Below are 56,167 nucleotides of genomic sequence, written 5' to 3' on the forward strand. Positions count from 1 at the left end.
CCCTGGATGTCGTCGATGCGGTAGCGCGCCATGGCAGCTTCAGCGCCGCCGCCCAGGAATTGCACCGCGTGCCGTCAGCCATCAGTTATACCGTACGCCAACTTGAAGAGTGGCTGGCGGTACCGCTGTTTGTGCGCCGGCATCGTGATGTGGAACTGACACCCGCCGGCCGTCTGTTTATCGACGAGGCCCGCGGGGTAATGAAAAAAATGCTCGGCACACGGCGCCTGTGCCAGCAGGTGGCCAATGGCTGGAGTGGCCAGTTGAAGGTGGCGGTGGATTCCATCGTCAAACCCCAGCGCTGCCGACAGTTGGTGCTGGATTTCTATCGGCAGTTTCCCGAGGTGGAATTGCTGCTGGAATACGAGGTGTACAACGGTGTGTGGGATGCCCTGGCGGATGAGCGCACCGATATTGTCATCGGTGCCACCAGCGCCGTTCCGGTGGCCAGTCACTTCACCTTTCGCGATATGGGCTTATTGAATTGGCTGTGCGTGGTCAGCGCCCGGCACCCGTTGGCGGCCGTGGAAGGGTTGCTCAATGACGACCAACTGCGCCCCTTCGCCTCGCTGTGCATGACCGACACCTCGCGCAACCTGCCCAAGCGCGACACCTGGACCCTGGATAACCAACGCCGGTTGGTAGTCCCGAACTGGGCCTCCGCCATCGATTGCCTGCGCGATGGCCTGTGCGTCGGCATGGCACCGGCGCATCAGGTATTGCCCTGGATCGAACGCGGTGAATTGGTGGCGCTGCAACTGACGCGCCCCTTCCCGGCCAGCCCATCGTGCGTGGCCTGGGCACAGAGCAAACTGTCCCCGGCCATGGCGTGGTTATTGGAATACCTGGGGGATACCGAAACCATGAACCAGGAGTGGCTCAACGGAAAGGACCTAGTTCAATAGCCGAGTGATGGCCCGCACGATCATCTCCACCTCCTTGGCATCCAGGGTCAGCGGCGGCAGCAGGCGAATGACCTTGCCCCGCGTCACGTTGATCAGCAGCCCATGCTCCTGGGCAGCACGCTGGGCCAGGTCGCGATAGGGGCTGGCCAGTTCAATACCGATCATCAGGCCCTGCCCGCGAATCGCCAGCACCTGCGGATGCTCTTCCAATTCCATGCGTAACCGCGCCAGCAAGCGCTCGCCCTGTTGTGCAGCGTTCTGCAACAAGCCTTGCTCTTCGATAATGTCCAACACCGTGCAGCCCACCCGGCACGCCAGCGGGTTGCCGCCAAAGGTGCTGCCGTGACTGCCGGGCGTGAAAAGCGCGGCTACCGCTGCCCTGGCCAGGCACGCACCGATGGGCACGCCATTGCCGAGGCCTTTGGCCAGGGTCATCACATCCGGGACAATGCCTTCATGCTGGAAGGCAAACCAGGCGCCGGTGCGGCCGATGCCGGTCTGGATTTCGTCGAGCATCATCAGCCAGCCGTGCCGTGTGCAGTGGTCACGCAGGGCTTGCAGGTAACCCGGCGGCGCGGGCAGTACACCACTTTCGCCCTGGATGGGCTCCAGCAAGACCGCCGCGATCCGTGTGCCAAACGTCTGGGTGATTGCCTCGATCGCCGCCAGATCACCAAACCTGACCTTGAGAAAATCCCCCGGCAAGCGTTGGAAGCCCAAGCGCACCGAGGGGCCATCGCTGGCCGCCATGGTGCCCAGCGTACGGCCATGAAAGGCATTCTCCATCACCACCACCAAGGGCTCTTCGATGCCTTTTTTCCAGCCATGCAACCGCGCCAGTTTCAGCGCCGTCTCGTTGGCTTCGGCGCCGGAATTATTGAAGAAGGCACGGTCCAGGCCGGACAGCCGCGTCAGGCGCTGGGCCAGACGTTGTTGCCAGTCGATGCTGTAGAGGTTGGAGGTGTGCAACAACAGGCCGGCCTGCTCGCTGATGGCCGTCACCAGTTTCGGGTGGGAATGCCCGACGTTGGTCACCGCCACACCCGCCACTGCGTCCAGGTATTCGCGCCCCTGCTGGTCCCACAGGCGCGTGCCGAGGCCACGGGTGAAACTCAGGGCCAGGGGTTGATAGGTGGTCATCAGGCAGGCGGCGGTCATGGTGGCGGACTCCAGTGCATCGTTGAGATAGCAACAGTATCGTTAGCCATTCCAGCTGGATAAACTGCACTCCCCTGCAATGACTTTAAACCAGGACTTGATAATGGACCTGTTCCAAGCGATGTCGGTGTACGTGAAAGTGGTGGAGAGCGGCAGCATGACCGCCGCCGCACACGCCTGCGGGATGTCGACCACCATGGTCGGCAACCACTTGCGCGCTCTCGAACAACGCCTGGGCGTCAGCCTGCTCAAGCGCACTACCCGCAAACAGAGCCTCACGGAGTTCGGCGGCCAGTATTACCAGCGTTGCCTGGAAGTACTCGGGCTGGTGGCAGACTCCGAGCAATGGGCCGAACAGGCCCACGGCGACGTCCCCAAAGGCACACTGCGCATCACCGCGCCACCGGCGTTCGGCACTGAACGCCTGGCGCCGGCCTTGAGCGAGTTTTCCCAACGCTACCCGCTGATCAAGCTGTACGTGGTGCTCAGCAACCAGCGCATGGACATGGTCGACAGCGGCTTTGACGTGGCTATCCGCCTGGGCGAGCTGGAACCCTCAAGCCTGATCGCCCGACCGATGCAGGACTACACCATCACCCTGTGCGCCTCACCGGACTACCTGGCCCGACGTGGTACACCCCGGACGCCCGAGGACCTGCAACAGCACGACTGCCTGGCATTCGCCTACCCTTCCACCGATGACTGGCGCAACGCCGACAAGCTGTGGCGCATGACCGGCGCAGAAGGCGAAGTGGAAATCCCGGTGTCCGGCTCGCTGACCATCAATAGCTCCCAGGCCTTGCGCCAGGCCGCCGTGCAAGGCATGGGGATCGTCATGCTGCCGGATGCCCTGGTACAGCCCGACCTGCAAACCGGCAAGCTGGTGGCCTTGCTGACCACCTATCAACTGCCCAGCCGGCCCATGCATCTGCTGTACGGCCAGGACCGTTATCGCTTGCCGAAGCTGCGCGCCTTTGTGGATTTCGCCATGGAAAAGTGGGCGCGCTAGAAGCCCACGCCCAACTCGCGCAGTCGCGCCGCCGTCTGCTCGGCAGACACATGGTGAATGCCTTGCCAGCCGAGGGCGACGGCCGCTTCGATATTGCCGGCGACATCATCGATAAACACCACTTCCCCCGGCTGGATATCCGGCAGGTACACCCGTACCTGGCTGAGACTGGCGTGGTAGATCGCCGCGTCAGGCTTGATCAGCTTCAACTCGCCAGACACCACGATGTTGCGAAATTTGCGAAGGAAGGGGTAATGGGCCAGCGCATAGGGAAAGGTCTCGGCCGACCAGTTTGTGAGCCCGAACAGTGGCATGTTGGCCTGATGCAGCGCGTTGAGAATCGCCACGCCTTCGGGCAACGGGCCACGCAGCATTTCGTGCCAGCGGCCGTAATAGGCCGTGATCAAGGGTTCATGCTCGGGGTATTGATCGATCAGGATCTGCGTGGCTTCGGCCAGCGGCCGCCCCGCATCCTGCTCGGTGTTCCAGGCCTGGGTACAGATGTTATCGAGGAACCACTGCCGCTCTTGCTCGTCGGCAATCAGTTTGCGATAGAGGTGCTGCGGGTTCCAATCGAAGAGAACACCGCCGAAATCAAAAACGACTGCACGAATCGTCATCAGATCCTCCGTTAGCATGGTTTGAGAGCTGAGGGAGTCTGGCAGATTTACAAGGAGGGAGGTGCGCGCCGGAGCGTAAGACGGATCTGAAAAACCAAAAAAACAAATATGGGAGGGGGACACGCCTCCTCCCACATTTTTAACCGCGTTTAGGCTTGGACCAGACCCTTGATCTTCACGGTCGGGTTGACGTCAGCCTCGTAGTCCACACCATCGACTTCAAAGCCGAACAAGCGCAGGAACTCAGCCTTGTAGCCGGCGAAATCACTGATCTCGTCGACGTTCTCGTCGGTAACCTGGTTCCACAGTGCCGCCACGGCGTCCTGGACCTTCGGTTCCAGTTCGGCCAGGTCGGCACGCAGGCGGCCGTCGGCGTCGAGCTTCGGCTCGCTGCCGTACAGGCTGTCCTTGAACAGGCCGTAGACCTGCTCGATGCAGCCTTCGTGGGTGCCCTGCTCTTTCATCACCTTGAACAGCAACGACAAGTACAGCGGCATGATCGGGATCGCGGAGCTGGCCTGGGTGACCACCGCCTTGAGAACCGATACGCGGGCGTCGCCCTTCAGTGCAGCGAGGTTGTCGCGCAGGGTCAGGACTTTCTTGTCCAGGTCTTTCTTGGCTTCGCCGATGGAGCCGTTCCAGTAGATGTCCTGGGTCAGCTTCTCACCGAGGTAGGTGAACGCGGTGGTCTTGGCGCCTTCGGCCAGTACGTCGGCGTCACGCAGGGCGTCGATCCACAGCTGCCAGTCGGCGCCGCCCATGACATTGACGGTGCCGTCGATTTCTTCCTGGGTTGCAGGTTCGAGGGTGGTGTCGACCACAACGCCTTTGTCGGTATTGATACCGCGCAGGGTTACAGCCTTGCCGATTGGCTTGAGGGTGGAGTTGTAGACTTCACCGGTCTTGGGATCGGTACGGCGTGGCGCGGCCAGGCTGTAGACGACCAGGTCGATCTTGCCCAGGTCTTTCTTGATGGTTTCGATGGTCAGGCGCTTGATCTCGTCGGAAAACGCGTCGCCGTTGATGCTCTTGGCGTACAGGCCTTTTTCAACGGCAAACTTCTCGAACGCAGCGCTGTTGTACCAGCCGGCGGAGCTCAGCTTGCCTTCTTCGCCTTCTTTCTCAAAAAACACGCCCAGGGTGTCGGCGCCGCAGCCAAACGCTGCACTGATGCGCGCGGCCAGGCCGTAGCCGGTGGAAGCGCCAAGGACCAGCACCTTCTTCGGGCCGTCTTTGATGGCGCCGTGCTCAGTTACGTAGTCGATCTGTTCCTTGACGTTCGCTTCACAGCCAACAGGGTGAGCGGTCACACAGATAAAGCCACGAACCCGCGGTTTGATGATCATAAAATTTCTGCCTCTTCCAAGGTGCCGAAGGCCAATGGTGGCCATTCAACTTCAATCGTACCGGTCTATGACGTCCGAAAAACCGAAGCGTCACGATAGTCGCAAATCTTCTGTTTACAAAATCCAATCCATACGAGCCCACCAGGGTTAAAGACTGTGTCGAGCCTTCACAATTTTGCACTATTTAAAACGCCAATCCGCTGCTGGACGCCTTATCATGACGAAGATGTTTCATTATGTTTCAAAACCCCACCACTCGCGGCCACGGATCCGGACCTGTCGAATGGCGTCCTCCTGGAGCTGAGTTGCATGAACAAGTCTGCTTTGCGTAAGAAAGCGGTATCGGTCGCCTGGGTACTCGGCGTGTTGCTGATTATCGATGTGTTCCCCGAAACCACCCTGGTGTTCCTCTGCCTGGTACTGGTGTGCGGCGTTTACGACTTCCTGCGTAACGGCCTGTATGACAAGCCGACCGTCAAGAAATACTTTATCGGCAGCGGTCGCAACACTTGGCTGCTGGCGCCGTTCAACACCCTGTTCGACCTGCTGAGCGCGCGTAACCGTCACGTCTACACGATGGGCGACCTGCCACCGGCCTGGCGCACAGACCTGCAACAGGTGCTTGATGACGCCATGGCCCACAAGGATGAAATCATCGGCTACCTGGACGAACGCATGGCCGAGAAGAAGCGCGGCATGTTGTTTTTCCAGTGGTACGGGCGCCCGATCGAAACCACCCTGGATATTCCTGAACTGCGCAAAAAACTGCCGTTCGTGAAAACCATCGGCGTGTCGGTGTTCAACGAGAACCGCTCGACGTCCTTTCACTTCGGTCCCCTGCGCATGATGTTCCGCGTGCTCTACAACATGGCACCGGCGCCCCATCACGACGGCGTGTACATCCAGGTCGGCAAGCACAAGCACTACTGGCACGACGACCCGCTGTTTATCTTTGATGACACGCTGATGCATGCGTCCTTCAACAAGAACGACGCCAAGCGCTACTGCCTGTTCATCGACATCGTACGGCCGACGCCGCTGCCGTCGGTGCTTAACGCCGTCATCGCGGGATTTGCCGGGCTGGTCTTTACCCTGCGTCGGGTTTTCTACAAAAACTGGAAGCTGATTGAGTAAGTTCTGCGGCATGATGGTGTTGGACGGTATTTGCGCTCGGCCCTGCGCCTGAGGTAAATATCCGGCTCGTGCGCCCTAACCTGCGCCCACCATTCTCACGTCATCGCACCTCGACAGGTGCGGTGGCTGCGTTTTCAAGGAATCAGAATGCCCCAACGCCAAGTCATCAATGCCTCCGTCAGCCCCAAGGGCAGCCTCGAAACCCTGTCCCAACGTGAAGTCCAGCAACTGAGCGAAGCCGGTACCGGCAGCATCTACACCCTGTTTCGCCAGTGCGCCCTGGCGATCCTCAACACCGGCGCCCATATCGATAACGCCAAGACCATCCTCGACGCCTACAAGAACTTTGAAGTGCGCATCCACCAGCAGGACCGTGGCGTACGCCTGGAGCTGTTGAACGCCCCCGCCGATGCTTTCGTCGATGGCGAAATGATCGCCAGCACCCGCGAAATGCTGTTCAGCGCCCTGCGGGACATCGTCTACACCGAGAACGAGCTGGACAGCCAGCGCATCGACCTGAGCAACTCCCAGGGCATCACCGACTACGTATTCCACCTGCTGCGCAATGCTCGCACCCTGCGTCCGGGCGTGGAGCCGAAGATCGTGGTGTGCTGGGGCGGGCACTCGATCAATACCGAAGAGTACAAATACACCAAGAAAGTCGGTCACGAACTCGGCCTGCGCAGCCTCGACGTGTGCACCGGTTGCGGCCCGGGCGTGATGAAAGGCCCGATGAAGGGCGCGACCATTTCCCACGCCAAACAACGCATTACCGGCGGGCGCTACCTGGGCCTGACCGAGCCGGGCATCATCGCCGCCGAAGCGCCGAACCCGATCGTCAACGAACTGGTGATCCTGCCGGACATCGAAAAACGCCTTGAAGCCTTCGTGCGCGTAGGCCACGGCATCATCATCTTCCCCGGCGGCGCCGGTACGGCCGAAGAGTTCCTGTACCTGCTGGGCATCCTGATGCACCCGGACAACCGCGACGTCCCCTTCCCGGTCATTCTCACCGGGCCGAAACAAGCCGCGCCGTACCTGCAACAATTGCATGCCTTCGTCGGCGCCACCCTCGGCGAAGCCGCGCAGGCGCACTACCAGATCATCATCGACGACCCGGCCGAAGTGGCCCGCCAGATGACTGCCGGCCTCAAGGCGGTGAAGCAGTTCCGCCGTGAGCGCAACGACGCGTTTCACTTCAACTGGCTGCTGAAGATCGACGAAGGCTTCCAGCGCCCGTTCGACCCGACCCACGAAAACATGGCCAGCCTGCAACTGAGCCACGCACTGCCGCCCCATGAACTGGCAGCCAACCTGCGCCGTGCGTTTTCGGGGATCGTGGCGGGTAACGTGAAGGACAAGGGCATTCGCCTGATCGAAGAACATGGCCCGTACGAGATCCACGGCGACCCGGCCATCATGAAGCCACTGGATGAGCTGTTGCAGGCGTTCGTTGCCCAGCATCGCATGAAGTTGCCGGGTGGCGCGGCGTATGTGCCGTGTTATCGCGTAGTGCAGTGAGCTCGCCAGGTAATTTGCTTACAGCCGCCAGGCTTTACTGGCGGTCGTTCATAGTTTGTATCTCTTTGCGCCATGGGTAAGCGTGCGGGAGGGCTGAGTTCGGACTAGGTTTTCATGACTCCGACTCATCCTCCACCTGAAGAGCGACCTATGGACCAACGGATATTGTCCTCCACCACTCCTTACCCTAAGGTAAGGAGCATCATGTTGGAGATCTTTACCATGGCGACCGCCACACTTACCTCAAAAGGGCAAATCACCATCCCCGTCCAAGTCAGGACCGCACTCGGCCTGGAGACAGGCGACCGCGTCGAATTCGTCGAAACGGAAGATGGCAAGTTTTCCATCATTGCAGCGAGCAAGACGGTCCATGATCTCAAGGGGCTGGTCCGTAAGCCTGCAAGGGCCGTGTCCATTGACGACATGAACCGCGCCATCGCAGCACAGGGAGCGAAGGCTGGATGATCGGGCTGGATACCAATGTGCTGGTGCGCTACGTCACCCAGGATGATCCCGTTCAATCCCCCAAGGCCTGCGAATTGATTGAATCCCTCACCACGCTTTCGCCAGGGTTTGTCAGCCTGGTGTCCGTGGTGGAGCTGGTGTGGGTATTACAGAGCTGCTACCAATGCGCCAAAAATGACATTGTCGTCGTTCTGGAAACACTGCTGCGCACCCGTGAATTGACCGTCGAACATGCCGAGGTCGTCTGGCAGGCGCTTCGACGGTTCACGGCCAACAACGCCGATTTTGCCGATTGCCTGATAGAGCGCTGCGCCCACGCGGCCGGGTGCGAATACACTGCTACCTTTGACCTCGGTGCGGCCAAGGCAGCGGGTATGAAGCGTCTGGGCTGAGCGGCAACATTGCGGCAAGGGGCAGGCTTTGGTAAAAGTCGCTAATCCCTGAACGAGAGAACGCCCCACGTGCGCACGCTTCTTCTTGCTGCCCTGGTCCTGACGCCGCCCCTCGCACTGGCCGAGATCATCTGGCCCGACCTGCCAAAGAGCTGCTTCGTCAGCGGGCGTTCTGCCACCAGTGTGGATGTCTACGCCGGCTGCGCAGCGTTCCTGATCAATGTGCAAGGCAAGGCCGCCGGTACGCCGATCAAGGTGGATATTCCCCAATATGCTTTTCACATCGACGAAGCCAGCGGCAAAGAGACACCGGTGATCATCATCCAGGCCGAAGAGAACGGAGAGGTCAAGGCCGTGGGATACAAGGAACTGGGCACCGATCAACTCGGTGCCGCGCTGCTGCGGGAAGTACGGCTCCTGGGTACAAAGAAGCCCTCCTAGTCGGGGTTCAACGAACCCAGCCCCCCACCTGCCAGTGGTAGCCATCATTGCGCTGCACCCAATGCGGATGCACATAACGATAGCCTTCGCGCACCGGCTCCCAATGGCCGTGTACGGCAACGTAGCGCCCGCCTTCCCAGCGCCAGTAACCACGTGACCATATGTAACCTTCACGTACGGCAGGCTCGACTTCGATGATCTGGGTCGGCGGCGGTTGTGGCGCAACCACCTCGACATATTCACGCTGTACAGGCCGGCGCTCATGCACCACACGCTCCTGTACACACCCGGACGCCGCGACCACAACTGCCGCTAATGCCGCGTAACGTAACAACATACAACCCCCTCGGGCGTTATCGCCCAACACCTGCACCGGTAAAAATGCCCCCGTGTTTCAGCCGTGCTCCTGCTCAGGCCTGGGTACTTTTTTAACAGGTTGTGTCTGTCGGATTGCTGAAGCAGCACGCATCAAGGGTGACCGAAGCGTCCCAACACCGCTTCGACAAAGCGTCTCAACTTGGCCGTACGCTGACGGTTCGCCGTGTAGACAAGGTGCATCGGCCGGCTCGGCGCTTCAAAGTCCGGCAGCACTCTCACCAATTCGCCCCTGGCCAATGCCCCGCGCAAGAAGTCTTCCGGACCGAGCACGATGCCAAAACCATCCAGCGCGGCGGTCATCAAGGCCCTGCTTTCATTGATCTGCAAGCGACTGGCAACCTGCACCTTGCAAGGCGTCGAAGCCTGGTAGAACACCCACTCGCGATCCGCCGGCCGCGACCAGAAGGCGTAGCCGAGGCATTCATGACGCTCAAGGTCCACCGGGGCCTGCGGGGTACCGCGTGCCGCCAGGTACTCCGGCGACGCGCAGACCACCAGGCGATAAGGTGCCAGTGGCCTGGCTGTCAGGCCGGTGGTCGCCAGGGGGCCGATACGAAAAGCGGCTTCATAGCCCTCCTCCACCAGGTCCACGAAACGGTCGGTCAAGTGCAGGTCGATTTCCACATCCGGGTTGTCGCGCAGGAACCCGGTAATCAACGGCATCAGGCTGTAGGAGCCGAAGGTGACGGGCGCGGTGATTTTCAGCTTGCCGCGCGGCGTGTCGTTCATGATCTGCGCCAGTGAATCGGCAGCCTCGGCTTCTACCAGGATATGTTTGCAACGCTCGTAGTACGCGCTCCCCAGCTCCGTCAGGCTTTGCCTTCGTGTGGTGCGGTTAAGCAAGCGAGCGCCCAGGCGCTGCTCCAGCGCGGTGACATGTTTGGCCACCATCTGCGGCGACATGCCCAAGCGCTCGGCAGCCCGCGCGTACGAGCCCAACTCAGCAGCCATCACAAAGGCATTCATACTCGACAGGCGATCCATCATTCCCTACTCCCAGTAACAACATCCACGCCAAAACGACGATTTATCGCCAATTGGTTGCCAATCATCATAACCGCTCCCCTACTCATTGGAGCAAGACCATGAAGATTGGTGTTATTGGAGCAGGCTTTATCGGGCGCGCCGTGGCCCAACTGGCGCTGGCGGCCGGGCACGAAGTGATGTTGAGCAACTCCCGTGGCCCCCACACCATGAGCAGCGTCGTAAGCGGCATACTCGGCGTGCAGGTGGGCAGTGCCGACGACGCCGCCAAATTCGGCGATGTGGTACTCGTGGCGATCCCCCTGGAGCATTACCGCAGCGTCCCGGCGCAATGGCTGGAGGGCAAGACCGTGATGGACGCGAATAATTACTACCCGAACCGCGACGGCCATATACCGGTACTGGATCGCTTCGAAACCACCACCAGCCGGCTGCTCGCCGAGCATTTGCCCCATTCACATGTAGTCAAAGTGTTCAACGCGATCTTCGCTCCCGACCTGACGCAGGACGCCCGCCCCCACGGTGCCCCCGACCGCCGGGCGTTGCCGGTGGCCGCGGATGACGCCGCAGCGAAGGCACGCGTCATCACGCTACTCGACGAATTGGGTTTCGACGCCGTGGATGCCGGCAGCCTGGATGACAGCTGGCGGCTGGAACGCGGCAAGCCGGCCTATTGCGTCCCGCTGGACCAGGCTGGCTTGAAGGCAGCGCTGGCCGCCGCCGAGCGTACGGTTGAACTGCCGCCTGTCGAACGCACCCGCCGTTAGACACGCACAAAAAAGCCCGCTGACCGTTACCGGTTCAGCGGGCTTTTTGTTACCGACAAGGTCCTGACCCAGGACCTCCCCAGCGGCTTACAGCGCCAGGTCAGACGCCGGCTTGCTCGGCTCAGCCGCAGGCTTGGCAGCCTCGGGCGCCTTGACAGCAGCCTGTTGCGGAATCGCAGGCGGTGCAGGCAGTTGCAGGATATTGGCGGTGTAGGCCCATTCCTTGGCAACAGCCTCAGGACTGTCGTTCAGCTTGGTGCCGTAGCTAGGCACGATCTGGTGCAGTTTTGCCTGCCACTCAGGGGTCGCAACCTTGTCCTTGAACACTTTCTGCAGCACGGTCAACATGATCGGAGCCGCGGTGGACGCGCCTGGCGACGCACCCAACAGGCCTGCAATGGTGTTGTCGGCAGAGCTGACCACTTCGGTACCGAGTTTCAGGACGCCGCCCTGCTCTTCGTCACGCTTGATGATCTGCACGCGCTGGCCGGCCTGCCACAGGCGCCAGTCGGATTGCTTGGCGTTCGGGAAGTACTCCTGCAGCGCCTTGAAGCGATCGTCATCCGACAGCATCAGTTGGCCGGCGAGGTACTCGACCAGTGGGTATTCACGAATACCGACTTTGGTCATTGGCCAGATGTTGTGGGTGGTGGTGCTGGTCAGCAGGTCCAGGTACGAGCCTTCTTTCAGGAACTTGGTCGAGAAGGTCGCGAATGGGCCAAACAGAATCACGCGCTTGCCATCCAGCACGCGGGTGTCCAGGTGCGGAACCGACATCGGTGGCGCGCCAACCGAAGCCTTGCCGTAGGCCTTGGCCAGGTGCTGCTCGGCGACGGTTGGGTTATCGGTCACCAGGAACGAGCCGCCGACCGGGAAGCCAGCGTATTCCTTGGCTTCAGGAATGCCCGACTTTTGCAGCAGGTGCAGTGCACCGCCACCAGCGCCGATGAACACGAACTTGGCGTCGGTTTCAGTCTTGGTGCCGTCTTTCAGGTTTTTGTAGCTGACACGCCACGAACCGTCGGCGTTCTTGGTGATGTCCTGCACTTCGCTCGACAGTTTCAGGTCGAACTTAGGCGTGGTTTGCAGGTGAGCGACGAACTGGCGGGTGATCTCGCCGAAGTTCATGTCGGTACCCAGCGGGCTCCAGGTGGCCGCGATTTTCTGGTTCGGGTCACGCCCTTCCATCATCAGCGGAACCCATTTGGCGATCTGCGCCGGGTCTTCGGAGTACTGCATGCCGGCGAACAGCGGGCTCGCTTGCAGGGCTTCGTAGCGCTTCTTGAGGAACTTGATGTTGTCATCGCCCCACACAAAGCTCATGTGCGGTGTGGAGTTGATGAACGAACGCGGGTTCTTCAGCACGCCCTGCTGGACCTGCCAGGACCAGAACTGACGGGATATCTGGAACGCTTCGTTGATCTCGACCGCTTTCGGGATCTCAACGTTGCCGTTCTTGTCTTCCGGGGTGTAGTTCAGCTCAGCCAGGGCCGAGTGGCCGGTACCGGCGTTGTTCCAGCCGTTGGAGCTTTCTTCGGCGACGCCATCGAGGCGCTCGACCATTTCCATCGACCAACCCGGCTCCAGCTCGTTGAGCCAGACACCCAGGGTTGCACTCATGATGCCGCCGCCGATCAGCAGCACATCGACTTTCTTTGCCTCTTCCGCGTGAACGGACGTGATCCCCATCGACAAAGCCAGCCCCAGCAGGGCAGTGTTTACTTTTTTAAACATCAGTAGCACCTATGATAAAACGCCATCCGCCCCACCGCCCCTGATCATGGGCAACCCTCAATCACGCTGCGCCAGGCAACGCACCGCGGGGTTTGCACATTCACTCGGGGACCGCAGGGTGGGCACACAAGGCCGACGTATCGACCTCACTTTTATGTCCCTTCTGCGCTGACTTCTTATCATTATTGGCTTCAGCTACCTGGGCGACAGCCAAACGCCGGGACGTATACGGGTGTACGTACCGGGGAAAGACCAGACCAAGACGGCGCGCAGAATATCACGCCACACGGCGTTTATGCGTCGTTTGGCCAATTGACAACTCTAAATCGCCGGTTTTAACGCGCGAGTGTCAAGTGTGGCAAGCGCGACCTGAGGTCACAGGGCAGGAACTCTCGGGCAAAAGGTGGTTCTAGACTCCTTCGTCGCTGCTTGCGTAGCATCGACGGTTTTCCCTCGTACCCCTTCAATACAGAGCGATCCATGTCTATCCACCAAACTCCCGGGCACGTACTGCCCGCGCGCAGCGCCGCCAAAATGGAAGCTGCCATGGCCGTGGGCGCCTTCGCTATCGGTACCGGCGAATTCGCCATCATGGGCCTGATGCCCGACATCGCGCAAAACCTGGGTTTAAGCGAACCCCAGGTTGGCCACGCCATCAGCGCCTATGCGTTGGGCGTGATGGTCGGCGCCCCACTGCTGGCCATCCTCGGCGCCAAGCTGCTGCGCAAACATATGTTGCTGTTGCTGATGGGCCTGTATGCCCTGGGCAACCTCGCCACTGCGTTCACCCCGACCTTCGGCTCGTTGGTGGCGTTCCGCTTTATCAGCGGCCTGCCCCACGGCGCCTACTTCGGCATTGCTGCGGTGGTCGCCTCGAGCATGGTGCCCAACGACAAACGTGCCGGCGCCGTGGCGCGGGTAATGATGGGCCTGACCCTGGCCATGCTGCTGGGCAACCCCATCGCCACCTTCCTCGGCCAGCACCTGGGCTGGCGCTCTGCGTTTGCACTGGTGAGCGTGATCGCCCTGTGCACCATCGCCCTCGTCTGGCAATTTGTGCCCCATCGCCACGATGAACAACGCAGCGACCCGCGCAAGGAACTGCGCGCCTTCACCAAACCCCAGGTGTGGATGGCGCTGTCCATTGGCGCCATCGGCTTTGCCGGTATGTTCTGCGTGTTCAGCTACCTGGCACCGACCATGCTGGAAGTGACCAAGGTATCCCCGCAGTGGATCCCATTCGGGCTGGCAGCATTCGGCGTGGGCGGGATTATCGGCAACATCGCCGGCGGCAAGCTGTTTGATCGCATGCAGTTTCGCGCCGTGGGCTGGATATTGGTGTGGTCGATGGCCGTGTTGCTGTTCTTCCCCTTCGCGGCGTCCTCGCTATGGGGCGTGCTGCTGAGCATGGGCCTGGTCGGCACCATGGTCTCGTTGGCCGCACCGCTGCAGATCCGCCTGATGGACATCGCCCACGAAGCACCGAGCCTGGCGGCAGCGTCCAACCATGCGGCGTTCAACCTGGCCAATGCGCTGGGACCATGGTTTGGCGGGATGGCGATTACGGCTGGGTTTGGCTGGACCAGCACCGGCTACATCGGCGCGGCGACGGCACTGGTCGGGCTGGGCATTTACCTGATAGCACGGCGGATGCAGGGAGGGCATTAAGCTCAAGCCCCAGGGCTATAAGCACATTTCAATCGCCATGAACAGTGAAGAATCGGCGCAGTTAGACTATTTCATTTTCGTTCAGGTAAAGTTCAGGTTGGATCCAATAAGTACAAGCTGTAACATATCCGTCATATTTATTCCCAATGACAAGGACGTGTTTTGAGCTTTCCTGACACAGGTGTATTGCAAAGTTTTCCGACGACCATCACTCATCGCAAAGCGACGATCTTCACCACCGACACCACCGACCACAAAACGCAGCAGGCGATTCAGGACCTGATCGACACGCGCCACCAACTGACAGATCGCATCAGCGCACCGCTCAAAGGGATGGAAGCCAACCTGTTCGCCAAGTCCCAGCCGCTGGACAGCCTCAGGCCCAAATTGCGCGTGACCTTCGGGCGCGCCAAGCGGGACGGTGCGTTTGACTGGCCGGTCGAAGAAGTCATCAACACCCTCGGCGCCCAGAAACGCGGTGCGCCGGTTGCTGGCTTGTATGGGTTCGGTTATCGAAAGTCAGCGCTTGGCCTGATCCAGGAATTCTTCATCTTTACCGAGATGCTGGAGGGCCACCTCAATGGCCTGGAATGGCTCAAGCAGGAGCGTGACATCCAGAGCCTGATCACCGCGTCGTTCAAACTGTTGCACTGCCTGCACAGCAAAGGCGTGGTGCATATGGACTTCTGGGCAAACAATGTGATGATCAACCTGGAGCAGCCGACGCACGCCAAGGCCATCGACCTGGAAAACTGCTTTCTCACGCCAACGGACTACTTGACCGAGGTACTGGCGTTTCAATTTGGGTTCTATTATCGGCGGGAAATTTTCCGGTTCATGATCGAAGAGGATTACGACCGGAGGGTGCTGCAAGAACTTGGCAACTACGAGGGCATTGATCGCCGTCGTTTTGACGAAATCTACACGTCAAGCAAACATGAGAACATCAGCCGCCGCGCCAGGCGCGAGATTTTCCATAATGGGGTTGTGATAACAGGCTGACTCACCTCCCCCGGCGACAAGGGCGCTTGCCCCCGCCGGGCCATATGCGCCATCAATCATCATGCAACAACCCCGTCCCATATTCCCCATAACTACTCCCCAGGCCACTGCCGCCAAAATTAGCTTTGGCAGCCTTGCTGGAGCTGTGGTCACCAAACGCCTGGCATCCGCCTGAAAAGCAAGGGTCGCCACTCATGCCCGGCGCACCCGAAGAACAAGCGCCCAACAGCAACGCGCCGGTAATCATCACGACTTTGACGAGGTTCAAAATCATTTTTTCAGTTCCCTGTGGACTGGACCGTGGGGGCTTCTCTTGAGGAAGATCGTAGACCTCAACGGTGGAAGGAATTATGAAACTTTGCTGGGGGACAGGGAGGGTTCAGGTTGCCGGCTGGTTGATCGACGGAGGCCGGGTCAAACACAACCGCGAATGGGCAGTAGCCAACTGGTCCTACCTGATCGCATGTCGGGCTCGCAGTGATCGCCTGTAAATCCTCGGCATATTCCATACACGGCAATGTCCGCGTTCGAAGTGGTGAATACCGCAAAACAAGCGTCTCCCACAGCCTAGATCCATCCCTGATAAACTGCGCCCAATTCGCCTCGTTGACTCAGATCCCCAATGTCCCTACACACTGCTACTTTCTCCCGCCGCTTCTCCGTCGCCCCAATGATGGATTGGACCGACCGCCACTGCCGGTTCTTCCTGCGCCTGCTCTCCAAACGCGCCCTGCTCTACACCGAGATGGTCACCACCGGCGCAATCCTCCACGGCGACCATGACCGCTTCCTGCGTCATAACGAAGCCGAGCACCCGCTCGCGCTCCAGCTCGGCGGCAGTGTCCCCGCAGACCTGGCAGCCTGCGCCCGTATGGCCGAGGCTGCCGGTTACGACGAAGTGAACCTGAACGTCGGCTGCCCCAGCGACCGCGTCCAGAACAACATGATCGGCGCGATCCTGATGGCTCACCCGGCCCTGGTGGCCGATTGTGTGAAGGCGATGCGTGATGCGGTGTCGATTCCGGTAACGGTGAAGCACCGTATCGGCATCAACGGCAGGGACAGTTATGCCCAGTTGTGTGATTTCGTCGGGACGGTGAAGGACGCCGGCTGCACCAGTTTCACCGTGCATGCGCGGATTGCGATTCTTGAGGGCTTGTCGCCGAAGGAAAACCGCGACATTCCGCCGTTGCGGTATGACGTGGCGGCGCAGTTGAAGCAGGATTTCCCTGAGCTGGAGATTATTCTCAACGGCGGGATCAAGACGCTGGAGCAATGCCATGAGCATTTACAGACGTTTGACGGGGTGATGCTGGGCCGCGAGGCTTATCACAATCCGTATCTGCTGGCGGAGGTGGATCAGCAGTTGTTTGGTAGCGCGCAGCCTGTGATCAGTCGGGCGGAGGCGTTGGCGCAGTTGCGGCCTTATATTGCTGAGCATTTGGCGACTGGCGGGACGATGCATCACATTACGCGGCATGTGTTGGGGTTGGGCACCGGTTTCCCTGGGGCGCGCAGATTCAGGCAGTTGTTGTCGGTGGATATCCATAAGGCTGCGGATCCATTGGCATTGCTTGATCAGGCTGGGGCTTTGTTGGAAGGGCGTTGATTGGATAGCTTGCAGGGGGGGTCAGGTGGTTATTGGATGAGCCGACACACTGCCATCGGGGGCAAGCCCCCTCCCACATTTGGTGCGGTGTGTGCCAGGGAAGGAGTCAGTTGGCATGAAGGCGCTATCCAAGTGTCATCGGGCAGTCGGGTTGAACCTGTCGGCCGTTCTGGCCTCCTATTCAGCACTACGGCCGGGCATTCAAACGGCTGTTTTCAGGTTGTTGCCCTCGCAAACGATCGAACGCATTTGCGCCCTTGAGCGCCTGCCAGCGCTCGGGTAATGTCATCAGACCCATAGGACAGAGCACGCCCATGACTTCCAAGCTGGAACAACTCAAGCAATTCACTACTGTCGTAGCCGATACCGGCGATTTTTCCACCCTCGCCAAGCTCAAGCCCCAAGACGCCACTACCAACCCTTCCCTGCTGCTCAAGGCCGCGTCGATTCCGGGCTATGCCAAGCTGCTGGATGAGTGTGTGCAGGATTGCAACGGTGATGTCGGCCTGGCCAGCGACCGTTTCGCGGTGGCTGTGGGCCAGGAGATCCTTAAGGTCGTGCCAGGGCGCATCTCCACCGAGGTGGATGCCCGCCTGTCGTTCGACACTGACGCCGTACTCAAGCGTGCGCACCGTCTGATCGACCTGTACGACAAAGCTGGGGTTAGCCGTGACCGCGTGCTGATCAAGATCGCGTCCACCTGGGAAGGCATCCGCGCGGCGGAGAAGCTGGAAAAAGAAGGCATCCAGACCAACCTGACCCTGCTGTTCTCGTTTGCCCAGGCGGTGGCGTGCGCAGAAGCCGGCGTGTTCCTGATTTCACCGTTCGTAGGCCGTATCTACGACTGGTACAAGAAAGCCAATGGCAACGACTACACCGGCGCTGATGATCCGGGCGTGCAGTCGGTGACACGCATCTACAACTACTACAAGGCTAATGGCTACAAGACCGTGGTGATGGGTGCGAGTTTCCGCAACCTGAGCCAGATTGAAGAGCTGGCCGGCTGTGATCGCCTGACCATCAGCCCGGACCTGCTGGAGAAGCTGGCGGCGGATGACGGCAAGCTGGAACGCAAGTTGTCGCCAGGGCACGCCGGAGAAGCGCGAGTGCATCTGACTGAAGCGCAGTTCCGTTGGGAGTCCAACGAGGATGTGATGGCGACTGAGAAGCTGGCGGAGGGGATTCGTCAGTTTGCCCGGGACCAGGAGAAGCTTGAGGCACTGTTGTCCGCCAAGCTGTAAACGGCGCAGGCGGCAAAAAGGGCGGTACCTGTGAGGGTATCGCCCTTTTTTTGCTCTGTTGTCCCCTACGTGCAGGCGATCCTGGGATCAGTGACGCTCGAGGGCGTTGACGAGGTCGTGGAAGGCTTCGCGGTTGGACTCGTTGAGGCCCATCAGGATCTTGTGCGCTTCCAGCACCTTGACCCGCACCACTTCCTCGGACTGATCCTGGGACGGCAGGTCGGTGAGGCATTCCGGGCATGGGATCGGGCGATCAACGATGTTGAACACCTGGTCGAAGCCCATGGACTGCAACAGACGGGTGATGTCTTCGTGGGTGGTGACGACGGTCGGCAACAGGCCGACCTTCTGCCGGGACAGAATGGACAACTTGGCCAACAGCCCAAGGGTGGTGCTATCGATGCTGCGGGTTTCGGTCAGATCGATCACGATCGCCGAGAAATTCAACGCCGTGAAAATCCGCTCAATCGTCGCATCCAGCGCCGAACACAAGGTCAGGCGCACTTCACCGACAAACTTCAGGACGAAGGTCCCGTCTTGCTCGGCGAATTGGATTCTTCCGGTACTCATCAAAGATTCCTGCTCAACACCAATAGGGCGATATCATCCGGCATCTCCCCTAGCGTGGCCAATCCAAAAACCTGCCGCAGGCCATCCAGGCTGCCGCCCGCCGACTTGACCTTCTGGGGCAAGGCGGCTTCTTTCTCTTTGAGTGTAGGCTCTGGAAGAAGGTCCAGGATGCCGTCGGACATCAGCGTCAGGCTGAACGTCGGCGGCAGCTCCAGGATGTGGTCTTCGTAAGTAGCTTCATTGAACAAGCCTACGGGCAGACCACGCCCTTCCAGGTAACGCACACTGTCGGGAGTGTATAAAACAGGCATCGGCAGGTGACCGCCGATGCTGTAGGTCAAAAGACCGGTTTCTTCATCAATCACGCCGCCTACCATCGTCACGTGCTTGCCCAGCTTGCAGCTGATCAGGCCTCGGTTGATGTGGCCCAGCACCTCGGAGGGGGTAAACTCCGGCAAGGTGCCATTGCGCTTGGATTCGAACAACAGCCGTGTGGTCATGAACTTCAACAACACGGTGACAAAAGCAGAGGAAGCACCATGGCCGGAGACATCGGCCAGGTAGAACGCGACACGCCGCTCGTCAACACGGAAATAGTCGACAAAATCGCCCGACAGGTACAGCGACGGGATGATCTGGTGAGCAAACTGAAATTCGTCGATGGTCCAGGGGCTGACCGGCAGCATGTTCATCTGCACCTGGCGACCGGCGTTCTGGTCTTCCTGGAGCAGGTTAAGGCTGGCTTCGAGTTCGCGGTTGGCGGTTTCGAGCTTTTCGCGGTAGCGCTGGTTCTCGACCAGCAAGCGCGCACGATCCAAGGCGCGGCGCACAGAGTGCTCCAGTACCGCCAGGTCTTCGAGGGGCTTGATCAGGTAGTCGGCAGCGCCCAGACGCAACGCTTCGACGGCATCGTTCATGACGCCGGCACCGGACACGACAATCACCGGCGTCTGCGGGGCAAGCTCGGTCACCTGGCGAATCAGCTCCAGGCCGCCCATCTGGGGCATGCGCAGGTCGCAGATCACGAGGTCGGGCTGGTCGCGCTCGAATACCTGGAGACCCTGTTGGCCATTACTGGCCTGCAGGACGCTGAAGCCACTGTCTTCCAAATAGGCCGCGAGGCTCGCGCGCACTACTTCGTCGTCATCGATTATCAGCAGCGTGGCACTGGTTTTTTGCATGTGGGCAAACGGCGCCAGAATTAGGTTGGCGTAGGTGGCTCGGCAATGGCCGGGCTCACGTACTGGATTCGCTTTCTAGCCTCTCTGTACTACAACGCAATGGGATTTTTCCCATGCACAACTGTAAAGCAGAGGTGCCCTTCTAAGGCGCAGACGGTACTCCCATCCGCCGGGGGTTTCAAGCTCATGCCGATGGTCGCCGGGCGTCTTTACATCGCAAATCACCGGGAGTTATAAGAACAGCCAAGACCACAACACAAAGTAAGGATGGAACCGATGGGCGAACACGAGCGCGACTACGCCGAAAAACGCGATTTCATCCGCATGCGGGTGGATGCCGAAGTATCTTTGCTCCACGAAGGCCAGGAGTTTGCCGGGGTTTGCGTGGACCTTTCCAGCTCCGGGATGCAGGTGCAGGCACCGCGTCAGTTCGCGGTGGGAGACCTACTCACCGTGCGCATTGATTCAGAGCACGCGGCGCTCAAGGGCCTGGAGGCTGACACGGAAGTGGTCTGGACCAAAACCGTGGGCGACGAGCAACAACTCGGGCTTAGGATCCTGAAAATGCGCTGAAACCCGCGCACAAAAAAGGCGACCGCCAGGGTCGCCTTTTTTTCATTTCAAAACATCACAGCTTAAAAGTCGTCGACGACCTTGCCGTCCTTGACCTTGAACTCGCGGTTCTGCAGGTAGGCATTGCGGATAAAGGTGTACTTGTCGCCGGTGATCAATTTCTCGCTGTCGAGCAGGCTGGCACGGGTGTCAACGATGTTCAGGCCCATGGTGCTGTTGCGCCAGCCGATATCGTTCATATAGCGGTACGGTTGGGTGTAGCTGTCCACGTATTTGGACGGTGCATCACGCAAGGTGCTCGGGCCCAGCAGCGGGATCATCACGTAGGGACCGCTGCCCACGCCCCAGTAACCGAGGGTCTGGCCGAAGTCTTCATCACTGCGTTGCAGCCCCATTTTGGTGCCGACGTCGATAAAGCCCAGCACGCCGAACGTGGTGTTAACCAGCAAGCGCGCAGTGTCGACCCCGGCATTGTGGGGTTTGAGCTGCAGCACGTTGTTGGCCAGGTTGCCGACATCGCCGATATTGCGGAAGAAGTTGTGGATACCATCTTCGACAAATTGCGGAGTGATCCACTGATAGCCTTGGGCCAATGGCTTGAGGGCATAGGTATCAACGGTGTCGTTGAAGGTGAAGATCGGGCGGTTGACGCTTTCCCATGGATCATCTTCCGATGCAGCCTGTGCAGCGAAAGGCGCCAGCAGGACAGTGGCACACACCGATAGCTGAGCGAAGTAGTGGCTCCAGCGCATAGCTTTTGCTCCTTGAATGGTCTGTCATGGGCGCTATGCCCTGAATAAGGCCGTCAGTATATGACGGAAGTGTCCAATTAGGCAGCTGCTAGGAATCGTCCTAACACAAATGGACAATTTTCCTACAATTACCCCGCTGTCATCTGCTTGTCATCCTGCCCCGATAGCGTCACAGCTATTTCAGGGATGTCGACATGCCTCACGCCGAGATAGCCATCGCCAACGCGCCCGCCTTGACTGCTGTTCTGTTTGGCCTGAGTGGTTGCCTGGTGGACTTTGGTTCCCGGGCGCGCACCGATTCACCCTCCCCGGACTCCCAAGCCACACCCGGCGCCCTGAAAATCCTGCGCAGCCTCAAGGAACAAGGCGTCCCCTGTGCCTGGCTGGATGAACTGCCGCCTTCGGTAACCACACCACTGGCCGCCGTACTGCCCAACTGGCTCAAGGCCGCATCCCCCTCCTCCATCCGCTGGCCCGCCCCTCATGCCTGCTGGCAAGCCTTGATGGAACTCAACATTGAACGCCTGGAAGGTTGCGTACTGGTCAGCGGCGAGCCGCGCCTGTTGCAATCGGGCCTGAATGCCGGCTTGTGGACCATTGGCCTGGCCTCCTGTGGTTCATTGTGCGGCCTGGCGCCTGAGCAGTGGCAGGCGCTGAGCGACAAGGAACGCGAGCACAGGCGCGGCAAAGCCACCGTTGAGCTCTATGGCCTGGGGGTCCACTCGGTGATCGATCACCTCGGTGAACTCGGCACCTGCCTGGCCGACATCAGCCTGCGCCAGCTCAAAGGCGAGAAGCCCTGATCGAGATCATGCACAGTCGGCGCCCGTGGATTAATCTACAGGTCAGTCCGTAGACCTTTCACGGCGTGCCGTGGTCTATGCCAGTGCCTATCGATAAAAGGAAGAACGTCATGCCTGATCGCAAAAAACTGGAAGAACAGGTCGAGATCCTGCGCGGGCAGCTGGAACAGGAGCCGCCGCTGTCGGAAGAAAAACGTGATGCTCTGCAAGCCTTGATTGCCAAGTTTGAATTGCAACTTGAACTTGAACCAGCCACTCAAACGCCGAGTATTTCCGACGATGTGAGCCAAGCTGCCATAGAGTTCGGCGCTGAGCACCCGGTGATTTCCGGGACACTGCGCAATATCATGATCACCTTGGGCAATATGGGGATCTGACCCGAGCCCAAGCCAGGCGCAGAACCAAAAGGTAGGAGAGGGCTTGCCCCCTCCCACCTTTGCTTACTGACGGGCCAGGCGCACGTTCTGGAACGCCACATCCTCAGTACTGCGGTAAGGGTTGATATCCAACCCGCCGCGCCGCACATAGCGCGCATACACCGTTAACTTCTCCGGCTTCAGCAAACGCTGCAGGTCGAGGAAAATGCGCTCCACGCACTGTTCATGGAAATCCGAGTGCTGGCGAAAGCTCACCAGGTATTCCAGCAAACTCCCGTGATCCAACGCCGAACCACGGTACTCCACCACCACGCTGCCCCAGTCGGGCTGGCTGGTCACCGGGCAGTTGGACTTGAGCAGGTGGCTGTGCACGCTCTCCTCGACAATGCGCGAGTCATCACAACGCAGCAGCTCCGGGCGCGGGTGTTCGTAGTTGCTGACACTGATATCCAGATCGTCAATGCACGTGCCCGGCAACGCCATCACGCCTTCGGCCCCAATGTCGGCCAAGCTGCGGATACGCACGGTAACAGGCTTGCCGGCGGCGGCGCTGAGGTCGGTGCGCAGGGTCGCTTCCAGGCTTGGTGTATCGGTGAACGCGGTCTGGTTCAGCGAGTTGAGGTACAGCTTGAACGACTTGGACTCGATGATGTTCGGCGAGTCGGCGGGGATGCTGAACTCACCGATGGCCACCACCGGCTTGCCCGACGGCAGCAGCCAGGACAACTCGAAGCAGTTCCAGAAATCCACGCCCTTGTACGGCAGGGTCTCGGCGCTCAGGCCCAGCTCGGCCCATTTGGCGGCGCGTGGAATCGGGAACAGCAACGAAGGGGTGTAGGTGGAAATGTATTCACTGGACTTGCCCAGCGGCGAATGTTCGGCTGCGGGATGCATGGCGGAAACCTGGCTAAATAAACCGCGCCAGTCTACCAGCCTTTGCCCCCGCCCTTAAGAAACGCCTTACTCAACGGTCAGCTTGCCGACCATGCCCGCCTGATAATGCCCGGGGAGGTTGCAGGCAAACTCCAGGCCGGTGGCCTTGGTGAACGTCCAGGTCAGCTCAGCGGTCTTGCCGGGCTCCACCAGCACGCTGTTGGGATCGTCGTGTTTCATGCCGCCCATTTCACCGTGGCCCATGGCACTATGATCCATCTTGCCCATTCCCGTGGAAGTGAGCATGCCGCTGGCCTGCATCTGCAGCATTTCCTTCTGGTGTTCGGCGTGCATCGCCGCGTCACCGAGGTTGAATTCATGCAGCAACTGACCTTTGTTGACCAGTACAAAGCGCACCGTCTCACCGGCCTTGACGTCCAGGGACTTGGGCGAAAAGGAAATATCCTGCAGCGTCACTTCCACGGTGCGTGTGGCCTTATCCGCCGGTGCCGGCTGGCCGAACGCATAGGTATGGGCCGCATCCGCCATTGCATTGAAACTCAACGCCAACAGGCAGCCCGCCAACAACAGGGGTGTACGCAATGCCATCTCGATTCTCCAAAAAGTGTGCAACCTGCTTGGACAGCACTCTAAGAGTGCGCCGCTGCCAGCCAGCTGACTGCTAGATTACAACTTTGTCAGGTTGCGCCCTTCCCCTGGCACCCAGGGTATAAAGCCCCTCGTGAACTGTTGCCAAGAGCCGCCCATGAAATTGCTGATCGTCGAAGACCAACCGAAAACCGGCCACTATCTGCGCCAAGGCCTGGCCGAGGCGGGCTTCACCACCGAACTGGTGGCCGACGGTACCAGCGGCCAGCACCTGGCGCTGACCGGCGATTATGGCCTGTTGATCCTGGATGTGATGCTGCCCGGTCGCGACGGCTGGCAAATCCTGCAAGCGGTACGCAGTGCCGGCCTGGAGATCCCGGTGCTGTTTCTGACCGCCCGGGATGCCGTGGAAGACCGGGTGCACGGCCTGGAACTGGGTGCCGACGATTACCTGGTCAAGCCCTTTGCCTTCTCCGAACTGCTGGCGCGGGTACGCAGCCTGTTGCGCCGTGGCAGCAGCACGCCGCAGGAAACCGCCCTGCAACTGGCCGACCTGCGCCTGGACCTGCTCCGCCGCCGCGTCGAACGGGACGGCCAGCGCATCGACCTCACCGCCAAGGAATTCTCCCTGCTGGAGCTGCTGCTGCGCCGCCAGGGCGAAGTCCTGCCCAAGTCGCTGATTGCCTCCCAAGTGTGGGACATGAATTTCGACAGTGACACCAACATCATCGAAGTCGCGATCCGGCGCCTGCGCCTGAAAGTCGACGATCCTTTCCCCACCAAACTGATCCATACCGTGCGCGGCATGGGTTATGTGCTGGAGGAGCGCAGCCATTGATCCAGCGTCTGTCCCTGGCCAGCCGCCTGGCCCTGCTGTTTGCGGCGTGCACCGCGGTGGTCTCGTTGTTCGCCGGCGTGCTGTTCAACCGTGCCAGCGAGGCGCACTTCATTGAGCTGGACCAACAGCAACTCGACAGCAAGCTGGTGGCGCTGCGCAGTACCTTGCAGGGCGTCGAATCACTGGACTCATTCGCCCAACGCGAAGCGCAGCTGCGAGCCGAGCTCAATCGCCAGCCTGACCTGACATTGCGCATCACCGCCGCCGGCCAGCGCTGGCTGGACGATGCGCCAAGCGTCAGCCTGCCCGAGGCGCCTGGCCTGCACACCCTGCAGAACGCCGGCACCGACTACCGCGTGTACAACGCCCCCTTGAGGCCCGGCCAGCCCGCCTCACCGCAACTGACCCTGATGCTCGACATCACCCATCACCAGCACTTCCTGCAACGCATGCAACATTTGATCTGGCTCACCGTCGGCCTATCGGCCCTGGCCACCGCGCTGCTGGGCGCCTGGGCTGCACGCAGTGGCTTGCGGCCGTTGCGGCGCATGGGCGAAGTGGCTGCCAGTGTGTCGGCCCACTCCTTGACCCAACGCCTGCCTCAGCAGCAAATGCCGGCGGAATTGGCCGAACTGGCCCAGGCCTTCAATGCCATGCTGGGGCGATTGGACGACGCCTTCCAACGCCTGTCGGCCTTCTCCGCCGACATTGCCCATGAACTGCGCACGCCCCTGTCGAACCTGCTGACCCAGACCCAGGTCATCCTGACCCAACCGCGCCCCCTGGAGGATTACCGCGAGGCGCTGCACAGCAACCTGGAAGAGCTGCAATGGATGGCGCAGTTGGTGAATGACATGCTGTACCTGGCCAAGGCGGACCACGGCTTGCTGGTGCCCAAGCGCGAGCCGTTGGTACTGGCGGATGAAGTAGAGACGTTGCTGGAGTTTTTCGCGTTGCTGGCAGAAGACGCACAGGTCTCGCTGGTACGCGAAGGCGGCGCACAAACTGTCGGCGATCGCGGCATGCTGCGCCGGGCCCTGTCGAACCTGCTGGATAACGCCCTCAGGTTTACCCCGGCCGGCGGCCAAGTGCGCGTGCGGATGGTTGAAGGCGCACGGGGCGTGACACTGACGGTAGAAAACAGCGGGGAAGGTATTCCAGCGCACGTGTTGCCGAGGCTGTTCGACCGGTTCTACCGAGCCGACCCGGCGCGCCATGAAGGCAGCAGCGAGCATGCGGGGCTGGGATTGGCGATTACCCAGTCGATTGTGCGGGCACACGGGGGGAGGATTTTTTGTGAATCCGCGGCGGGGTGGACAAGGTTTGTGATTGAGTTGCCCAGGGGAAATTGATGCAAGCCAGGCCGGCCCTATCGGGGGCAAGCCCCCTCCCACACGTTGATCCGTGAATACATTCAAATGTGGGAGGGGCTTGCCCCCGATAGCGGTCTTAAAGACTACGAATACCTAAGGGCATGCGCCGGCTCAATCTTCGCCGCCCGATACGCCGGGTAAATCGTCGCCAGGAAGCTCAACACAAACCCGGCCGTACAAATCAGCACCACATCGCCACTTTGCAGCTCCGAAGGCAGGTTGCTGACGAAGTACACATCCGAACTGAAGATATGCTGCCCGCTCACCCGCTCCAGCCAGCCCACCAGCTCACTCACGTTCAGCGCCGCAATCACCCCCAGCACGCCGCCGATCAAGGTGCCGACAATGCCGATCACCGTGCCCTGCACCATGAAGATCGCCATGATCTGCCGTGGCGTGGCGCCGATGGTGCGCAGGATCGCGATGTCCGCACCCTTGTCGTTCACCACCATGATCAGCGTGGCGATGATGTTGAACGCCGCGACGGCGACGATCATCAGCAACAACAGGCCGATCATGGTCTTTTCCATCTTCATCGCACTGAACAGGCTGCCCTGGGTGTGGGTCCAGTCATCGGGCTTGTAGCCGCTGCCGAGGCTGGCGGCGATGTCCGCCGAGACCTTGGGCGCTGCGTACAGGTCTTTCAACGCCAGGCGCACGCTCTGCACCTGGTTCGGCTGCCAATGCTGTATCTCGGCAGCGTCAGCCATGTGGATGAGGGCCATGGAGCCATCCAGCTCGGCGCCGACCTTGAAGATACCCACTACGTTCAGACGCTGCATGCGCGGGGTGATACCACCGGGCGCACTGCTGATTTCCGGGACGATCAGGGTCAATTTGTCGCCCACATTCAGGCGAAAACGCCGGGCGGTGATTTCGCCGACCACCACGCCGAACTCGCCGGGCTTCAGGTCTTCCAGTTTGCCCTGCACGATATGCTGGACCACGATCGACACCTTGCCTTCCTGGGCCGGATCGACGCCGCTGATCTCAATCGGCTGCATCGCGCCCTTGTAGGAGAACATGCCGTCCATCTGCGTGAACGGTACGGCGGCAGTCACTTGCGGATTCTTCATCGCCGCAGCGGCCACCGGCTGCCAATCGTCGATCGGGTTCACCCCGACGATAGTGGCGTGGGGCACCATGCCAAGGATGCGCGAGCTCATTTCACGCTGGAAGCCGTTCATCACCGATAGCACCACGATCATCGCCAGCACGCCCAGGGCGAGGCCGATCATCGAGGTCATCGAGATGAACGAAACAAAACGGTTGCGGCGCTTGGCGCGGGTATAGCGCGTGCCGATGAAAATCGATAACGGTCTGAACATTCGCGGGCACCGTTGGAAAAATAGAAAACCCGGCGTCAGGCACCGGGCTTGAAACAGGTCAGATGGCGACCAGATGACCTTCCTGCAGGTGCAGCACACGGTCCATCTGGCGGGCCATGCTCATGTCATGGGTCACCACCAGGAACGCAGTGCGCATCTGGGTGCTCAGTTCCAGCATCAAGTCCTTGATGCCCTGGGCCGTGTGGGAGTCGAGGTTGCCGGTGGGCTCGTCGAGCATCACCAGCCCCGGGTTGTTCACCAGGGCACGGGCAATCGCCACACGCTGGCGCTCACCGCCGGACAGTTCGGCCGGCTTGTGCTCCAGGCGATGGCCGAGGCCGACGCGCTCGAGCAACGCCTTGGCGCGCTGGCGCGCTTCCGGGATCGCGGTCTTGCCGATCAGCAACGGCATGCACACGTTTTCCAGGGCGGTGAATTCCGGCAACAGGTGGTGGAACTGGTACACAAAGCCCAACGAACGGTTGCGCAACTGGCCACGGGCCTTTTCATTCAGGGCCGACAGTTCTTCACCGGCCAGCCATACGCTGCCCTGGGACGGCGTATCGAGGCCGCCCAACAGGTTGAGCAAGGTACTTTTGCCGGAACCGGAACTGCCGACGATCGCCACGCGCTCGCCGGGATGCAGTTCCAGTTGCAGGTTGGACAGCACCACGACCGATTCCGGGCCTTCCTCGTAGGATTTGCCCAGGTTGCGGCAGCTCAGGATTGCTTTTTCACTCATGCCCGATTCACTCATAACGTAAGGCCTGTGCTGGCTGGGTACGTGCCGCGCGCCAGGCTGGATACAGGGTGGCAAGGAAACTCAGGACCAACGCGGCGCCGCCCACCATCAGCACGTCCTGGGCTTGCACCTGGGACGGCAGGTAATCGATGAAGTAGACGTCGGCGTTGAGGAACTTGTGGCCGATCACCTTTTCAAGCAAGGCGATGGCGGCACTGACATTCAGCGCGGCCAAAATGCCTACCGCGGTGCCGATCAAGGTGCCGACCACGCCGATCACGGTGCCCTGCACCATGAAGATCGCCATGATCTGCCCCGGCGTGGCGCCGAGGGTGCGCAGGATGGCGATGTCGCCCTTCTTGTCATTCACCACCATCACCAGCGTGGAGATGATGTTGAAGGCGGCAACGGCGACGATCAGCAGCAACAGCAGGCCGATCATGGCTTTTTCCATGCGGATGGCCTGGTACAGGTTGCCGTGGGTGCGAGTCCAGTCGCGGGCGTAGTACTGGCTTTCACCCAAGTGTTGGGCGATTTCCCAGGCGCCGCGCGGGGCATCGAACAAGTCGTTGAACTTCAGGCGCAGGCCTTGCACCTGGTCCGGCTGCCAGCGATGCAGGCGGGCCAGGTCGGTGAGGTTGGTCAGGCCGAGGTAGCCGTCGATCTCGCCGGCGCCGACGTGGAAGGTGCCGACCACGGTAAAGCGCTTCATGCGCGGGAACATGCCGGCCGGCGTCACGGTGACTTCCGGTGCGACGAAGGTCAGCTTGTCACCGATGCCTACGCCGAGCTTGGCCGCCGCCTTGTCACCGATGACAAGGCCAAAGCTGCCGGGGGCCAGATCGTCGAGTTTGCCCTGCAACATGAACTTGTCGATGATCGAGACGTTGCGTTCCTGGGCCGGGTCGATGGCATTGAGCAGGATTTTCTGCACCTTGCCGTCGTTGGTCAGCAGCCCCTGCATCTGGGTAAACGGCGCCACGGCCACTACCTTGGGGTTCTGCTTGACCTTGGCGGCCAGGCTTTGCCAGTCGCTGATGGGCGCATCGCCCTCGATGGTCGCGTGGGGCACCATGCCCAGCACGCGGGTGCGCATCTCATGATCGAAGCCGTTCATCACCGACAGCACTACGATCATCACGACCACGCCAAGGGCGAGACCGATCATCGAGGTCAAGGAAATGAACGACACAAAATGATTGCGACGCTTTGCACGGGTATAACGCGTGCCAATAAATACGAAGAGAGGTCTGAACATGTCGGGGCTTGTTCGGAGGAAAAGAAGACGTCCCGGTGGCGGGGTCTGGTAAGCAGCTTTACACTCAGACCATTACCGTTACCTGGGGTTCGCCATGTCGACATTAGATGAAGAAGAGCGCCGCGAATACTACCGTATCGACGACATGATCGCACTCCAAATCAAAAGCCTGTCTGCCCCCGAAGCGGCGAGCAAGGAAGTGTTGCTGGATGATTCACCGCTGTTCAATCTGCTCAGTGAACTGCACCTGAGCGAATTTGAAGCCCAGCACCTGCTGCGCCAGCTCAGCGAGAAGGATCGCACCCTCGTGGCCTTTCTCCGGGTGCAGAACAAACGCCTGGACTTGCTCAGCCAAATCATGGCCCGCGGCCTGCTGGATGAGGTCGGCGCCCCGCAGCCGGTGATCATTTCCGAAGGCGGCATCGATTTCCAACACCCCTCCCCCCTGACGGTGGGTGCGCACCTGGCGGTCAAGCTGGTGCTGATGCCCCAGGCGCTCGGCCTGCTGCTGCGCGCGCGGGTCACCCATTGCGATCCCAAGGGCACAGGCTTTGACGTCGGCACGGAATTCGAAGCCATGACCGATGCCCAACGCCAGCTGCTGGCGCGCTACATCCTGCAGAAACAGGCGCAGGAACGGCGCCTGGCACGGGAACAGAGCGACGCCCAAGACACCTGAACTCTCGAATTCACCCTGCCAGACAACCTGGCGTAAAGGAGCAACTGTGACCCTGATCTACGGCCACCGCGGTGCCAAAGGCGAAGCACCGGAAAACACCCTGACCAGCTTCCAGGCGTGTCTCAAGCACGGTGTACGCCGCTGCGAACTGGATTTGCACCTGTCCATGGACGGCGAGCTGATGGTCATCCACGACCCGACCCTCAAGCGCACCACCGACCGGCGCGGCAAAGTCGTCGAGTATTCGGCGGCAGACCTGGTGAAGATGGACGCGCGCAAAGGCGGCCCGGGCTGGGTCAAGCCTTGCCCGATTCCGCGCCTGGAAGAGCTGTTCGAACAGTGCGACTTCGATCACTGGCAACTGGAAGTCAAAAGCGCCTCGCGCACCCGTGCCGCGACCACCGTGCTGGCCATCCGTGAGATGGCCGTGCGTTTCGGCCTGATGGACAAGGTCACCGTAACCTCAAGCTCGCGGGAAGTGTTGAAAGCAGCGGTTGAACTCACCCCCGACCTGTCACGCGGGCTGGTCGCCGAATATGCCTGGCTCGACCCGCTGAAGGTCGCGCAGAACTACGGCTGTGAGATGCTGGCGTTGAACTGGACGTTGTGCACCCCCGAACGCCTGGAAAAAGCCCAGCGCCAGGGTTTGCATGTGTCCGTGTGGACGGTCAACGAACCTGCGCTGATGCGCAGGCTCGCCGACTTCGGCGTAGATAGCCTGATTACAGACTTTCCCGGTTTGGCCACTGCCACCCTCGAGAATTACTGAAATCGGTCTCCCCGGCCGGCTCAGGCCACCGGCCGGAGCCGCTCAAAAAAGCCGGTTGAGGCCGTCGTAGGCCGCTACCCGATAGGCTTCGGCCATGGTCGGGTAGTTGAACGTGGTGTTGACGAAATACTTGAGGGTATTTTGCTCACCCGGCTGGTTCATGATCGCCTGGCCGATGTGCACGATCTCCGAAGCCTGGTAGCCGAAGCAATGCACGCCGAGGACTTCCAGGGTTTCGCGGTGGAACAGGATCTTGAGCATGCCTTGCGGCTCACCGGCGATCTGCGCACGCGCCATGCTCTTGAAGAACGCCTTGCCCACTTCGTAAGGCACCTTGGCCTTGGTCAGTTCGTGCTCGTTCTTGCCGATCGAGCTGATCTCGGGAATCGTGTAGATCCCAGTCGGCACGTCGTTCACGTAACGCCAGCTGCCGTTGTCGACAATGCTGCCGGCCGCCGAACGGCCCTGGTCATGCGCCGCACTGGCCAGGCTTGGCCAGCCGATCACGTCACCGGCACCGTAGATGTTCGGCACGCAGGTGCGATAGTTCTCGTCGACTTCGATCTGGCCACGGCTGTTGACCTTGACCCCGATGTTTTCCATGCCGAGCTTGTCGGTGTTGCCGGTACGGCCGTTGCACCACAGCAAGGCATCGGCCTTGATCTTCTTGCCGGACTTGAGGTGCAGGATCACGCCGTTGTCCAGGCCTTCGACCCGCTCGTATTCTTCGTTGTGACGCACGGTGATGTTGTTGTTGCTGAAGTGGTAGCTCAACGCCTGGGAAATTTCCGAGTCGAGGAAGCTCAGCAACTGGTCGCGGTTGTCCACCAGCTCCACCAGCACGCCCAGGCCGCTGAAGATCGAGGCGTATTCACAGCCGATCACGCCGGCGCCGTAGATGATCAGCTTGCGCGGGGTGTGGCCCAGGCTGAGGATGGTGTCGCTATCGTAGATACGCGGGTGGTGGAAATCGATATCCGCCGGGCGATACGGGCGCGAACCGGTGGCGATGATGATGTGCTTGGCCACCAGCTTCTCGACCACGCCGTTGGCGCACACCACTTCGACGGTTTGCTCGTCGGCGAAGCTGCCGGTGCCGAAGAACAGGTCGACACGGTTACGGGCGTAGTAGCCGGTGCGCGAAGCGACTTGCTTGGAGATGACCTTCTCGGCGCTTTTCAGCACGTCCGGGAACGAGAACCAGCGCGGCTCACCAATGGCCCGAAACATCGGGTTGGTGTTGAACTGCATGATCTGGCGCACCGAGTGACGCAAAGCCTTGGACGGGATGGTGCCCAGGTGGGTGCAGTTACCGCCGACCTGGCGACGGCTATCGACCATCGCCACCTTGCGCCCTGCCTTCGCGGCGTTCATCGCCGCACCTTCTCCAGCCGGGCCGGAACCCAGTACCACCACGTCGTAGTTGTAGACAGCCATGCGTACTCCTCAGAACAGGCCAGGCGCACGGTTGGACGCCTGGCTAAATCATGCCGCGGCCAGCGGTCATGAAGGACAATTTGGCTCAAGTGTGTGAACCGGGGCACAGTCTATATAAGGCTCAACGCCGCGCACATTAACCCTTGGTCGCGTCGTAGGCCAGTTTTGCCTTTACTACAGGAACAGGAAACCGGCATTACACTGCTGACACGCACCTTTGCAGGACGGGCCATTATGCGGCATGTCGTTTTCTGTTTAATGATGATTTTTTCGGTTGTGGTGTATGCGAATGAAGCAGACCGCCTCCGGCAAGCCGATTTTCCTGCGCAAGCCCCCGGACTGGCGCTGAAAAACCAGACGGTGTTCACCTACCTCTGGGCGGATGTGTACGCGGCTGCGCTGTATACCCCGCAGACCGTGAGCGCCAGGCAGGCATGGGACTCGCAACAGCCGCTGCGCCTTGTGCTGTATTACTTTCGCGACATCGACCGCAACGATGTGATCAAGGCGGCGACGGCCACCTTGGAGCGCCAGCAAGCCAGCCCTCGCCTGAGGCTTGAAGTCGACCAGTTGCACGCCAGCTTTCGTAACATCCGCAGCGGTGATCGCTACGCCCTGGACTTTCGCCCCGGCCGTGGCCTGAATCTGGAGATCAATGGGCAGGTGGTGTTCAGCAGCGCCAATGACGCGCTGGCAAGGGCCTACCTGGGCATTTGGCTGGCGCCCAAGGGTTTGTCCGATGACTTGCGCGGCAAACTGCTGAAATGAAAATGGCCTGCCCGTTAGGCAGGCATACGCTGAACTACCGCTATCGGGGGCGAGCCCCCTCCCACATTTGAAGGTATTCACACCTCGAAATGTGGGAAGGAGCCTGCTGCCGATCAGGCCCTGCTCGACAACACAAACCCGCTGCCATGAAAAAGCCCCGAACCAGTCGGGGCTTTTTCATTCAGTGCTAAGGCTTAGCGCGGGAACGCAGGCGGGTTGACCCCGGCCATGTCTTCCATCACGCGAACCACCTGGCAGCTGTAGCCGAACTCGTTGTCGTACCAGACGTACAGTACAACGCGGTTGTCCTGGGTAATGGTCGCTTCCGCGTCCACTACACCGGCGTGGCGCGAGCCAACGAAGTCGGTGGACACCACTTCCTGGGAATTGACGAAGTCGATTTGCTTGTGCAGGTCGGAGTGCAGCGCCATGTAGCGCAGGTACTCGTTCATCTCTTCACGGGTAGCGGCTTTCTCAAGGTTCAGGTTGAGAATGGCCATCGACACGTTCGGCGTCGGCACACGGATCGCGTTACCGGTCAGCTTGCCGGCCAGCTCAGGCAAGGCCTTGGCAGCGGCGGTGGCGGCACCGGTCTCGGTGATGACCATGTTCAGCGCGGCGCTGCGGCCACGGCGATCGCCCTTGTGGAAGTTGTCGATCAGGTTCTGGTCGTTGGTGTACGAGTGAACGGTTTCAACGTGGCCGTTGACGATGCCGAACTTGTCATTAACGGCCTTGAGCACCGGCACGATGGCGTTGGTGGTGCAGGAGGCGGCGGACACGATCTTGTCGTCAGCGGTGATTTCACCGTGGTTGATGCCGTGCACGATGTTCTTGAGCTTGCCTTTGCCAGGCGCGGTCAGCACGACGCGGTCGATGCCCGGGCAGGCCAGGTGCTGGCCCAGGCCTTCGGCATCACGCCATACGCCGGTGTTGTCCACCAGCAGGGCGTCCTTGATGCCGTACTGGGTGTAATCCACCTCGGTCGGGTTCTTCGCGTAGATCACCTGGATCAGGTTGCCGTTGGCGGTGATGGTGTTGTTTTCTTCGTCGATGGTGATGGTGCCGTTGAACGAACCGTGTACCGAATCGCGACGCAGCAGGCTGGCGCGTTTGGTCAGGTCGTTCTCGGCGCCTTTGCGCACCACGATGGCACGCAGGCGCAGGCCGTCGCCGCCACCGGTTTTTTCGATCAGGATGCGCGCCAGCAGGCGGCCGATACGACCGAAACCGTAGAGGACAACGTCGGTGCCTTTGCGGGCAGCGGCGTTTTGCTGGCCCACCACATCGGCCATTTCTTCACGCACGAACTGCTCGGCGCTGCGGCCGGCACCTTCCTTGCGGAACTTGTAGGCCAGCTTGCCCAGGTCTACCGAAGCCGCGCCGAGCTTGAGCTCGCTCATGGCCTTGAGCAGGGGGAATGTTTCGTGGACGGAGAGTTCGCTGTCGTCGGCGGAACGATGGCGAGCAAAGCGATGCGCCTTGAGAATCGCGATGACTGATTGGTTGATCAGGCTGCGGCCATAGATCGAGCTCACCACATTGTTATTGCGGTACAGCTGACCGATAAGCGGGATCATCGCTTCTGCGAGTGCTTCACGGTCGATCCATTCACCAAGACACTGGTCGGGCTTCTGAGTCACGGGAACCTTCCACATGTAGGGGCTGAAAAAAGGGGCTACATTATGTCGTCCGACCGCCCGTTGAGCAATGCGCCAACCACAACAAAAAGCCCTTGCAAAAAAATACCACCCCGCTACAGGCCAGGAAACACGCGGGTTTCAGAAGGCCACCAATGGCGCAGTGCCGCCAACTTGTCCGTAACTCTCCGAAACATCCGTGCAAAACGGCACTACATAATGAGTCAAAAGGCTGCTTTGTTTGTCTTAGCCACTACATTTCCTACAAACCGTAATAGGCTCAGTCAGCAACTGACAGGCGGCACCCCGGGCCGTTACAATTACCGACTTTGTCGCAACGCTTGGAGCTCAACCTTCCGTGCCCGTTCTGCGTCTACCGCTTCTCCCTGCCGCGGCAGGTAAACAGCACTGGGGCAACCTGCCCGGTGCCGCCCTGAGCCTGGCCATTGCCGAGGCTGCCAGCGCAGCCAAGCGCTTTACCCTGCTGCTTACCGCCGACAGCCAAAGCGCCGAACGGTTGGAGCAGGAGCTGAGCTTCTTCGCCCCCGATTTGCCGGTGCTGCATTTTCCCGACTGGGAAACCCTGCCCTACGACCTGTTCTCGCCGCACCAGGACATCATCTCCCAGCGCATCGCCAGCCTGTACCGCCTGCCGGAACTGGCCCACGGTGTGTTGGTGGTGCCGATCACCACCGCCCTGCACCGCCTGGCGCCGACCAAGTTCCTGCTGGGCAGCAGCCTGGTGCTGGATATCGGCCAGAAGCTCGACGTGGAACAGATGCGCACGCGCCTCGAAGCCAGCGGCTACCGCTGCGTCGACACGGTGTATGAACACGGTGAATTCGCCGTGCGTGGTGCGCTGATCGACCTGTTCCCCATGGGCAGCAAGTTGCCGTACCGCATCGACCTGTTCGATGACGAAATCGAGACCCTGCGCACCTTCGACCCGGAAAACCAGCGGTCCATCGACAAGGTCGAGTCGATCAAGCTGTTGCCGGCACGGGAGTTCCCGCTGCAAAAGGACGCGGTCACGCGCTTCAAGGCGCGCTTCCGTGAACGCTTTGACGTGGACTTCCGCCGCTGCCCGATCTTCCAGGACTTGAGCAGCGGGATTACCCCGGCGGGCATCGAGTACTACCTGCCGCTGTTCTTCGACGAAACCTCGACCCTGTTCGACTACCTGCCCCAGGACACCCAGGTGTTCTCGTTGCCGGGCATCGAACAGGCGGCGGAAAACTTCTGGAACGACGTGCGTAACCGCTATGAAGAGCGCCGCGTCGATCCTTCCCGGCCTTTATTACCGCCCGCCGAGCTGTTCCTGCCGGTGGAAGACTGTTTCGCCCGCCTGAAAAACTGGCCGCGCGTGGTCGCCAGCCAGCAGGATGTGGACACCGGCAGCGGCCGCGAGCGCTTCCCTGCGGCGACGTTGCCGGACCTGGCGATCCAGGCCAAAGCCACGCAACCCCTGGAAGCACTCTCGAACTTCCTCGGCGACTTCCCCGGCCGCGTGCTGTTCACCGCCGAATCCGCCGGGCGCCGTGAAGTGCTGCTGGAGCTGCTGGAACGCCTGAAGCTGCGGCCGAAAACCGTCGACAGCTGGCCGGATTTTGTCGCCAGCAAAGAGCGCCTGGCGATCACCATCGCGCCACTGGACGAAGGCCTGCTGCTGGATGACCCGGCGCTCGCGCTGATCGCCGAAAGCCCGCTGTTCGGCCAGCGCGTGATGCAGCGTCGCCGCCGTGAAAAACGCGCCGACGCCAACAACGACGCGGTGATCAAAAACCTCACGGAACTGCGCGAAGGCGCGCCGGTGGTGCATATCGACCACGGTGTCGGCCGCTACCTGGGCCTGCAGACCCTGGAGATCGACAACCAGGCCGCCGAATTCCTCACCATGGAATACGCCGAGGGCGCCAAGCTCTACGTGCCGGTGGCCAACCTGCACCTGATCGCCCGCTACACCGGCAGCGACGACGCCCTGGCGCCGTTGCACCGCCTGGGCTCCGAGACCTGGCAGAAAGCCAAGCGCAAGGCCGCCGAGCAAGTGCGCGATGTCGCCGCCGAACTGCTCGACATCTATGCCCGTCGTGCGGCGCGCGAAGGGTATGCCTTCGCCGACCCGAAGGCCGACTACGCCACCTTCAGCGCCGGCTTCGCCTTCGAAGAAACCCCGGACCAGCAAACCACCATCGAAGCGGTGCGCGCCGACATGCTCGCGCCCAAGCCGATGGACCGCCTGGTGTGCGGCGACGTGGGCTTCGGCAAGACCGAAGTGGCCATGCGCGCGGCCTTTATTGCGGTACACGGCGGCAAGCAAGTGGCGATCCTGGTGCCGACCACCCTGCTCGCCCAGCAACACTACAACAGCTTCCGTGACCGCTTTGCCGACTGGCCGGTGACCGTGGAAGTGATGAGCCGCTTCAAGTCCGCCAAGGAGGTGAATGCCGCCGTCGCCGACCTCGCCGAAGGCAAGATCGACATCGTGATCGGCACGCACAAGCTGCTGTCGGACGATGTAAAGATCAAGAACCTGGGCCTGGTGATCATCGACGAAGAACACCGCTTCGGTGTGCGTCAGAAAGAACAGCTCAAGGCCCTGCGCAGCGAGGTCGACATCCTTACCCTCACCGCCACGCCGATTCCGCGTACGCTGAACATGGCGGTGTCGGGCATGCGCGACCTGTCGATCATCGCCACGCCGCCGGCGCGGCGCCTGTCGGTGCGCACGTTCGTGATGGAGCAGAACAAAAGCACAGTCAAGGAAGCGCTGCTGCGGGAATTGCTGCGTGGCGGCCAGGTGTACTACCTGCACAACGACGTAAAAACCATCGAGAAATGCGCCGCCGACCTCGCCGAACTGGTGCCGGAAGCACGCATCGCCATCGGCCACGGGCAGATGCGCGAACGCGATCTCGAACAGGTGATGAGCGACTTCTACCACAAGCGCTTCAACGTGCTGATCGCCTCGACCATCATCGAGACCGGCATCGACGTGCCTAGCGCCAACACCATCATCATCGAACGGGCGGACAAGTTCGGCCTGGCCCAGCTGCACCAGCTGCGCGGCCGGGTTGGGCGCAGTCACCACCAGGCGTATGCCTACCTGCTGACGCCGCCCCGCCAGCAGATCACCGGGGACGCCGAGAAGCGCCTGGAAGCGATCGCCAACACCCAGGACCTGGGCGCCGGTTTTGTCCTGGCCACCAACGACCTGGAAATCCGCGGTGCCGGCGAACTGCTGGGCGATGGCCAGAGCGGGCAAATCCAGGCCGTCGGCTTCACCCTGTATATGGAGATGCTCGAACGCGCGGTGAAAGCCATCCGCAAGGGCGAGCAGCCAAACCTCGACCAGCCCCTGGGCGGCGGTCCGGAAATCAACCTGCGCTTGCCGGCGTTGATCCCCGAAGACTACCTGCCGGATGTGCATGCACGCCTGATCCTGTACAAGCGCATCGCCTCGGCCACCGACGAAGAGGGCCTCAAGGACCTGCAGGTGGAGATGATCGACCGCTTCGGCCTGCTGCCCGAGCCGACCAAGAACCTGGTGCGCCTGACCCTGCTCAAATTGCAGGCCGAGCAGCTCGGGATCAAGAAAGTCGACGCCGGGCCGCAAGGCGGGCGTATCGAGTTCGAAGCGCAGACGCCGGTGGACCCCCTGGTGCTGATCAAGCTGATCCAGGGCCAGCCCAATCGCTACAAGTTCGAAGGGGCTACGCTGTTCAAGTTCATGGTGCCGATGGAACGTGCCGAAGAACGCTTTAATACATTGGAGGCGTTGTTCGAGCGCCTCATCCCGAAATCTGCTTGAAGGACGCCCCAATGCGCCTGTTCCGCATTCTGAGCCTGTTGTTGGTGGTACTCGCGCCTTCGGCATTTGCCGACAGTCCGTACCAGGTGGAAATGATCCTGGTACGCCAGAACGCGGAGCCGGCGCTCAACAGCCGCGCTGCGCCGGAAAACTGGGATGCGGGCGCGCAGCGGTTGGGCGACAGGCTGAGCCCGCCGCGCCTGAACAATATCGTCGACAAACTCAACGCCGATAACAGCTTCACCGTGCTGGCGCACAAGGCCTGGGAACAGAACCTCGGCGAGCAGCCGGTCAGGATCGCGATCACCGACGGCAAGGAGCAGTTCGGCCAGTTCCCCATCGAGGGCGTGTTGAGCCTGCAACTGGGGCGCTTCACGGATATCGATGCGGACTTCTGGCTCAACACGTTCGACAGCAACGGCAGCGTGGTGGCCAGCGAACACCTGAGCCAGAAAGACGTGCGCACCAAGAACAACCAGCTCAACTACCTGGACGGCGGCCACCTGGCACTGCTGATCAAGATCACTTCGCTGACCGCCAAGCCACCCAGCGCACCCCCACCCGACATTCAGGACTGATCCAGCGCCATGCCCCTGACGTCGCCGTTGACCAAACCCCTGGCCCCTTCATGGGCCAATCGCTTCAAAGAACAAAGCCTGGAGCGCGGGCGGCGCTATGCCCTGGAAAACCGTGTGCGCATCGTCGAGTCCGGCGACAGCACCATCATCGCCAGTTGCGAAGGCTCGGGGGGCAACGTTTACCGGCAGACCATCTCATTGCGCGAATCTGCCAAGGGCGCGCTGATCCTGGTGGACAGCCGCTGTACCTGCCCGGTGCACACCAACTGCAAACACATCGCGGCGGTGCTGCTCAAGGTCCAGGAAACCCTGGCCTACCCGGCGGCGGCCCAGGATGCCGAGTTGCTGGAAAAACTCCAGGCCGTGCTGGATAACCGCGTGGTGTTGCCGCAGGTGGTGATGGAGGATGTGGTGCCCGTGCCGCGCCTGTGGCTGGCCAGCGTCGAGTTCAGCGCATTTGAGCCGCGCAACGGCAAGATGCAACGCTATATCCAGCACCGTGCGGCGTTGTCGTTCAACTACCTGGGCAACTATGTCAGCGGGCAGAAGAACGCCGACATCATCGTGCGCCAGGAAACCCAGAGCCTGCGCATCAAGCGCCATCCCGAGCTGGAGCAGCCCTATCGCGAACAACTGCGCCTGCTCGGTTTCAAGATCGCCACGCGCCAGAGCAAGGCCTTGCCGGAAAGCGCCGGCGAGCTGTTCGAGATGGTCAATGACAGCGCCTGGCTGAACTTCACCCTCAATGCCTCGCCGACCCTGCGGGCCGAGGGCTGGGAACTGCAGATCGATGATGACTTCGGGTTTGACCTGAGCGCCGTCGACGACTGGTACGCCACCGTCGATGAAGGCCCCGAGCGCGACTGGTTCGACCTGGAACTGGGGATTATCGTCAACGGTGAGCGCCTGAGCCTGCTACCGATCCTGCTCAACCTGATGCGCTCCCACACCGAGATCCTCAACCCGGAAAAACTCGCGCGACGCCGGGATGACGAGCTGATCCTGGTGAATATTCCCGGCCTGCCCAATGGCGGCCACGGCCCGCTGCAAGTGGCCCTGCCCTACGGCCGCCTGAAACCGGTACTGGCCACCCTCGGCGAGTTTTACCTGCAGGAGCCCGGCACCACCGCGCTGCGCCTGGCCAAGGCCGATGCTATTCGCCTCAACCCGCTGGAAGACCTGCCCCTGCAATGGGAGGGCGGCGAGAAGATCCGCAACTTTGCCCAGCGCCTGCGGGACATCAAGGACTTCACCTGCGTGGCGCCCGAAGGCCTGAACGCGACCTTGCGACCTTATCAACTGGAAGGGTTGAGCTGGATGCAGTCGCTGCGCCAACTGGAGGTGGGCGGCATACTTGCGGATGACATGGGCCTGGGCAAAACCCTGCAGACCCTGGCGCATATCCTCAGTGAAAAGATCGCCGGGCGCCTGGACCGGCCGTGCATGGTGGTGATGCCCACCAGCCTGATCCCCAACTGGCTCGACGAAGCGGCGCACTTCACCCCGCAACTCAAGGTGCTGGCGCTGTACGGGGCCACGCGCAAAAAACACTTCGCCAGCCTGCAAGACTACGACCTGCTGTTGACCACCTACGCCCTGCTACCCAAGGACATCGAGCACCTGGCCGCCCTGCCCTTGCATGTGCTGATCCTCGATGAAGCCCAGTACATCAAGAACCCTTCCAGTAAGGCTGCCCAGGCCGCGCGCGAGCTGAATGCCCGGCAGCGCCTGTGCCTGAGCGGTACACCGCTGGAAAACCACCTGGGCGAGTTGTGGTCGCTGTTCCACTTCCTGCTGCCGGGCTGGCTGGGCGACGTCAAGAGCTTCAACCGCGACTACCGCGTTCCCATCGAAAAGCGCGCCAGTGAGATGCGATTGCAGCACCTCAACGGCCGTATCAAACCCTTCCTGCTGCGCCGCACCAAGGAGCAGGTGGCCACGGAGCTGCCGCCCAAGACCGAAATCATTCACTGGGTCGATCTCAATGAGGCTCAGCGTGATGTGTACGAAACCATGCGCCTGGCCATGGATAAAAAGGTCCGCGACGAAATCACCCGCAAAGGCGTGGCGCGCAGCCAGATCATCATCCTTGAAGCACTGCTGAAGCTACGCCAGGTGTGCTGCGACCTGCGCCTGGTCAACGACGCGACCCTGCCCACCCGCGGCAGCAGCTCGGGCAAGCTCGACAGCCTGATGGAAATGCTCGAAGAGCTGTTTGAGGAAGGTCGCCGGATCCTGTTGTTTTCCCAGTTCACCTCGATGTTGAGCCTGATCGAAGTGGAGCTGAAAAAGCGCGGTGTCGCTTACGCCCTGTTGACGGGCCAGACCCGCGACCGGCGCACACCGGTGAAGGATTTCCAGAGCGGCAAGTTGCAGATTTTCCTGATCAGCCTGAAGGCCGGTGGCGTGGGCCTGAACCTGACCGAAGCCGACACCGTGATTCACTACGACCCTTGGTGGAACCCGGCCACCGAGAACCAGGCCACCGACCGTGCATACCGCATCGGCCAGGAGAAGCCGGTGTTCGTCTATAAGATGATTGCGCGGGGCACGGTGGAGGAGAAAATCCAGCACCTGCAGAAGGAAAAATCCGACCTGGCAGCGGGTGTGCTGGATGGGCGTACGACGGGGGATTGGCAGTTGGGCAACGACGATATCGAGGCGTTGTTTGCGCCGTTGCCCAATAAGCAGGAAAAGCGCTAGATCAGCTGTGCATCCCGCAAAGCGCCCAGTGCGGTGAGCCAGCGCGGATCCTGCTTGTAGTCAGTCGAAGCAATCGCCTGCCCACGCATACGCGCGATGCGGGCCGACGGCGTGACCTTCATGCGCTGCGCCGCACTCAGCGCCAGCTCAGCCGCCGCACGATCGTTGCACACCAGCCCCATGTCGCAACCGGCGGTCAACGCCGCCTCGATCCGACTGGCCGCGTCGCCGACCACATGGGCACCGGCCATCGACAGGTCATCGCTGAAAATCACCCCATCGAACTGCAACTCGCCGCGCAGGATGTCCTGCAACCAGCGGCGTGAGAAACCGGCAGGCTGCGCATCCACCTGCGGGTAGATAACATGCGCCGGCATCACTGCCGCCAACTGCTTGCTCAGGCGTGCGAAAGGCACCAGGTCATTGGCGCGAATCTGTTCCAGGCTGCGTTCATCATTGGGAATCGCGACGTGGGAATCAGCCTCGGCCCAGCCATGGCCCGGGAAGTGTTTACCGGTGGCGGCCATGCCGGCGCTGTTCATGCCTCGGATAAAGGCACCGGCGAGCACGGCGGCGCGCTCGGGATCGCCCTCGAAGGAACGGGTGCCGACCACGGCGCTGCGCTGGTAGTCCAGGTCCAGTACCGGGGCGAAGCTCAGGTCGAGACCGACCGCCAGTACTTCAGTGGCCATGATCCAGCCGCACTGCTCGGCCAGGTACTCGGCGCTGGGGTTGTCCGCCAACGCGCGCATGGCCGGCAGGCGCACAAAGCCCTGGCGCAGGCGCTGTACGCGACCGCCTTCCTGGTCGACCGCCAGCAGCAGGTCCGGGCGCACGGCACGAATCGCCGCGCTCAATTCCCGCACCTGCCGCGGGTGCTCGATATTGCGCGCAAAAATGATCAGGCCACCGACTTCAGGCTGGCGCAACAGGTGGCGATCCTCGGCCGTCAGCCAAGTACCGGCCACGTCGACCATCAAAGAACCTTGCAGGGCAGCAGTCATAAACCTTCCTTAAATAACGCACACAACCCGTTGACCCCACCAGGCGCAGTGAGGACAACAGGTTGCGAGTAAATAGCTGAATTCGGCATGGGCAGCTAGCTTAGCGGATGCAAGCGGCCGCGCACACCCGGAGCGGTCAAACCTTGGCGGCAGCTGGCGTGGATTTGCTGCGCGGGCGCAATTGGGCGGCAGCCATGGCCGAGTCGGTCACGCCGGTTTCAGCGCGCATACCGGCGGCAAGGAATGGCACCATCAGGCGCATGACCTGCTCAATAGAAGTGTTCACGCCGAAATCGGTCTCGGCAATCGCACGCAACGCCTTGATCCCGGACATGCTGAATGCGGCCGCACCGAGCATGAAGTGCACGCGCCAGAACAGTTCGATAGGCGGAATACGCGGGGCGGCTTCGTTGACCAGCAACATATAGCGGCGGAATACCTTGCCGTACATGTCTTCCAGGTAACGGCGCAAGTGGCCCTGGCTCTGGCTGAATGCCAGGCCCAACAGGCGCATGAAGATCGACAGGTCATTGCCGCTGCGTGGCTGAACCACCAGCGCCTGCTCCACGAGCATTTCCAGCAGGTCTTCCAGGGTCGGCTTGTGGTCGGCCTTGGCCTGGCGGCGCTCGAGTTCACGGTCGAGGCTGGCACAGAACGGACCCAGGAAGCGCGAGAATACCGCCTGGATCAGGGCCTTTTTCGAGCCGAAATGGTAGTTCACTGCGGCGAGGTTGACCCCGGCTTTGCTGGTGATCAGCCGCAATGAAGTTTCAGCAAATCCTTTTTCCGCGAACAATTGCTCGGCAGCATCGAGAATGCGTTCAACGGTTTCCGACTGGGCCATGGATACTCCGCCTGACAAACACTTGTTTGAAACATACGTTTCAGGGTGTGTCTTGTCAAGCCTGCAAGTTCGCTTTCCGGCCGGGCAGTCATCTATTTCATCGCTATTTAATCACATACTCCCAGGTCTGTAGGCAGCGCTATCTCTGCCTTGTAGGACACTTGACGAATGACCGTCCAGCGGAGGCGCAGAAAAGGATGATTGCCAAGTGCAGTCCACTGTATATAATCCCAGTCACTGTATAAAAAGACAGAGCGATCAACATGCTAAAACTGACGCCACGCCAAGCTGAGATTCTGGCTTTTATCAAGCGCTGCCTCGATGACAACGGCTACCCGCCGACACGAGCGGAAATTGCGCTGGAACTGGGGTTCAAGTCCCCCAACGCCGCCGAAGAACACCTCAAGGCCCTCGCTCGCAAAGGCGCGATCGAGATGACCCCCGGTGCTTCACGGGGTATTCGCATCCCTGGCTTCGAAGCCAAGGCCGACGAATCGACACTGCCGATCATCGGTCGTGTCGCCGCCGGTGCGCCCATCCTGGCGCAGCAGCACGTCGAGGAATCCTGCAACATCAACCCGACCTTCTTCCACCCTCGCGCCGACTACCTGTTACGGGTGCACGGCATGAGCATGAAGGACGTAGGGATCTTCGATGGCGACCTGCTGGCCGTCCACACTACCCGCGAAGCCCGTAATGGCCAGATCGTCGTCGCCCGTATCGGCGATGAAGTCACCGTCAAACGCTTCAAGCGCGAAGGCAGCAAGGTCTGGCTCCTGGCCGAGAACCCTGAGTTCGCCCCGATTGAAGTGAACCTGAAAGATCAGGACCTGGTGATCGAAGGCCTGAGCGTCGGCGTCATTCGCCGCTAAAGGAGGCATCATGCAGCTCGTGCACACCCCCCAACACACACAACTGTCGCTGTTCGAGGCCTTTATGGCCCAACCCCTTGCGCCCATCCTCAAGGAAACGGTCGAGGCGCCCTGGAGCGCCGAACCTGAGGCGTTCAGTGAACTGTCGTTGCGCGGTGCGGCCGGGAGCTGCCTGAGCCTGCTGGCGCCGATCCTTCGTGAACTGAGCGAGGAACAGGATGCACGCTGGTTGACGCTGATCGCCCCGCCCGCCAGCCTGACCCAGGCCTGGCTGCGGGATGCCGGCCTTAATCGCGAGCGCATCCTGTTGCTGCAACCCCGCGGTGCGCAAAGTGCTCAGCAGTTAACCTGTGAAGCCTTGCGCCTGGGCCGTAGCCACACCGTGGTGAGCTGGCTCAACCCGCTGAATGCCACTGCCAAGGGACAGCTGATCAGCGCAGCGCGTACCGGCGATGCACAGAGCTTGAATATTCGATTGGGTTAATTCTGTGTGCCGCAGGCTATCCCTGTGGAGGGGGCCTGTTGTGGTGAGCGGGCTTGCCACAACAGCGAACCCACTTGCCACACTCAGTGAAGAACGCGCGGGCCGTCTTCTTTCTCGGGCTCGCCTTCTGCCAGGCGACCGGCCATCTGCACACCAACGCTCAACATGGCTTTTGCCACTTCCACGTGCTGGCCCTGCAGGAACACCTTGGCGTCCTCGGAAAAATCCAGGATAACCAGAGAACCTTCGTCCTCGGCCCGGCGCAGCTCGATTCGGCCGTCAGGCAACTCAACAATTTCCAGAAAGGACGTCGGCATAAAAGTCTGTTCTCCACGAAAGGCCGGGATTATATCAGTCATCCGCCCGGCCTCGCTGAGGATCTGAAGAGGTTTCTTTACGGCTTGATGAACGGTGCCATGTGAATCCGACCAACGTTCAGCACTCGTTCAAACCTTCACGAAAGCGCAATGCCATCTTTTTCAGCGCCTGACGCCAGCCTTCCAACTCTTCGCGACTCAGTGGCTCGGGCTCTTCCTCTTCCAGCGCTACCGCCACGATCAAGGGCTGGGTCACATCGCCCTTGGGCACATGGGGAACACGGGGTGGCTGAAACATATCAGCATGGGCCTTAAGCAGACGCGCGACCCAGCTGTCAGGGCTCTGCGCCATTTCCACCAACTCGGCCAGCTCAGGGATCGCCATGCTTTCCAGCACCTCACGATTCATGATCATTTCCGCACGGGGCGAACCGGCCTGGGGCAAGCGGTAGAACCCGGCGATTTCATGACACAAGCCCAGTAACGCACCATACAGGTGGAACAACGCGGCTTCACGCCCGGCCTGGACCAGCGCGATCGCGTTCATCTCCTTCCCCTCCTCGGCACGGCCAAGGGCTTCCAGGGACAAACCCGCAAAATAAATTTTCTGATTGGTACGGGTATAGAGCTCGTTGGCCATAACGGCAATCTCCACAACGAATAAGCGTGATGCTGGCTGAACAGTGTCACGGATCAGCCGAGCCTACTGCAAGTGCAATAAACCGCTGCTTATGCGGGTCAAAACTCGACTTTCAGATCCAAACAGATCCAAATGTGGGAGGGGGCTTGCCCCGATAGCGAAGCATCAGTCATACACATGTCGACTGATATACCGCTATCGGGGGCAAGCCCCCTCCCACATTGGATCTTCAGCGCATCCGACGGGTCAAGCGCCCTGGCGCTTGTCCTCGACCTTCCACTTGCCACCGTCGTAGAACGCTTTCCAGCCGGTAGGCTTGCCGTCCACTTCGGTCTGCACGTACTGCTCCTTGGTCTTGCGGCTGTAGCGGATCACGGCTGGGCGACCATCCGGGTCCTTCTTCGGCGCTTCACACAGGAAGTGGTACTTCGGATCGATCTCGTCCTTGTGCGGCACGATCTCCAGCACCAACGGCGCTCGGGTCTCGCGGTTTTTCGGGAACTGGCTGGCCGCCAGGAACAGGCCCGAGGCGCCATCACGCAGGATGTAGGTGTCGTTGACCTTCTCGCACTTGAGTTCCGGCATCTTCACCGGGTCCATCTTCGGCGGCGCCGCGTCACCGCTTTTCAGCAGTTTGCGCGTGTTTTTGCAGGTCGGGTTGGTGCACCCGAAAAACTTGCCGAAGCGGCCGGTTTTGAGCTGCATCTCGCTGCCGCACTTATCGCATTCCAGGCTCGGGCCTTCATAGCCCTTGATGCGGTAGCTGCCCTCTTCGATCTCGTAGCCGTCGCAATCCGGGTTGTTACCGCAGATGTGCAGCTTGTGCTTCTCGTCCAGCAGGTAGGCGTCCATCGCCGTACTGCAGATCGGGCAGCGGTGCTTGCCACGCAGTACCAGCGACTCGGATTCACCCTCGTCGTCGGCGGCGATTTCATCGCCCGGCACCAGGTTGACGGTGGCCTTGCAGCGTTCTTTCGGCGGCAGGCTGTAGCCCGAGCAACCGAGGAACACGCCGGTGGATGCGGTACGAATCTGCATCGGACGGCCACAGGTCAGGCACGGGATGTCGGTCATCACCGGCTGGTTGGCACGCATGCCGCTCTCGGGGCTTTCGGCCACTTCGAGTTTTTTCTTGAAGTCGCCGTAGAACTCGTCGAGCACGTTTTTCCAGTCGCGCTCGCCCTGGGCCACGTCATCGAGGTTCTCTTCCATACCGGCGGTAAAGCCGTAGTCCATCAGGTTGGAGAAGCTCTCGGACAGGCGCTCGGTAACGATATCGCCCATCTTTTCCGAATAGAAACGACGGTTGTGCAGCGCGACGTAGCCACGGTCCTGGATGGTGGAGATGATCGCCGCGTAGGTCGACGGACGACCGATACCGCGCTTCTCCATCTCTTTCACCAGGCTGGCTTCCGAATAACGCGCCGGCGGCTTGGTGAAGTGCTGGGACGGGTCGAGCTTGATCAGCTTCAACGTGTCGCCCTGGGCCATGTCCGGCAGCACATCGTCATCGCCAGGCTTGGCGATCTGCGGCATCACCCGGGTGTAGCCGTCGAACTTGAGGATACGGCCCTTGGCGCGCAGCTCGAAGTCCCCGGCGCCCACACTGACGGTAGTGGACAGGTATTGCGCCGGCAGCATCTGGCAAGCCAGGAACTGGCGCCAGATCAGCTCGTAGAGGCGCTCAGCGTCGCGCTCCATGCCACTCAGCTTGCTTGGCTCGGTGTTGGCATCGGAAGGACGAATCGCTTCGTGAGCCTCCTGGGCGCCTTCTTTGCTGCTGTAGACGTTCGGTTTTTCCGGCAGGTACTTCTTGCCGAATTCGCTTTCAATATAGGTACGCGCCATCGCCACCGCGTCTTGCGACAGGTTGGTGGAGTCGGTACGCATATAAGTGATGTAGCCGGCTTCGTACAGACGCTGGGCCATCATCATGGTTTTCTTCACCCCGAAGCCCAGGCGGTTGCTCGCGGCCTGTTGCAGGGTGGAGGTGATGAACGGCGCCGACGGCTTGCTGCTGGTCGGTTTGTCTTCACGCTTGACGATGCTGTAGCTGGAGGCCTTGAGCTTCTCCAGCGCGGCCATGGCCTGGGCTTCGTTCAGCGGCTTGAACGCCTCGCCTTTCTCACGGGCCACTTCGAAGCGCACGTTGGCGCCCTTGGCGGTGCCCAGGTCGGCGTGGACTTCCCAGTATTCCTCGGGGTTGAACGCACGGATCTCACGTTCGCGCTCCACCACCAGCTTGACCGCTACCGATTGCACACGGCCGGCGGATAGGCCACGGGCGATCTTGGCCCACAGCAGCGGCGAGACCATGTAGCCCACGACGCGGTCGAGGAAACGACGGGCCTGCTGGGCGTTGACGCGATCGATGTCCAGCTCGCCCGGCTTGGAGAAGGCTTCCTGGATGGCTTTCTTGGTGATTTCGTTGAACACCACACGCTTGTAGCGGCTGTCATCACCGCCGATGGCTTCCCGCAGGTGCCAGGCAATGGCTTCCCCTTCGCGGTCCAAGTCCGTTGCGAGATAGATGGTGTCGGCATCCTTGGCGAGCCGGCGCAGCTCTTCGATGACCTTTTCCTTGCCCGGAAGGATTTCGTACTTGGCCTTCCAGCCATGATCCGGGTCCACACCCATGCGCGAGACCAGCTGCTTGCGCGCTTTCTCTTTAGGCGTGAGCACCGGGCCTTCGCCCGCAGCCGCCTTGCCGCGCTTGGCGGCAGGCTCCTTGCTGGCGCTAGCCGAACCGCTGGTGGGCAGGTCTCGGATATGGCCGATACTCGACTTCACCACGTACTCGTTGCCCAAGTACTTGTTGATGGTCTTGGCCTTAGCCGGGGATTCCACAATGACCAGCGATTTGCCCATGGATCGGAAAATTCCTGAATTCGAGAAGTGAAAGGCAGTTGGCGCCTGACGCGGCAACGCTATATATAGTGGCAACAAGGTGAGGTCAAGCGCAGCATTCTGCGCGACCTGCCGTTATTGCCCTGAAAAAAGACTGGGTTCGACCTGGACCAAAGCAAAGCGCGGGACCTGCTCGCCGTCAACTTCGACGGTCTCCAGGAACATGCTCAAGGGGCGCACCCAAAAGCCGTAATCGCCATACAGTGCTTGGTAGAACACCACTTCTTCTTCGGTCTCGGAATGCCGTGCCACGCTGAAAACGCGGTACTGCGGACCTTTATAATGTTGGTAGAGCCCTGGTTCGACTTTCATGCTCTGGCCCCCTTACAAAATTTGTTGAAAAAAAATATTAAAAATTCCAAAAAACAAAAACCGGGGCACTGGGCCCCGGCTTCCGTCGACTCAACGCTTAGACGCGTTCGAAGACGGTGGAGATGCCTTGGCCGAGACCAATGCACATGGTTGCAACCCCAAGGTTACCGCCATTTTGCTTCATCACGTTAAGCAAAGTGCCGGAAATACGCGCACCGGAGCAACCGAATGGGTGGCCCAGGGCAATCGCACCGCCGTGCAGGTTAACCTTCTCGTTCATCTTGTCGAGCACTTTCAAATCTTTCAGCACCGGCAGGGCCTGTGCAGCGAAAGCTTCGTTGAGCTCGAAGAAGTCGATATCGGAGATGGTCAGGCCCGCGCGCTTCAAGGCTTTTTGTGTCGCCGGTACTGGACCATAGCCCATGATTGCCGGGTCCACACCCGCCACCGCCATCGAGCGAATCACCGCCAGCGGCTGGATGCCGAGGTCCTGGGCACGCTGCGCCGACATTACGATCATGCACGAGGCACCGTCGGTGATTTGCGACGAAGTACCCGCCGTCACGGTGCCGCCCTTTGGATTGAAGGCAGGCTTGAGGGCCGCCAGGCTTTCCAGGGTGGTATCCGGACGAATGGTTTCGTCGTAGTCGAACAGTTTGAGGAAGCCGTTCTCGTCGTAACCGTTCATCGGGATGATTTCATCCTTGAACTTGCCTTCCACGGTCGCCTTGTGGGCGAGCTGGTGGGAACGCACGCCGAACGCGTCCTGGGCTTCACGAGTAATGCCGTGCATCTTGCCGAGCATTTCCGCGGTCAGGCCCATCATGCCCGAGGCTTTTGCCGCGTACAGCGACATGTGCGGGTTGGGATCGACGCCGTGCATCATGCTGACGTGGCCCATGTGCTCCACGCCACCGACCACGAACACATCACCGTTGCCGGTCATGATCGCCTGGGCGGCGGTGTGCAGCGCACTCATGGACGAGCCACACAGGCGGCTGACGGTCTGGCCGGCTGCCGTGTGCGGGATCTGCGTCATCAACGACGCCATGCGCGCAATGTTCCAGCCCTGCTCCAGGGTCTGGTTGACGCAGCCCCAGATCACGTCTTCGACTTCGTTCGGGTCGACCTTGACGTTACGTTCCAGCAGTTTGCTGATCAGGTGCGCCGACATGTCTTCAGCGCGGGTGTTGCGGTGCATGCCGCCCTTGGAGCGGCCCATCGGCGTACGACCGAAGTCGACAATCACGACGTCTCTTGGATTCAAGCTCATAAATATTCTCGCTCTAGTCGTCTGGGCACTTAACCGAAGAAGCGCTGGCCGTTCTTGGCCATCTCACGCAGCTTCGCGGTCGGGTGGTACAGCGGGCCCAGATCAGCGTATTGATCAGCCAGGGCAACGAACTCGGCCACACCGATCGAATCGATGTAACGCAGCGCACCACCACGGAATGGAGGGAAGCCAATACCGTACACCAGGCCCATATCGGCTTCGGCGGCGGTTTCAACGATGCCGTCTTCCAGGCAACGCACGGTTTCCAGGCACAGGGCGATCATCATCCAGTTGATGATGTCCTCGTCGGACACCTCACGCTGCTCGTAGATGACCGGAGCCAGCACTTCGTGCACCGACGGGTCGGCCACTTTCTTCTGCTTGCCCTTCTTGTCCGCCTCGTAGGCGTAGAAGCCTTTGCCGTTCTTCTGGCCCAGGCGCTTGGCCTCGTAGAGCGCGTCGATCGCCGAGCGGCGGTCGTCTTTCATGCGGTCCGGGAAGCCTTCAGCCATCACGTCACGACCGTGGTGGCCGGTGTCGATGCCGACCACGTCCATCAGGTACGCCGGGCCCATTGGCCAGCCGAATTTTTCCATGACCTTGTCGATGCGCACGAAGTCCACACCGGCACTCACCAGCTTGGCGAAACCGCCGAAGTACGGGAACAGCACGCGGTTGACCAGGAAGCCCGGGCAGTCGTTGACCACGATCGGGTTCTTGCCCATTTTCTTGGCGTAGGCAACGGTGGTGGCAATCGCCAGCTCGCTGGACTTCTCGCCACGGATCACTTCCACCAGCGGCATCATGTGTACCGGGTTGAAGAAGTGCATGCCGACGAAGTTTTCCGGACGCTTGAGGGCCTTGGCCAGCAGCGAAATGGAAATGGTCGAGGTGTTAGACGCCAGGATGGTGTCGTCTTTGACGTGGCCTTCAACTTCAGCCAGTACCGCCTGCTTGACCTTCGGATTCTCGACAACCGCTTCGACCACCAGGTCGACATGGCCGAAATCGCCGTAGGACAGCGTAGGACGAATGCCGTTAAGCACTTCAGCCATCTTCGCAGCCGTCATGCGACCTTTATCAACGCGGCCGACCAGCAGCTTGGCGGCTTCGGCCAGGCCCTGTTCGATACCGTGCTCGTTGATGTCCTTCATCAGGATCGGCGTGCCTTTGGACGCCGACTGATAGGCGATACCGCCGCCCATGATACCGGCGCCGAGCACGGCAGCCTGTTTCACGTCCTTGGCGATTTCGTCGTAGGCCTTGGCCTTTTTCTTCAGTTCCTGGTCGTTCAGGAACAGGCCGATCAGGCTCTGGGCCGCCGAGGTCTTGGCCAGTTTGACGAAACCTGCCGCTTCCACTTCCAGGGCTTTGTCGCGACCGAAGTTCGCGGCCTTCTGGATGGTCTTGATCGCTTCAACCGGCGCCGGGTAGTTCGGGCCAGCCTGGCCAGCCACGAAACCCTTGGCGGTTTCGAACGACATCATTTGTTCGATGGCGTTGAGCTTGAGTTTTTCCAGCTTCGGCTGACGCTTGGCCTTGTAGTCAAATTCGCCGCTGATGGCGCCCTTGATCAGGTTCAACGCGGCTTCAGCCAGCTTGTCCGCAGCCACCACGGCGTCGACGGCACCGACTTTCAGTGCGTCTTCGGCACGGTTTTCCTTGCCGGCGGCAATCCACTCGATGGCGTTGTCGGCACCAATGATGCGCGGCAGGCGCACGGTGCCGCCGAAGCCTGGGTAGATGCCCAGCTTGACTTCGGGCAGGCCGATCTTGGCGGTGGCCGCCATGACGCGGAAGTCCGCCGCCAGGCACATTTCCAGGCCGCCGCCCAGCGCGATGCCATTGATCGCGGCAACGGTGGGTACGTTGAGGTCTTCGAAATCGCTGAAAATCTTGTTGGCTTCGAGGTTGCCAGCCACCAGCTCGGCATCGGGCAGCTTGAAGTTGTCGACGAATTCGGTGATGTCAGCGCCGACGATAAACACGTCCTTGCCGCTGGAGACGATCACGCCTTTGATCGATGCATCAGCCTTGATGGTGTCTACGGCCTGACGCAGTTCGTTCAGGGTTAGACGGTTGAACTTGTTGACGGACTCACCCTTGAGGTCGAACTTCAGTTCGACGATGCCACTTTCAAGAGCCTTAACCGTGATGGCTTTACCTTCGTAAATCATCAACTGATCTCCACGATATGGAAGCTGAACAGTACACATTGGACGCTGGCCTATGCTTGGACATTGATAATTTCGTCAATGCTCAGGCCAATCCGCCAGGCACACCCGCCAATGCGATAGTCGGGTTTCTGTATGAGCGGTCTGACAGACAAACGCTCAATTCATACGCCCGTTTGATTTGGGTACGCCACCTTCATCCAATTCCGAGCAATTGTCAATCGCTCGAAAGGCTAGGAAAAACGCGACTTTCCAGTCATTTCAGAACCCCGGGGCCAGGCCCGCGATTCGTCAATATCCGACTATTCGCGAAATCAATAATGAAAAAGATAGGGAAAACCGCTGTACAGAACCGGATATGCCGCTAGGCTAGCGACAACCGTAACGCGCCTGGATGAACATCCTACGCGGGAAACCCGGATTTACCGGCCTGCCTGGCCAACTCCAGCCCGATGATGCTTTCGGGCTTTTTATTGCCTGGGTTTTGACACACAGGCATCAGGCCAGGGCCTTGAGCAATGTATCAATGGCCAGCAGGTCGCTCGCCTCGCCCTTCTCGCCCCAGTAAAGGGCGATCATTTGCTTGTCGGCCTCGACCTTGTAGACATTCGCCGGCAGCGTTGCAAAATGCGGCAACAACTTCTCATCCACACATACTTCGCGCCACTGATTGACCCACACGCCCGGCTCCAGCTGCCAGTAGCTCCAAACGGCCGGCATACTGCCGCGCCGGGGTCGGCAGTACTGCGCACAGGGGCTCGGCGGCTCTTGCTTGAGCCAGTGCGGCCATTCCTGGGGCGCCAGTTGCATGGCCAGGCCGATGCGGCGTGCCTCCATGCGCAGGGCCATGCGCCCGCTCTGATGGCGCGATGGGCGCAGCCATGCCAGGGGGCTCAGAACCACGACAAGGATTGACACCACTATCCAGACCGTCATATGTGTACTCCCGATTTTTCTGATGAGCGGATTTGACCTGACGCAACCCTATCCGCTTGAAAGCAGCCATACTGAATCTATTGCAGTCCCCTGGAGGAACGCCCCATGTCCTACGAACATATTCTGGTCGCCGTAGACCTGACCGAAGAGTGCGATCCAGTGATCAAGCGCGCCCGAGCGTTTGCCGTTGCCAGTGGCGCAAAACTGTCACTGGTGCATATCGTCGAGCCCATGGCCATGGCCTTTGGCGGCGACGTGCCCATGGACCTCTCCCAACTGCAGCAACAACAGTTCGACCAGGCCAAGGAGCGCCTTGACCGCCTGATCGTCAAATACCCCGAAGTGACCAAGGAAAACTCCCACCTCACCTACGGCCAACCGCGCCAGGAAATCCACCACCTGGCCAAGGAGCAGCATTGCGACCTGATCGTGGTCGGCAGCCATGGCCGTCATGGTTTGGCGTTGCTGCTGGGTTCTACTGCCAATGATGTGCTGCACGGTGCGCCGTGCGATGTATTGGCCGTCAGGCTGGTAAAAACCTCTTAAGGCCACATTTGAACCGCATTTCATATGAAAAAGCCCGGCGCCCATATTAGGGCGCCGGGCTTTTTTATTGCACGAAGGTCACTCAGGCATCCAGCTCGGCCCAACGCTCGACCAGCACTTCCAGCTCCTGGTTCAACGTCTCCAGGGAGGCGATGACCTTGGCGGTTTCCGCCGCCGGGCGCAGGTAGAAACCTGCGTCAGCCATTTCCGCTTCTACCGCGGCGATCTGCTGTTCCTTGGCGTCGATATCACCCGGCAAGGCTTCCAGCTCACGCTGCAGCTTGTAGCTGAGTTTCTTCTTGGCCGCCGGTGCCGCTTCCTGGGCCGGTGCAGCCGCTTCCACCGGAGCCACCACAGCCGAGGCCAGGTCGGCCTTGCCGGACTTGCTCTCGGTCACGCCCAACAGGCGCGGCGAGCCGCCCTGACGCAGCCAGTCCTGGTAACCACCGACGTATTCGCGCACCTTGCCTTCACCTTCGAAGACCAGGGTGCTGGTGACCACGTTGTCGAGGAATGCCCGGTCGTGGCTGACCATCAGCACAGTGCCGTTGAAGGTCAGCAGGACCTCTTCCAGCAGCTCGAGGGTTTCCACGTCGAGGTCGTTGGTCGGTTCGTCGAGCACCAGCAGGTTGGCCGGCTTGCTGAACAGCTTGGCCAGCAGCAGGCGCGCACGCTCGCCACCGGACAAGGCCTTCACGGGCGTACGCGCACGCTGCGGGCTGAACAGGAAGTCGCCCAGGTAGCTGAGTACGTGGCGGCTCTGGCCGTCGATATCGATAAAGTCGCGGCCTTCGGCGACGTTGTCGATCACGGTCTTTTCCAGGTCCAACTGATGGCGCAACTGGTCGAAGTAGGCCACGTCGATGCGCGTGCCCTCCTCCACCGTGCCGCTGGTCGGCTGCAGACCATTGAGCATCAGCTTGAGCAAGGTGGTCTTGCCGGTACCGTTGGCACCCAACAGGCCGATACGGTCGCCGCGTTGCAGGACCATGGAGAAGTCCTTGATCAGGAACGGGCCATCCGGATGATGGAAGCTGACGTTCTCCAGCACCATGACCTGCTTGCCCGACTTATCGGCGGTATCCAGCTGGATATTGGCCTTGCCGGTGCGCTCGCGACGTTCGCTGCGCTCTACGCGCAGGGCCTTGAGGGCACGCACGCGGCCTTCGTTACGGGTGCGACGCGCCTTGATGCCCTGGCGGATCCAGACTTCTTCCTGGGCCAGTTTCTTGTCGAACAGCGCGTTGGCGGTTTCTTCGGCAGCCAGCGTCGCCTCTTTGTGCACCAGGAAGCTGGCGTAGTCGCCGTTCCAGTCGATCAGGCCACCACGGTCCAGTTCAAGGATCCGCGTCGCCAGGTTTTGCAGGAAGGAACGGTCGTGCGTGATAAACAGCACGGCGCCCTGGAAATCCTTGAGGGCTTCTTCCAGCCAGGCGATGGCGCCGATGTCCAGGTGGTTGGTTGGCTCGTCGAGCAGCAGCAGGTCCGGCTCGGACACCAGGGCCTGGGCCAGCAGCACACGACGACGCCAGCCGCCGGACAACTCGGCGAGGGTCTTGTCGGCCGGCAGCTGCAGGCGGCTCAGGGTGCTGTCGACCAGTTGCTGCAGGCGCCAGCCGTCACGGGCTTCGAGGTCTTGCTGGACGTGCATCAGCTTGTCCAGGTCGGCTTCGGTAACGCAGTTCTGGGCCAGGTGATGGTATTGCGCAAGCAACTCACCGACACCGTCCAGGCCTTCGGCAACCACGTCGAACACGGTCCGTCCGTCGGCCACCGGCAATTCCTGCGGCAATTCGCCAATCTTGAGGCCTGGGGCGCGCCAGAC

53 protein-coding genes (2 of these 53 cut by a window edge) are annotated in these 56,167 nt (G+C 60.7%); 26 read left to right on the forward strand and 27 right to left on the reverse strand.

What is annotated here, in order from left to right; translation table 11 throughout:
- Positions 1 to 905, forward strand: partial view of a DNA-binding transcriptional activator PunR gene (gene punR, locus FX984_RS22350; protein ID WP_146475764.1) — the 3' portion only. Its footprint begins 16 nt before the window's first position; the window shows 905 of its 921 coding nt (coding positions 17–921); the start codon falls outside the window, past its left edge; it ends in the stop codon at positions 903 to 905.
- On the opposite strand, the gene FX984_RS22355 is transcribed toward punR, so the two are convergent.
- Positions 894 to 2,063 (reverse strand): aspartate aminotransferase family protein, encoded by a 1,170-nt coding sequence (locus FX984_RS22355; RefSeq protein WP_027604198.1) that lies wholly within the window; start codon positions 2,061 to 2,063, stop codon positions 894 to 896. The two genes, punR and FX984_RS22355, sit on opposite strands and share 12 nt — an antisense overlap.
- A gap of 103 nt (positions 2,064 to 2,166) precedes the next feature.
- Between FX984_RS22355 and FX984_RS22360 the strand changes: the two genes are divergently transcribed.
- The gene (locus tag FX984_RS22360; protein ID WP_027604199.1) at positions 2,167 to 3,072 is read left to right on the forward strand and encodes a LysR family transcriptional regulator; all 906 of its coding nucleotides are present in this window, start codon (positions 2,167 to 2,169) and stop codon (positions 3,070 to 3,072) included.
- Here FX984_RS22360 and FX984_RS22365 read toward each other — a convergent pair.
- Both FX984_RS22365 and fabV read right to left on the reverse strand, forming a co-directional pair.
- Positions 3,069 to 3,692: an HAD family hydrolase gene (locus FX984_RS22365; protein WP_027604200.1), complete on the reverse strand. Its 624-nt coding sequence runs from the start codon at positions 3,690 to 3,692 to the stop codon at positions 3,069 to 3,071. The two genes, FX984_RS22360 and FX984_RS22365, sit on opposite strands and share 4 nt — an antisense overlap.
- Positions 3,693 to 3,841: 149 nt before the next feature.
- A complete protein-coding gene (gene fabV, locus FX984_RS22370; RefSeq protein ID WP_027604201.1) occupies positions 3,842 to 5,038 on the reverse strand; it encodes an enoyl-ACP reductase FabV in 1,197 nt (398 codons plus the stop codon).
- 309 nt (positions 5,039 to 5,347) lie between these two features.
- Between fabV and FX984_RS22375 the strand changes: the two genes are divergently transcribed.
- From FX984_RS22375 to FX984_RS22395, 5 genes are all read left to right on the forward strand, one after another.
- Positions 5,348 to 6,172 carry an aspartyl/asparaginyl beta-hydroxylase domain-containing protein gene (locus FX984_RS22375; protein WP_027604202.1) on the forward strand — a complete coding sequence of 275 codons (825 nt, stop codon included), beginning with the start codon at positions 5,348 to 5,350 and terminating at the stop codon, positions 6,170 to 6,172.
- Positions 6,173 to 6,319: 147 nt separating this feature from the next.
- The gene (gene ppnN / locus FX984_RS22380) at positions 6,320 to 7,693 is read left to right on the forward strand and encodes a nucleotide 5'-monophosphate nucleosidase PpnN (RefSeq protein WP_027604203.1); all 1,374 of its coding nucleotides are present in this window, start codon (positions 6,320 to 6,322) and stop codon (positions 7,691 to 7,693) included.
- A 207-nt stretch (positions 7,694 to 7,900) separates the two neighbouring features.
- A complete protein-coding gene (locus tag FX984_RS22385) occupies positions 7,901 to 8,158 on the forward strand; it encodes an AbrB/MazE/SpoVT family DNA-binding domain-containing protein (protein ID WP_027604204.1) in 258 nt (85 codons plus the stop codon).
- On the forward strand, positions 8,155 to 8,550 hold the full coding sequence (locus tag FX984_RS22390; protein WP_092358998.1) for a type II toxin-antitoxin system VapC family toxin: 396 nt from the start codon (positions 8,155 to 8,157) through the stop codon (positions 8,548 to 8,550). Before FX984_RS22385 ends, FX984_RS22390 begins: the two co-directional genes overlap by 4 nt.
- Before the next feature lie 69 nt (positions 8,551 to 8,619).
- On the forward strand, positions 8,620 to 8,991 hold the full coding sequence (locus FX984_RS22395; protein ID WP_146475765.1) for a hypothetical protein: 372 nt from the start codon (positions 8,620 to 8,622) through the stop codon (positions 8,989 to 8,991).
- A 7-nt stretch (positions 8,992 to 8,998) separates the two neighbouring features.
- On the opposite strand, the gene FX984_RS22400 is transcribed toward FX984_RS22395, so the two are convergent.
- Positions 8,999 to 9,328, reverse strand: a complete 330-nt coding sequence (locus FX984_RS22400) for a YXWGXW repeat-containing protein (RefSeq protein ID WP_065928138.1) — start codon at positions 9,326 to 9,328, stop codon at positions 8,999 to 9,001.
- Between the two features lie 131 nt (positions 9,329 to 9,459).
- Positions 9,460 to 10,356: a LysR family transcriptional regulator gene (locus tag FX984_RS22405; RefSeq protein ID WP_043293389.1), complete on the reverse strand. Its 897-nt coding sequence runs from the start codon at positions 10,354 to 10,356 to the stop codon at positions 9,460 to 9,462.
- Positions 10,357 to 10,406: 50 nt separating this feature from the next.
- Here FX984_RS22405 and FX984_RS22410 point away from each other — a divergent pair, with 50 nt between their 5' ends.
- Positions 10,407 to 11,120 carry an NADPH-dependent F420 reductase gene (locus FX984_RS22410; protein WP_223841657.1) on the forward strand — a complete coding sequence of 238 codons (714 nt, stop codon included), beginning with the start codon at positions 10,407 to 10,409 and terminating at the stop codon, positions 11,118 to 11,120.
- A gap of 87 nt (positions 11,121 to 11,207) precedes the next feature.
- Here FX984_RS22410 and mqo read toward each other — a convergent pair whose 3' ends face one another.
- The gene (gene mqo, locus FX984_RS22415; RefSeq protein ID WP_027604210.1) at positions 11,208 to 12,854 is read right to left on the reverse strand and encodes a malate dehydrogenase (quinone); all 1,647 of its coding nucleotides are present in this window, start codon (positions 12,852 to 12,854) and stop codon (positions 11,208 to 11,210) included.
- A 480-nt stretch (positions 12,855 to 13,334) separates the two neighbouring features.
- Between mqo and FX984_RS22420 the strand changes: the two genes are divergently transcribed.
- Together FX984_RS22420 and FX984_RS22425 are read left to right on the forward strand one after the other, a co-directional pair.
- A complete protein-coding gene (locus FX984_RS22420; RefSeq protein ID WP_108574015.1) occupies positions 13,335 to 14,522 on the forward strand; it encodes an MFS transporter in 1,188 nt (395 codons plus the stop codon).
- Between the two features lie 162 nt (positions 14,523 to 14,684).
- The gene (locus FX984_RS22425; RefSeq protein WP_027604212.1) at positions 14,685 to 15,524 is read left to right on the forward strand and encodes a lipopolysaccharide kinase InaA family protein; all 840 of its coding nucleotides are present in this window, start codon (positions 14,685 to 14,687) and stop codon (positions 15,522 to 15,524) included.
- Positions 15,525 to 15,576: 52 nt separating this feature from the next.
- Here FX984_RS22425 and FX984_RS22430 read toward each other — a convergent pair whose 3' ends face one another.
- Positions 15,577 to 15,798, reverse strand: a complete 222-nt coding sequence (locus tag FX984_RS22430) for a hypothetical protein (protein WP_027604213.1) — start codon at positions 15,796 to 15,798, stop codon at positions 15,577 to 15,579.
- A 348-nt stretch (positions 15,799 to 16,146) separates the two neighbouring features.
- Here FX984_RS22430 and dusA point away from each other — a divergent pair, with 348 nt between their 5' ends.
- Together dusA and tal are read left to right on the forward strand one after the other, a co-directional pair.
- Entirely contained in the window at positions 16,147 to 17,133 is a 987-nt protein-coding gene (gene dusA, locus FX984_RS22440; RefSeq protein WP_092358989.1) for a tRNA dihydrouridine(20/20a) synthase DusA, read from the forward strand.
- A gap of 314 nt (positions 17,134 to 17,447) precedes the next feature.
- The gene (tal, locus tag FX984_RS22445) at positions 17,448 to 18,374 is read left to right on the forward strand and encodes a transaldolase (RefSeq protein ID WP_154905362.1); all 927 of its coding nucleotides are present in this window, start codon (positions 17,448 to 17,450) and stop codon (positions 18,372 to 18,374) included.
- 87 nt (positions 18,375 to 18,461) lie between these two features.
- Here tal and rssC read toward each other — a convergent pair whose 3' ends face one another.
- Both rssC and rssB read right to left on the reverse strand, forming a co-directional pair.
- Positions 18,462 to 18,944, reverse strand: coding sequence for an anti-sigma factor antagonist RssC (rssC, locus tag FX984_RS22450; protein WP_003172602.1), 483 nt, complete (start codon positions 18,942 to 18,944; stop codon positions 18,462 to 18,464).
- Positions 18,944 to 20,125, reverse strand: coding sequence for a two-component system response regulator RssB (gene rssB, locus FX984_RS22455; RefSeq protein ID WP_027604216.1), 1,182 nt, complete (start codon positions 20,123 to 20,125; stop codon positions 18,944 to 18,946). The genes rssC and rssB overlap by 1 nt, the downstream gene beginning before the upstream one ends.
- A 276-nt stretch (positions 20,126 to 20,401) precedes the next feature.
- On the opposite strand from rssB, the gene FX984_RS22465 reads away from it, so the two are divergent.
- Positions 20,402 to 20,698 carry a PilZ domain-containing protein gene (locus tag FX984_RS22465; protein WP_065947405.1) on the forward strand — a complete coding sequence of 99 codons (297 nt, stop codon included), beginning with the start codon at positions 20,402 to 20,404 and terminating at the stop codon, positions 20,696 to 20,698.
- A gap of 62 nt (positions 20,699 to 20,760) precedes the next feature.
- On the opposite strand, the gene FX984_RS22470 is transcribed toward FX984_RS22465, so the two are convergent.
- Positions 20,761 to 21,450 (reverse strand): MlaA family lipoprotein, encoded by a 690-nt coding sequence (locus FX984_RS22470; RefSeq protein WP_027604219.1) that lies wholly within the window; start codon positions 21,448 to 21,450, stop codon positions 20,761 to 20,763.
- A gap of 194 nt (positions 21,451 to 21,644) precedes the next feature.
- On the opposite strand from FX984_RS22470, the gene pcrP reads away from it, so the two are divergent.
- Both pcrP and FX984_RS22480 read left to right on the forward strand, forming a co-directional pair.
- Entirely contained in the window at positions 21,645 to 22,253 is a 609-nt protein-coding gene (gene pcrP, locus FX984_RS22475) for an HAD superfamily inactivated hydrolase PcrP (RefSeq protein WP_027604220.1), read from the forward strand.
- Between the two features lie 110 nt (positions 22,254 to 22,363).
- Positions 22,364 to 22,630, forward strand: a complete 267-nt coding sequence (locus FX984_RS22480) for a DUF4404 family protein (RefSeq protein WP_146475767.1) — start codon at positions 22,364 to 22,366, stop codon at positions 22,628 to 22,630.
- Between the two features lie 63 nt (positions 22,631 to 22,693).
- On the opposite strand, the gene queF is transcribed toward FX984_RS22480, so the two are convergent.
- Both queF and copI read right to left on the reverse strand, forming a co-directional pair.
- A complete protein-coding gene (gene queF / locus FX984_RS22485; protein ID WP_092358985.1) occupies positions 22,694 to 23,524 on the reverse strand; it encodes an NADPH-dependent 7-cyano-7-deazaguanine reductase QueF in 831 nt (276 codons plus the stop codon).
- A gap of 66 nt (positions 23,525 to 23,590) precedes the next feature.
- On the reverse strand, positions 23,591 to 24,112 hold the full coding sequence (gene copI / locus FX984_RS22490; RefSeq protein ID WP_065928149.1) for a copper-resistant cuproprotein CopI: 522 nt from the start codon (positions 24,110 to 24,112) through the stop codon (positions 23,591 to 23,593).
- A gap of 157 nt (positions 24,113 to 24,269) precedes the next feature.
- Between copI and FX984_RS22495 the strand changes: the two genes are divergently transcribed.
- The gene (locus FX984_RS22495; RefSeq protein WP_146475768.1) at positions 24,270 to 24,950 is read left to right on the forward strand and encodes a heavy metal response regulator transcription factor; all 681 of its coding nucleotides are present in this window, start codon (positions 24,270 to 24,272) and stop codon (positions 24,948 to 24,950) included.
- Positions 24,947 to 26,302: a heavy metal sensor histidine kinase gene (locus FX984_RS22500; RefSeq protein ID WP_146475769.1), complete on the forward strand. Its 1,356-nt coding sequence runs from the start codon at positions 24,947 to 24,949 to the stop codon at positions 26,300 to 26,302. Before FX984_RS22495 ends, FX984_RS22500 begins: the two co-directional genes overlap by 4 nt.
- 104 nt (positions 26,303 to 26,406) lie before the next feature.
- On the opposite strand, the gene FX984_RS22505 is transcribed toward FX984_RS22500, so the two are convergent.
- Genes FX984_RS22505 through FX984_RS22515 form a run of 3 tightly spaced genes read right to left on the reverse strand, consistent with a single transcriptional unit; the run spans position 26,407 to position 29,651 of the window.
- Positions 26,407 to 27,651 carry a lipoprotein-releasing ABC transporter permease subunit gene (locus FX984_RS22505; RefSeq protein WP_146475770.1) on the reverse strand — a complete coding sequence of 415 codons (1,245 nt, stop codon included), beginning with the start codon at positions 27,649 to 27,651 and terminating at the stop codon, positions 26,407 to 26,409.
- Positions 27,652 to 27,709: 58 nt separating this feature from the next.
- Complete coding sequence (lolD, locus tag FX984_RS22510) at positions 27,710 to 28,393, reverse strand: lipoprotein-releasing ABC transporter ATP-binding protein LolD (protein ID WP_024074097.1); 684 nt, start codon at positions 28,391 to 28,393, stop codon at positions 27,710 to 27,712.
- A gap of 7 nt (positions 28,394 to 28,400) precedes the next feature.
- The gene (locus FX984_RS22515) at positions 28,401 to 29,651 is read right to left on the reverse strand and encodes a lipoprotein-releasing ABC transporter permease subunit (RefSeq protein ID WP_146475771.1); all 1,251 of its coding nucleotides are present in this window, start codon (positions 29,649 to 29,651) and stop codon (positions 28,401 to 28,403) included.
- Positions 29,652 to 29,745: 94 nt separating this feature from the next.
- Here FX984_RS22515 and FX984_RS22520 point away from each other — a divergent pair, with 94 nt between their 5' ends.
- Both FX984_RS22520 and FX984_RS22525 read left to right on the forward strand, forming a co-directional pair.
- On the forward strand, positions 29,746 to 30,330 hold the full coding sequence (locus FX984_RS22520; RefSeq protein WP_027604229.1) for a PilZ domain-containing protein: 585 nt from the start codon (positions 29,746 to 29,748) through the stop codon (positions 30,328 to 30,330).
- Positions 30,331 to 30,376: 46 nt separating this feature from the next.
- The gene (locus tag FX984_RS22525) at positions 30,377 to 31,099 is read left to right on the forward strand and encodes a glycerophosphodiester phosphodiesterase (RefSeq protein ID WP_027604230.1); all 723 of its coding nucleotides are present in this window, start codon (positions 30,377 to 30,379) and stop codon (positions 31,097 to 31,099) included.
- Positions 31,100 to 31,141: 42 nt separating this feature from the next.
- Here the strand turns inward: FX984_RS22525 and sthA are convergent, their stop codons facing one another.
- Complete coding sequence (gene sthA, locus FX984_RS22530; protein WP_003189670.1) at positions 31,142 to 32,536, reverse strand: Si-specific NAD(P)(+) transhydrogenase; 1,395 nt, start codon at positions 32,534 to 32,536, stop codon at positions 31,142 to 31,144.
- Between the two features lie 234 nt (positions 32,537 to 32,770).
- Here sthA and FX984_RS22535 point away from each other — a divergent pair, with 234 nt between their 5' ends.
- Positions 32,771 to 33,304: a chalcone isomerase family protein gene (locus FX984_RS22535; RefSeq protein ID WP_092358981.1), complete on the forward strand. Its 534-nt coding sequence runs from the start codon at positions 32,771 to 32,773 to the stop codon at positions 33,302 to 33,304.
- Positions 33,305 to 33,498: 194 nt separating this feature from the next.
- On the opposite strand, the gene FX984_RS22540 is transcribed toward FX984_RS22535, so the two are convergent.
- Positions 33,499 to 34,962: a glyceraldehyde-3-phosphate dehydrogenase gene (locus FX984_RS22540; protein WP_027604232.1), complete on the reverse strand. Its 1,464-nt coding sequence runs from the start codon at positions 34,960 to 34,962 to the stop codon at positions 33,499 to 33,501.
- Positions 34,963 to 35,302: 340 nt separating this feature from the next.
- On the opposite strand from FX984_RS22540, the gene mfd reads away from it, so the two are divergent.
- Genes mfd through FX984_RS22555 form a run of 3 tightly spaced genes read left to right on the forward strand, consistent with a single transcriptional unit; the run spans position 35,303 to position 42,033 of the window.
- A complete protein-coding gene (gene mfd, locus FX984_RS22545; protein WP_027604233.1) occupies positions 35,303 to 38,752 on the forward strand; it encodes a transcription-repair coupling factor in 3,450 nt (1,149 codons plus the stop codon).
- Positions 38,753 to 38,763: 11 nt separating this feature from the next.
- A complete protein-coding gene (locus tag FX984_RS22550) occupies positions 38,764 to 39,330 on the forward strand; it encodes a CsiV family protein (protein ID WP_092358979.1) in 567 nt (188 codons plus the stop codon).
- Between the two features lie 9 nt (positions 39,331 to 39,339).
- Complete coding sequence (locus tag FX984_RS22555; RefSeq protein WP_098480188.1) at positions 39,340 to 42,033, forward strand: DEAD/DEAH box helicase; 2,694 nt, start codon at positions 39,340 to 39,342, stop codon at positions 42,031 to 42,033.
- Here FX984_RS22555 and nagZ read toward each other — a convergent pair.
- Both nagZ and FX984_RS22565 read right to left on the reverse strand, forming a co-directional pair.
- Complete coding sequence (gene nagZ, locus FX984_RS22560) at positions 42,030 to 43,037, reverse strand: beta-N-acetylhexosaminidase (RefSeq protein WP_146475772.1); 1,008 nt, start codon at positions 43,035 to 43,037, stop codon at positions 42,030 to 42,032. The two genes, FX984_RS22555 and nagZ, sit on opposite strands and share 4 nt — an antisense overlap.
- Before the next feature lie 136 nt (positions 43,038 to 43,173).
- Entirely contained in the window at positions 43,174 to 43,881 is a 708-nt protein-coding gene (locus FX984_RS22565; protein ID WP_027604237.1) for a TetR/AcrR family transcriptional regulator, read from the reverse strand.
- Between the two features lie 263 nt (positions 43,882 to 44,144).
- Here FX984_RS22565 and lexA point away from each other — a divergent pair, with 263 nt between their 5' ends.
- The gene (lexA, locus tag FX984_RS22570; RefSeq protein ID WP_003172575.1) at positions 44,145 to 44,753 is read left to right on the forward strand and encodes a transcriptional repressor LexA; all 609 of its coding nucleotides are present in this window, start codon (positions 44,145 to 44,147) and stop codon (positions 44,751 to 44,753) included.
- Positions 44,754 to 44,763: 10 nt separating this feature from the next.
- Positions 44,764 to 45,237 (forward strand): SOS-induced cell division inhibitor SulA, encoded by a 474-nt coding sequence (gene sulA, locus FX984_RS22575; RefSeq protein ID WP_092358973.1) that lies wholly within the window; start codon positions 44,764 to 44,766, stop codon positions 45,235 to 45,237.
- An 83-nt stretch (positions 45,238 to 45,320) separates the two neighbouring features.
- On the opposite strand, the gene FX984_RS22580 is transcribed toward sulA, so the two are convergent.
- The 7 genes from FX984_RS22580 to FX984_RS22610 all read right to left on the reverse strand — a co-directional run bounded on the left by FX984_RS22580 (position 45,321) and on the right by FX984_RS22610 (position 53,796).
- Positions 45,321 to 45,554: a hypothetical protein gene (locus FX984_RS22580; protein ID WP_010212068.1), complete on the reverse strand. Its 234-nt coding sequence runs from the start codon at positions 45,552 to 45,554 to the stop codon at positions 45,321 to 45,323.
- Between the two features lie 118 nt (positions 45,555 to 45,672).
- Positions 45,673 to 46,194, reverse strand: coding sequence for a DUF6586 family protein (locus tag FX984_RS22585; protein ID WP_027604239.1), 522 nt, complete (start codon positions 46,192 to 46,194; stop codon positions 45,673 to 45,675).
- 246 nt (positions 46,195 to 46,440) lie between these two features.
- On the reverse strand, positions 46,441 to 49,062 hold the full coding sequence (topA, locus tag FX984_RS22590; protein ID WP_027604240.1) for a type I DNA topoisomerase: 2,622 nt from the start codon (positions 49,060 to 49,062) through the stop codon (positions 46,441 to 46,443).
- A 114-nt stretch (positions 49,063 to 49,176) separates the two neighbouring features.
- On the reverse strand, positions 49,177 to 49,413 hold the full coding sequence (locus FX984_RS22595) for a DUF1653 domain-containing protein (RefSeq protein WP_027604241.1): 237 nt from the start codon (positions 49,411 to 49,413) through the stop codon (positions 49,177 to 49,179).
- 97 nt (positions 49,414 to 49,510) lie between these two features.
- A complete protein-coding gene (gene fadA, locus FX984_RS22600; RefSeq protein ID WP_026136849.1) occupies positions 49,511 to 50,686 on the reverse strand; it encodes an acetyl-CoA C-acyltransferase FadA in 1,176 nt (391 codons plus the stop codon).
- A 29-nt stretch (positions 50,687 to 50,715) separates the two neighbouring features.
- Positions 50,716 to 52,863 (reverse strand): fatty acid oxidation complex subunit alpha FadB, encoded by a 2,148-nt coding sequence (gene fadB, locus FX984_RS22605; RefSeq protein ID WP_027604242.1) that lies wholly within the window; start codon positions 52,861 to 52,863, stop codon positions 50,716 to 50,718.
- A 495-nt stretch (positions 52,864 to 53,358) separates the two neighbouring features.
- Positions 53,359 to 53,796 (reverse strand): hypothetical protein, encoded by a 438-nt coding sequence (locus FX984_RS22610; protein ID WP_027604243.1) that lies wholly within the window; start codon positions 53,794 to 53,796, stop codon positions 53,359 to 53,361.
- A gap of 105 nt (positions 53,797 to 53,901) precedes the next feature.
- Here FX984_RS22610 and FX984_RS22615 point away from each other — a divergent pair, with 105 nt between their 5' ends.
- The gene (locus FX984_RS22615; RefSeq protein WP_027604244.1) at positions 53,902 to 54,342 is read left to right on the forward strand and encodes a universal stress protein; all 441 of its coding nucleotides are present in this window, start codon (positions 53,902 to 53,904) and stop codon (positions 54,340 to 54,342) included.
- 82 nt (positions 54,343 to 54,424) lie between these two features.
- Here FX984_RS22615 and FX984_RS22620 read toward each other — a convergent pair whose 3' ends face one another.
- Positions 54,425 to 56,167, reverse strand: the 3' portion of a protein-coding gene (locus FX984_RS22620) for an ATP-binding cassette domain-containing protein (RefSeq protein WP_027604245.1). 177 nt of this gene lie beyond the right edge of the window; the window shows 1,743 of its 1,920 coding nt (coding positions 178–1,920); its start codon lies off the right edge, out of view; its stop codon occupies positions 54,425 to 54,427.

Source organism: Pseudomonas marginalis (assembly GCF_008692035.1).
GTDB classification, from domain to species: Bacteria; Pseudomonadota; Gammaproteobacteria; order Pseudomonadales; family Pseudomonadaceae; genus Aquipseudomonas; species Aquipseudomonas marginalis.

What these genes read in the sequence shown, in the direction of transcription:
- FX984_RS22610 (WP_027604243.1), bottom strand. Translation starts at nt 53,796, where the DNA reads ATGACGGTCTGGATAGTGGTGTCAATCCTTGTCGTGGTTCTGAGCCCC.
- mqo (WP_027604210.1), bottom strand. Translation starts at nt 12,854, where the DNA reads ATGTTTAAAAAAGTAAACACTGCCCTGCTGGGGCTGGCTTTGTCGATG.
- FX984_RS22465 (WP_065947405.1), top strand. Translation starts at nt 20,402, where the DNA reads ATGGGCGAACACGAGCGCGACTACGCCGAAAAACGCGATTTCATCCGC.
- FX984_RS22405 (WP_043293389.1), bottom strand. Translation starts at nt 10,356, where the DNA reads ATGATGGATCGCCTGTCGAGTATGAATGCCTTTGTGATGGCTGCTGAG.
- dusA (WP_092358989.1), top strand. Translation starts at nt 16,147, where the DNA reads ATGTCCCTACACACTGCTACTTTCTCCCGCCGCTTCTCCGTCGCCCCA.
- FX984_RS22360 (WP_027604199.1), top strand. Translation starts at nt 2,167, where the DNA reads ATGGACCTGTTCCAAGCGATGTCGGTGTACGTGAAAGTGGTGGAGAGC.
- FX984_RS22390 (WP_092358998.1), top strand. Translation starts at nt 8,155, where the DNA reads ATGATCGGGCTGGATACCAATGTGCTGGTGCGCTACGTCACCCAGGAT.
- FX984_RS22515 (WP_146475771.1), bottom strand. Translation starts at nt 29,651, where the DNA reads ATGTTCAGACCTCTCTTCGTATTTATTGGCACGCGTTATACCCGTGCA.
- FX984_RS22550 (WP_092358979.1), top strand. Translation starts at nt 38,764, where the DNA reads ATGCGCCTGTTCCGCATTCTGAGCCTGTTGTTGGTGGTACTCGCGCCT.
- FX984_RS22555 (WP_098480188.1), top strand. Translation starts at nt 39,340, where the DNA reads ATGCCCCTGACGTCGCCGTTGACCAAACCCCTGGCCCCTTCATGGGCC.
- FX984_RS22470 (WP_027604219.1), bottom strand. Translation starts at nt 21,450, where the DNA reads ATGCGCTGGAGCCACTACTTCGCTCAGCTATCGGTGTGTGCCACTGTC.
- lexA (WP_003172575.1), top strand. Translation starts at nt 44,145, where the DNA reads ATGCTAAAACTGACGCCACGCCAAGCTGAGATTCTGGCTTTTATCAAG.
- queF (WP_092358985.1), bottom strand. Translation starts at nt 23,524, where the DNA reads ATGCATCCCGCAGCCGAACATTCGCCGCTGGGCAAGTCCAGTGAATAC.
- sthA (WP_003189670.1), bottom strand. Translation starts at nt 32,536, where the DNA reads ATGGCTGTCTACAACTACGACGTGGTGGTACTGGGTTCCGGCCCGGCT.
- fadB (WP_027604242.1), bottom strand. Translation starts at nt 52,863, where the DNA reads ATGATTTACGAAGGTAAAGCCATCACGGTTAAGGCTCTTGAAAGTGGC.
- FX984_RS22420 (WP_108574015.1), top strand. Translation starts at nt 13,335, where the DNA reads ATGTCTATCCACCAAACTCCCGGGCACGTACTGCCCGCGCGCAGCGCC.
- rssB (WP_027604216.1), bottom strand. Translation starts at nt 20,125, where the DNA reads ATGCAAAAAACCAGTGCCACGCTGCTGATAATCGATGACGACGAAGTA.
- nagZ (WP_146475772.1), bottom strand. Translation starts at nt 43,037, where the DNA reads ATGACTGCTGCCCTGCAAGGTTCTTTGATGGTCGACGTGGCCGGTACT.
- FX984_RS22505 (WP_146475770.1), bottom strand. Translation starts at nt 27,651, where the DNA reads ATGTTCAGACCGTTATCGATTTTCATCGGCACGCGCTATACCCGCGCC.
- FX984_RS22585 (WP_027604239.1), bottom strand. Translation starts at nt 46,194, where the DNA reads ATGGCCAACGAGCTCTATACCCGTACCAATCAGAAAATTTATTTTGCG.
- FX984_RS22375 (WP_027604202.1), top strand. Translation starts at nt 5,348, where the DNA reads ATGAACAAGTCTGCTTTGCGTAAGAAAGCGGTATCGGTCGCCTGGGTA.
- pcrP (WP_027604220.1), top strand. Translation starts at nt 21,645, where the DNA reads ATGCCTCACGCCGAGATAGCCATCGCCAACGCGCCCGCCTTGACTGCT.
- FX984_RS22535 (WP_092358981.1), top strand. Translation starts at nt 32,771, where the DNA reads ATGCGGCATGTCGTTTTCTGTTTAATGATGATTTTTTCGGTTGTGGTG.
- tal (WP_154905362.1), top strand. Translation starts at nt 17,448, where the DNA reads ATGACTTCCAAGCTGGAACAACTCAAGCAATTCACTACTGTCGTAGCC.
- FX984_RS22495 (WP_146475768.1), top strand. Translation starts at nt 24,270, where the DNA reads ATGAAATTGCTGATCGTCGAAGACCAACCGAAAACCGGCCACTATCTG.
- FX984_RS22615 (WP_027604244.1), top strand. Translation starts at nt 53,902, where the DNA reads ATGTCCTACGAACATATTCTGGTCGCCGTAGACCTGACCGAAGAGTGC.
- sulA (WP_092358973.1), top strand. Translation starts at nt 44,764, where the DNA reads ATGCAGCTCGTGCACACCCCCCAACACACACAACTGTCGCTGTTCGAG.
- FX984_RS22400 (WP_065928138.1), bottom strand. Translation starts at nt 9,328, where the DNA reads ATGTTGTTACGTTACGCGGCATTAGCGGCAGTTGTGGTCGCGGCGTCC.
- rssC (WP_003172602.1), bottom strand. Translation starts at nt 18,944, where the DNA reads ATGAGTACCGGAAGAATCCAATTCGCCGAGCAAGACGGGACCTTCGTC.
- FX984_RS22520 (WP_027604229.1), top strand. Translation starts at nt 29,746, where the DNA reads ATGTCGACATTAGATGAAGAAGAGCGCCGCGAATACTACCGTATCGAC.
- topA (WP_027604240.1), bottom strand. Translation starts at nt 49,062, where the DNA reads ATGGGCAAATCGCTGGTCATTGTGGAATCCCCGGCTAAGGCCAAGACC.
- FX984_RS22565 (WP_027604237.1), bottom strand. Translation starts at nt 43,881, where the DNA reads ATGGCCCAGTCGGAAACCGTTGAACGCATTCTCGATGCTGCCGAGCAA.
- FX984_RS22580 (WP_010212068.1), bottom strand. Translation starts at nt 45,554, where the DNA reads ATGCCGACGTCCTTTCTGGAAATTGTTGAGTTGCCTGACGGCCGAATC.
- FX984_RS22480 (WP_146475767.1), top strand. Translation starts at nt 22,364, where the DNA reads ATGCCTGATCGCAAAAAACTGGAAGAACAGGTCGAGATCCTGCGCGGG.
- ppnN (WP_027604203.1), top strand. Translation starts at nt 6,320, where the DNA reads ATGCCCCAACGCCAAGTCATCAATGCCTCCGTCAGCCCCAAGGGCAGC.
- FX984_RS22365 (WP_027604200.1), bottom strand. Translation starts at nt 3,692, where the DNA reads ATGACGATTCGTGCAGTCGTTTTTGATTTCGGCGGTGTTCTCTTCGAT.
- lolD (WP_024074097.1), bottom strand. Translation starts at nt 28,393, where the DNA reads ATGAGTGAAAAAGCAATCCTGAGCTGCCGCAACCTGGGCAAATCCTAC.
- fadA (WP_026136849.1), bottom strand. Translation starts at nt 50,686, where the DNA reads ATGAGCTTGAATCCAAGAGACGTCGTGATTGTCGACTTCGGTCGTACG.
- copI (WP_065928149.1), bottom strand. Translation starts at nt 24,112, where the DNA reads ATGGCATTGCGTACACCCCTGTTGTTGGCGGGCTGCCTGTTGGCGTTG.
- FX984_RS22540 (WP_027604232.1), bottom strand. Translation starts at nt 34,962, where the DNA reads ATGTGGAAGGTTCCCGTGACTCAGAAGCCCGACCAGTGTCTTGGTGAA.
- FX984_RS22355 (WP_027604198.1), bottom strand. Translation starts at nt 2,063, where the DNA reads ATGACCGCCGCCTGCCTGATGACCACCTATCAACCCCTGGCCCTGAGT.
- FX984_RS22430 (WP_027604213.1), bottom strand. Translation starts at nt 15,798, where the DNA reads ATGATTTTGAACCTCGTCAAAGTCGTGATGATTACCGGCGCGTTGCTG.
- FX984_RS22595 (WP_027604241.1), bottom strand. Translation starts at nt 49,413, where the DNA reads ATGAAAGTCGAACCAGGGCTCTACCAACATTATAAAGGTCCGCAGTAC.
- fabV (WP_027604201.1), bottom strand. Translation starts at nt 5,038, where the DNA reads ATGATCATCAAACCGCGGGTTCGTGGCTTTATCTGTGTGACCGCTCAC.